Source organism: Mesorhizobium sp. M0276 (assembly GCF_040321755.1).
Taxonomy (GTDB): Bacteria; Pseudomonadota; Alphaproteobacteria; order Rhizobiales; family Rhizobiaceae; genus Mesorhizobium.
This window is the reverse complement of record NZ_JAMYSC010000041.1, coordinates 1-56,312: the sequence shown is the minus strand read 5'-3', so window position 1 is coordinate 56,312 and position 56,312 is coordinate 1. Positions and strand designations below refer to the sequence as shown.

Below are 56,312 nucleotides of genomic sequence, written 5' to 3'. Positions count from 1 at the left end.
CCTTCACCTTTGTGTCCTCGATAGTCTGGATCGACATGTCTGGGAAAAACTCCGTGGTCGGGATTTGCGACAAGCGGCGCGAGCGCCGCTTGCGTGCGGCAGCGGCGCAAGCGGCGCCGTTGCACTTGCGGTCGACAAACGGCGCACTGCGCCGTCTGCGGCGGTCAAGCCGAGGCCTTGATCTTCAGGCTGTCGAGATAGGCGGACGGGTTGGCCGGATCGAAGATCTTGCCGTCGAAGAAGGTCTCGACGCCTCGCGATGGCGACGCCGGGATGTCGGCTGCCGCGACGCCAAGGTCCTTGGCCGCCTCGCGCCACAGATCCTCGCGGTTGACCTGGTCGACCAGCACCTTGAGATCGGTGGTCGGCGCGAACTTGCCCCAGCGGATGTTCTCGGCGAGGAACCACGTATCGTGGCTCTTGAATGGATAGGAGACGCCGCCTTTCCAGAACTTCATGTAGAGATCGGTGCCGTTGGCGACGCGGCCGTTGCCGTAGTTGATGTCCCCCTTGAGGCGGCCGATGATATCGGCGACGGGCACGTTCATCCATTGCCGCTTGCCTATGATGGCGGCCATCTCGTCCTTGTTCTCGCTGACCTCGCACCATTGCTGGGCTTCCATCACGGCCATCAGGATCGCCTTGGTGGCGTTCGGGTACTTCTCGATGAATTCGGCGCGCAGGCCGAGCGCCTTTTCCGGGTGCCCCTTCCACAATTCGCCCGTCGTGGCAGCGGTGAAGCCGACGCCCTGGTGGACGAGTTGCTCGTTCCATGGCTCGCCGACACAGAACACGTCCATGTTGCCGACCTTCATGTTGGCCACCATCTGCGGCGGCGGCACGACGATGGTCGAGACGTCCTTGTCGGGATCGATGCCGCCGGCGGCGAGCCAGTAGCGCAGCCACAAATCATGCGTGCCGCCCGGGAAGGTCATGGCGGCCTTGATTTCTTTGCCGGCCGCCTTTTTGGCGGCGAAGGCGTCCTTCAGCTTCGAGGCATCGAGGCCGACACCGGTGCCGGCATATTCCTGGGCGACCGAAATGCCCTGGCAGTCGTAGTTGAGCCGCGCCACGATCGCCATCGGCATCGGCTGGTTGTTCTGCGTCACCTTGCCGGTGTGCATGAGATAAGGCAGCGGCGTCAGGATGTGAGCACCATCGATGCCATTGGCCGCGCCGCCAAGCATCAGATTGTCACGTGTCGCGCCCCAGGAGGCCTGTTTGAGCACCTCGACATCGGGCATGCCGAACTTGGCGAACAACCCTTTCTCCTTGGCGATCATCAGCGGAGCCGCATCGGTCAGCGCGATGAAGCCGAGTTTGGCGCCGGTGACTTCCGGAGCGGCCGTTGCGGCATAGGCGCCGGAGGGCAGCAGCGCACGCGCGGCCGCCAGGGTTGCCGCGGTGGCAGCACTTGCCATCAGGAAATTGCGGCGAGTCATACCCTCGAGAGGGGCTTCGGTCTTGATGCGTTTCGTCATCATCGTCTCCCGTTGGGCACTGCTTGGGATCAGCGCCGTTGATTGCGTGTTCGATCAAAACAAAAAAGCCGCCGGCCAGGCCGCGCGCGTCCGTCCATCCGGGATCGCGTGTTGACCTGAGCGGCAGCTTTGCCTGTAGCGCCCGCCATTGGACGCCTGTTCCGTGACCCCGAGAAGAGTCTGCCTATTACAAAGCAGGAACCATGCCAGTTTTGGGATGGATAACAAACATCAATGAGATCAATGAGATGCCACAATCGTCGGCGCGCCGGCCCGCCGGGCGAGCAAGCCAAAGATTGTTCATTAGCGCTGGTGCACGCACAACTTTTGTGCAATGCACAAGAGTGGCGCGGAAATGATCAGTCGTTCGTGTGAGCCGACTTCTGTCCGGCAATATAGGCGTCGATCTCAAGGGGATCGAAGATCTGGCCGTCGAAGAAACCGTCCGGGCCGAGCACCAGGCCGGCCCCAGTCGCACCGACCGCGGTTGCTGCTTTGAGCGCGCCCTCGACCTTCGAATTGGCGCCGGGAAGTGCTACGCCAAGCGGCTTCAGCGCCGAACGATAGAGGTCGGGCCGGTAGCAGTCACGGGCGATGGCGAGATTTTCCGGCGTGTGCGCCACATGCCCCCAGCGCACCATCTGCGTGTAGAACCACAGCGCATGACTCTTCCACGGAAAGTTCGCCGCCTTGTCGAAAGGCAGGAAGAAGTCGTCGATATCCAGCTCCGCCCCGCCACCCAATTGCAGATGGCCGGTCAGGATCGGCATCTGGACCGCCGGCGGCAGGCCGAGAAAGCCGGCCTGCGCCATCACCGCGGCCAATTCGCCGTGGTTGGCCTGATCCTGGCACCAGCGCGCCGAGTGATGCAGCGCCCGCAGCAGTGCCGCCAGTGCCGCAGGATTCTCGTCCGCCCAGGCCTTGCGCACGCCGATCACCTTCTCCGGGCTGTTGCGCCATATCTGCGCCTTGACGGTGACGATATGGCCCGTGCCGGCGGCCACCGCAGCGCTGTTCCAGGGTTCGCCGACGCAATAGCCGTCGATCCGCCCAGCGGCCAGCGCGTCGGCCATGAAGGGCGGCGGCACGATGACGATCTCGATCTGCCGCTCTGGATCGATGCCACAGGCGGCGAGCCAGTAGCGCAGTTCGTAATTGTGCCCGGAATGGGGATGCACGACCGCGAAGCGCAACGGGTCATAACCGGCCACGGCACGCTCGCGGATGAGCGCGCCGAGTGCCGCACCGGCGCGCGCCGGGTCGAGATCGGGTTCGGCGCCGTGCGCCGCCATGCCGGCCCAGACGGCGTTGGAGATGGTGACGCAATTGCCGCCGAGCCCAAGCGAAAACGGCACGATGGTCTCCGAAGCGAGCGGCGTCAGCCCGAGATTGCAGGCGAGCGGCATCGGTCCGAGCATATGCGCGAGATGGAAATGGCCGATGGCGATGCGGTCGCGGATGTTGGCCCAGGATGTCTCTCTGTGCAGCGTGAGATCGACGCCTTCCCGTTCGGCAAAGCCAAGCTCGCCGGCCGCGACCAGCACGGCGCTGTCGAAAAGCGGCATGAAGCCGGCGGTGATCTGGTGCTCGGCGCCCATCTTCATTCGTCCTCCGCCGGTCCCAGCAGCCCGGCGGCAGTCACCAGGCTCTGGGCGATGTCGCCGATCTTGCGGTTCTGGTTCATCGCCGTCTTGCGCAGCAGCGTGTAGGCGGCCTCTTCGGAGAGGCCACGCGACTTCATCAGGATGCCCTTGGCGCGATCGATCACCTTGCGGCTCTCGAGTTCGCCGCGAACCTCTTCCAGTTCGCGCGCCATGCGTGAAAAGGCGTTGAAGCGGCTCACCGCCATGTCGAGGATCGGTTTGACGCGCTCTTGCCGCAGCCCGTCGACGACATAGGCCGAAACGCCGGCGTCGACCGCCGCCTCGATCGAGGCCTGATCGGAACGGTCGACGAACATGGCGATCGGCCGCTTCACCGCGCGCGACAGCTGGAACATGTTTTCCAGCATGTCGCGGTTCGGATTTTCGAGATCGATGACGATGACGTCGGGCTCGATCTCGGCGATCCGCCGCGCAATGCCGCTTACGTCGTGGATGACGGTGACCCGCTCATGCCCGGCCTCGCGCAACCCCGCTTCGATGATCGCGGCGCGGATACGGTTTTCGTCGATCACCAGGACGGCGAGAGAAGTTCGGACCATGCCTGCATTGTGACCAAGCGAAGGAATTGTGCAATGCGGTATGGTCGAACAATCCCGACATTCGCTGAAACCGGCGATTAATGCCGCGCGGCTGAAGTCAGCAGGCCCTATGACATCAACGCCGTCGATCACGCGCACGGGCGAAGCGCGAGCAGTTCCTTGGCCGTCGCAAGTCTCCTCGACACGGCCTTGCCGGAATCGGAACTGTTGGACGAAACGGCAGTCAGGAACCCGAGGATCGCCGCAAACGCCACGCGGACCGCCTCCACCTGATGCCTCCAACCCTGTATGCCGAACCAGGGAAATGAAAGGGGCTTCCGATACCTCTCAGTCGACCAGTTGCTCAACCATCGACTGAACGAGAACCCGCTTGGCAGGCCGACCGAGACCTAAATCATAGGTGCTCAAGACCAAAAATCGGAATGCCTGCGGTTTCATGTCGTTCTTCGGTCTCAACAAAAGCTGTGACTAATCGGCCTGCCGCGCCTTCGCTAATATCCGCATCAAATCGGCTTTTGTAGTAATCTCATCTTGAAAACCTCGGCCGAGAATCAGCCGGGTTGGCGGGCGGCTGGTTGTGGCGACACTCAACGCGCAGGTTCTGGATTTTTTCGACTGGTGGCTCGACGAGCTGCGAGGGGTCCGGGCGCGGCTTGCGCCCAAACAAAGGCAAGCCACCACCTGCGACTGGATCGTCAGCGTGGCCGATGACGGCATCCGCGCCCGCGAGGCCAATGCGCCGGAGTTCCAATCAATCCCGTTGGCGCTCACCGCCGCTTCGGACGAGGTTCTGGCGCTTCTCCAGAGCGGGCCTCGGCGCAAGCGGCCGACCTTCGATATCCGCATTGAGCCCGGGCTGTTCCTGACCCGGCAACTGGCGGCGCGGCGGCTGCCGCTTCGCCAGGCTCGGGACATGGCCGAGCTCGACCTCCTGGCCTCGACGCCGATCGATCCGGCGCAGGTGCATGTCGTCTTTGCCAGGCACGCCGAGCAGGACTGCTTCTACCATGTCGTCAAGGCGAAGACGCTTGCTGCGGTGCTCGAAGCGGTCCGCCGGGCTGGTGGATCGGTCCGCTGCCTATCGCTGTTGCAGCCGCACAGCGTGCTGCGGGCCGATCCGCTCAGCCTCGCCGCCGTCTGGCCGCCGAGCGCTGGCGGCCGGAGCCGAAGAACTATAGGGATCGCGGCCTGTTCGATCCTGGCCGGAGCCATGCTGGTCACCTTTGCTCACGCGCATTGGCGCAGCTGGCAGGCGGGTGCCGAACTGGACGCGCAGATCGCCGATGCGCAGGTGCAGGCCAAGGCGGCACGCACCTCGCTGCAGAAGCGCCAGGCCGGCATCGAGCAGATCGAAAGAATCCGCCAGGAAAAGAAGACGACGGCGTCGCTGGTCCGCGTCTGGGCCGAGCTGACGCACCTGCTTCCCGACACGACCTGGCTGACCGATCTTTCGGCCAAGGGCGACGACCTGACCATCACAGGCTTTTCGGCCTCCGCCGCCGAGCTGATCCAGCCGCTCGACGCCTCGCCGTTGTTTTCGGCGCCCGAATTCGCTTCGCCCGTGGTCAAGGTTCCCGGCCAGGAGGGCGAACACTTCACCATTACAGCAAAGATCGGAGCGCTCTAGCGATGCTCTTCGCCATCCTCAACACCAGCCCGCTGGTTCGCCGCCTGATCGCGCTGGCCATCGCGGCGGTATCGGCTGGCGTCCTCGCCTGGGTGGTGTTCGCGGCGCTCGACAGTGTCGCCTCGGCACAGGCCGGGATCGAGGAGAAGCGCGAGCTCCTCGGCCAGTTGCAGAGCGTGGCGGCACTGGCCAAGCGCCTCGATAGCGCCGCCAGTCCGGCAGTGGCAGCAAATCCCGAATTTCTCACCGGCGAGAGCGAAGCGATCATTCGCGGCGGGCTGCAGACCCGCCTGAACGCGATCGCCGCCGCCAACGGCGTGAACGTGCTGTCGGCCGGCAATGCACCGGTGCTCAGCGAAGCCGGCGTCGATTTCATCGGGCTGCGGGCCAACCTTTCGGGGCCGCTCGAGGGCATTCACAACGCCGCTCTCGCCATCGAAACGTCGCTTCCGGTGCTGTTCATTCGCGAGGCCACCGTGCGCACGACCGATGTCGGACCGGCCGCCGGGCGCAGCGGCGACCCCGAGATCTTTGCCGAGATCCTGTTTTACGGCCCGCTGCAAAGGCAAGGCGCATCGGCAGCCAGTGGGGTCAAGCCATGACCCTGAAAGTCACCGGCCCGGCGATTGCGGCCATGATCGCGGGCCTCATCCTGGTCAATGTCGTGCTCTACGGCACGCCGGTGGACATCACGCCGGTCGCCTCCGGGAAAGGGCATGACGGCGCGTTGGCATCAGCGGCGGGATCGCTGCAGTTTCCTGAGGCCGGCGATTTCAGCGAGACGTTCCAGCGTCCGCTGTTCACACCGACGCGCCGGAAAATCGTGCCGCCGCCAGTCCCCCCGCAGCCGGTGGAAATCGCCGTCGCACCGACCCAGCAGCCGGCTCCACGGCCCGAAGCCGCACCGGCCGTTACGCCATCGCTGCTGGGCATCAGCAGAAACGGCGGAGCGGCAAAGGCGCTGCTGCGCGTCGCGGGCAGCGATGCTGCTGTCTGGTATGGCAATGGCGAGACCGTCGATGGCTGGAAGGTGTCGGCGATCGACAAGGATCAGGCCGTGCTCGAGCGGGACGGCAAGGTGGCCCACATCCTGCTTTATCCGCCATGGGAGAACCTCCCGCCACCACCACCGCCCCCTCCGCCACCCCCGGTCCCGGAATTATGAGCGGCCGCACACCTCACGACGGCGCAAGCGCAGGCAACGAAAGCCCAAATAGCGGCTTTTCGCTGATCGCCGTGCTGGTGTTCATGCTGATCGTCTCGGCAATCGTCGTGCCCTTCGCCGTGACGGCCAAAACGCGGCTGATGATCGCCAACAACGAGGTAGAACAGGAGCGCCTGTCGCTGCTTGCCGAGGGCCTGGGCAATCTTGTTGCGAGCGAATTGACCGGCGGATCGGGGACAAAGACGTTTGCGCTGGATTCCACACCGGCGGCGTGCCGGTCGGGTGCGTTCAGCTTCGATGTGCGCGTCCAGGATCACGGCGGGCTGATCGATCTCAATGCCGCCGACGACAATTTGCTGGCGCTTGGTTTCGCGTCGCTTGGCTTCGAGCAGCAGGCGTCGCAAGCGCTGGCCGAGGCCGCGCTGCGGTTTCGTGACAACGCCAAGCTGTTTGCCGGCCAGCCCGGGCCAAGAAGCGCCGTCGGGCCGCCGCAAGACAAGCAGGCGCCGTTCGAATCGGTGTCCGAACTGCAGGAGTTCGCTGCCCTTGCGTCAGTGCCCCTGCAGGCCCTCCATGCCGCCTTCACGGTCAACTCGAAGCGCGGCACGATCAGCGCCGATCGTGCACCGAACCGTCTTCGGGCGGCCCTTGCCTCTGGTTCCAGCGCCGCGCTTGTTCAGGCTGCCGAGGCTTCGGCCTACACGGTCGACGTGGCCGTCACACGCGACGGATCCGGCATCACGGGTCAGGCCGGGTTCATCATCGAGAAATCTCCGGTGAGCGACACGGCGTTCCGGCGCGTCTCGCGAAGCCCGGCGCGTGACGCCGGCACATTGCCGGCAGGCGCCGGCAGTGCCGGCTGCGAGGTGCTTTTCGGCACCGAGGCCGCACAGCTCCTGCAGGGGTGGAGCTCATGAACGCCCCCGCCCAGCCCCAGGGGACCGAAGCGTTTCTGGCCTTTCTCGAAGGCGAGAAGGTGCTGACTGCGCACGCGGCCCAGCGCGCATTGGGAGCATCGCGAACATCAGGACACCCATTCGATACGGTGATGACCGAACTCGGACTGATCGGCGAGCAGGAGCTTGCCAACAGCCTCAGCCGCTACCTCCAGGCACCGACGGTCGAGATTCCCGAACAGATCAGCCCCGAAATGCTGGCAAGCGTGCCGTTGGTCTACCTGCGTGCAAATGCGATCCTGCCGCTGCAAATGGATGCCGAGCGGCTGGTTGTCGCCGTCGCCGATCCCTTCTCGTCGGCAACCATCGACGCGCTTGCCTTTCACTATGAGCGGACACTGGCGCTGCGCATCTTGCCGAGGCGCACGATCACCGAATGCATCGATCGCATCGAGCAATCGGCTCTGGAGGCCGTTTCAAATGGCGGCGGTGGTGGCGAATTCCTGGATTTCGGTCCCGACGACCTCGAACGATTGAAGGATTTTGCCCGTGAGGCGCCGATCGTCCGCTTCGTCGCCGAGACCATCCACAAGGCTGTCGATGCAAGGGCCACCGACATCCATATCGAGCCGCTCGAGGATCACGTCCGCATCCGCTTCCGGCATGACGGCATGCTGTCGACCGTCGATACCGCATCGATTGCGATGCTGTCCGGCATCTCCACCCGCATCAAAATCCTGTCGCGCCTCAACATTGCCGAGCGGCGCCTGCCGCAGGATGGACGCATGCGCATCGCCGTGCGCGGCCGCGACGTCGACCTGCGCGTCTCGGTCATTCCGTCGATTCACGGCGAAGCCATCGTACTTCGAATTCTTGACCGTGCCGGCGTCGAATTGAAATTGGAGAAACTGGGTTTCGACGGTGTCGCGCAAGGCAAGATCCGCTCCATGTCGCAAGCCGCCAACGGCATCGTGCTGATCACCGGGCCGACCGGCAGCGGCAAGACGACGACACTCTATTCGATCCTCGCCGAGCGTTCGCGGCCGGACGTCAAGATCTTCACGGTCGAGGATCCGGTCGAATATCGCATGGCGGGCATCACCCAGTTGCAGGTCAATCCGGCGATCGACCTCGACTTTGCCGCCGCCCTGCGTTCGATCTTGCGGCAGGACCCCGACATCATCCTGCTCGGTGAAATTCGCGATCGCGAGACGGCGCAGGTCGCGGTCCAGGCGGCGCTCACCGGCCATCTGGTGTTCTCGACACTTCACACCAACAGTGCCGCGGGCGCGCTGACGCGGCTTCGCGACATGGGCATCGACGGCTATCTGCTCGGCGCGACGATCCGGGGCGTCATCGCACAGAGGCTGTTGCGCCGTGTCTGCCCGACCTGCCACGGCGCCGACCAAACCGGCCCGGCCTGCCGCACCTGCAACGGCTCCGGCTACAGCGGGCGCACAGTGACCTACGAAATGCTGCAGGTATCGCCGCGCATCGCCGAGCTTATTGACCGGGGCGCCGGCGAAATGGAGATCGGGAAAATTGCCGCCGAGGACGACCTCGTGCCGATGTCGGTCCACGCAACCGCCCTTGCCCGATCGCAGGTCACCACGATGGACGAAGTCCGGCGTGTCATCGATCTCGCGGGAGGGGGCTGATGCCGGCCTTCGCCTATCGCGCCTATCTCGTCGACGGCAGCACCGAGACCGGCATTCTCGATGCGTCGACCAAGCAAGATGCGGCGCGCAAACTGGCGCAGCAGGGCCGCCGTTCCTTTCACCTTGCGCCTGTGAGCGGCGACAAGCAGCAGCTTCGCCTGCCCGGGCGCAGCGCGCTGACGTTGACCCGCAAGGTCGATCTCGGCCGTCTGTTTTCCGAGCTTTCGGTGCTTCTGAATGCCGGGTTCACCGTCGACCGCGCCTTGCATGCGGTCATTTCGGGCGAGGCCAACGGTCAGCGGCGTCAACAGCTGCAATCGGTGCTCGATCTCACAACCGGCGGCCGGCCGATCGCCGAGGCCTTTGCCGGGCTGCCGGGTATCACCTCCGACGTTGCCGCCCTGCTCGCCAGCGGCGAGCGCAGCGGCAAGATGGCCTATATATGCCAGCGGCTGGCGGACACCTATGAGGCAACGGCCAAACGCCGTGCGGCAATTATCGAGGCTCTGGCCTATCCTGCCTTCCTGCTGCTGGTGATGAGCGGGGCGCTGGTCATTCTGGCGACGGTCCTGGTACCGGCGCTGGAACCGATTTTCGAAGGCTCATCTGCTCCCAAGCCGTTCACCATGACCATGCTTTCTGCATTCGGCACGGTGTTCCGCGACTATCCGTTCGTCTTCCCGCTGGCGGCGGTCCTCGGCCTGCTTACCTGGCTTTTTCTGTCCCGATCCACCGGTGCGAGAAAACGCCTCTCGCATTGGCTGTTGAAGATCCCGCTGATCGGCGCGCTGGTCAGGGATGCCGTGATCGCGCGCTATCTGGAAACGCTTGCGCTGCTGCTCGGCAATGGCGTGGCGATGACCGAGGCGCTCGGCCTGGCCGCCAATGTTTCCAGGCAGAGTTCGCTGGCGGCAAGCTTTGCGGCGATCGAAGAAACCGTCGCCAACGGCGCCCGCCTGCATGGCGCGATCGTCAAGGCAGGGATTTTCGACAATGCGACGATGTCGCTGGTCTCGCTCGGCGAAGAGGCGAATGCCCTTCCCGTGGTCCTGGATCGGGCCGCGAAAATGCTCCAGCTGACGCTGACGCGCCGGATCGACACTGTGCTGAAGCTGCTGACCCCGGCTTTGACGATTTCGCTCGGCTTCCTCGTCGGCAGCCTGGTCATTTCGGTGATGACCACGATCCTCAGCATCAACGATCTGGCACTGCAATGACAGCTGCGTCGAGAGCCGGCGCGCCGGCGCACGCAACGGCCGGATTTACTCTGGTCGAGATGCTGGTCGTGCTGGCGATCATGGCCCTCGTCGCGGCCATCGCTGCACCGGGGCTGGTCAGCAACTATCGCACCAGGAACCTGGAGACACTGGCCGGCGAGATCACCATGCGGCTGCGCCTGTCGCGCACATCGGCGATCGCCACCGCCAGGCCCAGGCAGGTTCTCGTCGACCTCGGCACCCGCACCTTCCGGTTCGGCGAACAGAACACGCTCACGCTGCCGGACGATGTCAAAATGACCGTGACCACCGGCCAGGAGACCGTCATCGCCGACCGTCAGACAGTCCTGACCTTCCTTCCCGATGGCAGCGCTTCCGGCATGGACATCTCGCTGCTGCAAAAAGGGCGGACCGCGCGCATCGCGGTCAACTGGCTGACCGGGCTTTCAACCTGGCGCGCGCTGCCATGACGGCGCCATCGTCTCAACCGACCTCCGAAGACGGATTTTCGATCCTGGAGATGATCGTCGCCATGACCATCCTGGCGCTTGTGCTTGGCATCGCCAGCCAGTCGATCGTTCTGGCGAGCCGCAGCATCGCCGCGGCCAAGCGCCAGGTCGAAGCCGCCAGGACCGTGCGTGTGATGCTGGCCGACTACGAGGCCCGGACACAAACCACGGCGCCAAACGGCTGGACCCTGAAGACGCACACGATAGAAATGTCGAAGGCCAAGGTGACGGCTGTGCTCATAGAAAAGACGGGCGGAGCGTTTCCAGGCAAGCCGTTTCTAACCTTCGTGCCGGTGCAGGAGCCCGGTGCTCAATGAGCGGCCTGTTTTCCCGCGCTCACTCGAAAATCCGCGCCGTCTGCCGGCCGGAGCGCCGTTCAGGCATCCCCCTGCCCGACGCCAGATCATCAAGGGGACCATCGGCATCAGTCGAGGGATTTGCGCTGATCGACGTGTTGGTCGGGCTGGCCCTGATCGGCGTGATCACATCGCTGATGATGGTCTTCCTCGGCCAGGCTCGAACCATGCTGCGCATCGAAAAAGCAACGGAATTCCAGATGGAGGTCGACGCCGCATCGCGGTTTCTGGAAACGGCGATCAGCCATGCCGAGCCCTTGCCCTTGTCGAAGTCGTCGCCGGACCAGGTGCTTTATCTCGACGGCGATGGTTCCCGGATCGAGTTCAACGCCGTTCAGGCGATCGGCTTCAAATCCTCCGCGCTGCGCGAAATTGCAGTTTCGCTTGGCGGAAGTGCACTGGCCATTGTCCAGAAAACACGGCGCGGCAGCGGACCCGGCGCGTCGACGCAGAGCCAGCCGGTGCGGCTGCTCGGCGGTGTGAACGCCATAAGATTCGAATATCTCGACGGTTCGACGGCTGGTTCATCATGGTTGTCGAGCTGGAATGCGCCGCGGCGCCTGCCCGCCGCAGTGCGGTTCACCGTGTCGGTTCAGCGCGATGGTGCCGCCTTTTCGGCGAGCGGTTTTGCTCGCCTCGATCTGGCCAATGCCCGGCAGCTGCCGGGCATGAACGAAACACAGCGCCCCGAAACACAGCGCCGACCATAGAGAAGAAATATCAGTTGCTGATGTCCTGGTCTTCGCCGGTTCCATCGGGCTTGCCGTCTTTTCCAAGGCTGCGGATGACCACGCCGCTCGCATCGGCCTTCACTTCGTAGGAATAAGGCCTCCCCCACGGATCCTTGAGACCGGTCGTCCCCTTGAGGTAAGGGCCGTTCCAACGCGCTTCGCCTGTGGGCGCCGCAACCAGGGCCGAGAGCCCCTCCTCCGCGGTCGGATATTTCGCATTGTCGACATAGTAGAGTTCAAGCGCGCTTTCGATGTTGCGGACTTGCGCCTTGGCCGCGTTGGTTCTTGCCGAGCCGAGATAGCGCAGCACCTGAGGTGCTGCGAGCGTGGCGATCAGCGCGATGATGGCGAGCACGACCAGAAGTTCGACCAGGGTGAAGCCGCTTTCGCGATCGTCGCGTTCTCGGCGGGATTTTTCAGAGGTAAAGCGTGGAGTGATCATCAGAGCAGTCCCATGTCCAAACCTGCAAGTTGCTCCAGTGCCCAGCTGCAGCCGAGGCCGATGGCGATGAACGGGCCGAAGGCGACACGGGCTTTGGCCGCCGCCGGCCCTGTCGCGATCACCAGCCCGCCGACGAACAGCAAAGCGCTGGCGCTGGCGACGAACAGCAGCACCGGCAACAGCAGCGGGCTGATCCAGCATGCGGCGGCGGCCAGCATCTTGACGTCGCCGAGGCCGAGGCCAATCCGGCCGGTCATCAGGAAATGGCCGCGCCGGATCAACCAGGCAGCGGCAAAGGTCGCGGCGGCGAACAGCAGCCGCGCCGGCAGGCCGTCCGCCTGCGTCGCCATCTGATAGACAAGGCCGATGCCGGCCAGAGCCAGGTTGAACCCATCCGGGATGATCTGCCGGCGGAAATCGGCGATCGAAATAGCGCAGAGAATAGCCGCCAGGGCGATCGTGGCAGCCAGCACGAGGGATGAGTGCATCGTCAATACGCCAGCCTCTTCAGGTCCTGTTGCAGCTTGGTGCCGCCGCGTCGCTTCTGGATCGGCGTCTGCAAGCTGATCTTGCCGCGGAATTCGTCCGTCACCTCGCGGGCTTCGTTGATGTCGCGCACGACATGCGGCCTGATGAAGATGATCAGTTCGGTGCGTCCGATGCTGTCCGTCTTCTGCTTGAACGCGTTGCCGATGATCGGGATGTCGCCGAGGATAGGCACTTGCGTGCGGTCGACATTATTGCGCGACTGTATCAGGCCGCCCAGCGCCAGGCTCTCGCCGTCATTGACCAGGACGCGGGTCTGAATCTTGCGCTGCTGGATGGTCGGTGAATCGATGCCGGAGCTGGTCGTCCTTGTGACGTTGCTGACCTCCTGCTGGATGTCGAGCATGACCCTGCCGGCATTGTTGATGCGTGGCGTCACGGTCAGGATGACACCGGTGTCCTTCATCTCGACCGAGACGACCGGCGAGCTGCCGAGCGTCTGGTCCACCACTTGCCTTGTCGCGATCGGCACCTGGTCGCCGACCTGCAAGATCGCCTTCTGGTTGTTCAGCGCCATGATGGTCGGCGCCGAGATGACATTGACGTCGGTGATGCTGGAAAGTGCATTCAGCGTCACCTGGATGTTGTCGGTGGCGTAGCTCCAGTTGAAGCCGGGCAGTGCCGCAGCGGCAACGCCCTTTGCCACGTCGGTCACCGAGATGTTCATGCCGCCATTCTCGAAGAACCAGCGCAGTCCGTATTTCAAATCGTCGTTGAGCGTCACTTCGGCGATGACAGCCTCCAGCATGACTTGCGTCGGCAGAACGTCGACCTTGGCCAGTATCTGCTCGATGCGTTCGTAGTCGCGCGCTGTGGTCTGGATCAGCAGCGCATTGTTTTCGACATCGGCGACGACCGTGGCGTGGGCCGGCGCCTGTCCATCCTGCATCGGCATCGAAGGCGACGGCCCGGTCAGTGGCACCGGCGTGACGCCATCCGATTGCATGGCGATCGGCGTCTGGTCGGGCGACACATTCGAGCCGCCTGAATCTCCCTCGGTCTTGACCGTGGTGCCAAGCACGGAGCTCAACACCGCAGCCAGTTCCTTGGCCGGGCGGTTCTGGATCTGGTAGACGAAAAGCTGATCTTCGTTGGTCTCGGCCAGCCGATCGAGCTTGTTGATCCAGGTCGCGGCACGGGCGAGATAGGCCGGGCGCGAGGTGATCACCAGCACCGAATTCAGCCTGTCGTTGGGGATGAACTGGATGAGCTTGGCGCCGGGCCCCTCCTTGGTGCCGAAGATGGAATCGAGTTCGGCGGCAACCGCCTCCGGCTTGGAGGTCTTGAGCGGATGCAGCGCCACCGACATGCCGCGCATCCAGTCAACGTCGAACACCGAGACAGCTTCTCTGATAGCATTGAGGTCGCTGTCGTTGCCGGCGACCGTGATCAGGTTGCGAACGGAATCGACCCGCAGCACCGACCCCTGTCGGGTGATCGGTTCGAGAATGGTCTTCATCTCGTCGGCGGCGATGAATTGCAGCTGCAGCACCTGCACCTTGACGCCGGGGCCGGACGGCGAAACCGAAGGCACACTGACCGGCGGTGTGCTGGACATGATCTCGGAAAGCGGCACGATCTGGTAGGTGCCTGCGCGGTTGGTGATGCCGGCGGAATTCACCGCGAGCGCCGATTGCAGGATGTCGACCAGCGCGTCCTTCGACACCGGCTGCGAGGTCTGCAAGGTCACCGTGCCCTGTACGCGCGGATCGACGATGTAGTTGAGGTGCAGCGCATCGCCCAGAACCGCTTTGGCCGCCTCGGTGATCGGCGCATTGATCAGGTTGAGCTCGAACTGGCCCGAACCGTCTGTCGTCACCTTGGTGACGGGCGCGCCGGAGGAGACGAACTGGCCCGAGCCCTGATACTGCGTGCCGTTGAAGCGCTGCGCCTGGCCGGCCGCCGAGGTGATGGCGCCGGGACCGGTGTAGCCCGCCCGCAACGGCGAGTTCCTGGCATGCAGGCTGTCGATGGTCTCGGTGAAGAAGTCCTTGCCCGGCGCGGAGGTGCAGCCGGCAATCGCCAGCAGCGTGCACAACACGACGCGATGACTCGGCTTGCTCGACATCCACCCGATTCCCCTAGGGGTTCAGTCTAGGGCTTCTTGCAAGCCGATGTCGGGAATGATGGCGGTGTCTGGGGTCTATCCACAGGGTTGGTGGTGGAGGGCGGCAACCTGCCCCGGGTCGGGCTAAGGCCCGAGGTCTGGATATCAACAAAGGAGGCCTGCTACTTGACCAGGGCAGCCAAGACCGCGGTGAGCTACAGAGATGGCCGCCGAGCAGGCCCCTTGCCGCATGGGCGGACGGGTGAAGATGGTAAAAAGTGCACTGTCACCGTAATTCCTGCCAGAAATGCCCGGTTTTCTTCTGTCGCGCGTGGATGGTGCCGGCATAGGCGCGATGCACCTTGGCAAGCGCGCGCCGCAAGCCATCGGGGTCGGGCGGTGTCAGGATCAGGTGCACATGGTTCGGCATCAGGGCCAGATGCCGACATCGGCGGCGCGGCAATGCTCGACCAGCAGGTTCTTGTAGGGCGCGTAGTCACCAGGCGCGAAAAACACTTTGGCGCGCCGGTTGCCACGCCGCGTCACGTGGTGCGGCAGACCGGGAACGACAATACGGGCAAGGCGAGCCATGCTGGCCGTCTACACGCAATGAAGGTCGGACGAACATGAATAAAGTGCACTGTCACCGTAATTCCAAACTCAATGTGTACAGCCGCACGCAAGCGGTGATCGAGGTTTCGAAGCTGGACAATGCGGAGCTGTTTCGCGATCAGGCGGGGTTTTGAAGCTGCTCACAGCGATGGTCAGGCTAATACTGTCGCCGTAATTCCATCAAGTGCAACCTCCAATCTCTGGTAAGTATAACTTCATAAACGCATATATACTCCCTTCACCAAGATCTACTTCGTTTGAATCCAAAAATTTGTTAAATTCTTCACAAATCTTTTCCCGCCCACCAAATGCTTTGTCAAAATTTTTAATGATGCCATCGTCGCCAAGTACAAATGTGAAATCACAGTCCAAATTGGCGTAAACTGCTAGGCGGCCGTCCACGCGCATCATTCCACAAGGTCGCATGCCCAAATTGCTTGCATAGATATATAGCCAGTCTCGGCGCGCCGGACTGTAAGGTGCCCAAAAGATAGGATCCGGTATGTGCCCTACTGGAGGCTCCACCCAAAGGTAACACCCGCCAACGAAATGCTTTCCGAAGAAAACATCGAACATTTCCTCTGTCCAAGTGCCTTTACTCGGCCCTTGAATACCCAAACACCCTTCCAGTAGCCGGGTGTTATTTCTGACCATTGGAGCATAGATTTTCCGGTCTGGGATTATACCGTCGCCCATATGTGCTCGCGCTATTTTCCCTAGCAGCATACCACGCACGGATTCTTTTTCTTTTTCGGACAAATGACGGCCGCCGTCATTTATCTCTTTAAGTTGAAAGCGAGCACTAGAGCCGGACATTATTTGCGACCACCATTTTTAGAATTTCTTGAATTACGGTGACAGTGCACTATTTTCTTTTCGCCGCCTGCCTCGCTTTCCCGATTTCACGGCCCTTCCGGTTTGCCCGGCAATCCGGTCCAGAAATGCTTCGCTGCCCACCGGCCGGCCGATGCTCTCGGCTTTGCGCAGGGCGTCGAAAGCCGCGACATCCGTCTCGATCAGGTCGAACAGTCCGGCCGACGAGGGCAGCCGGTCTTTCATCGGCCCCAGATCCGTAACGCCATCGGCTTCATCCGTCAGATGCGCCCGAGCGCTTGACCAGGGCCAATCCGCCGCCTGGCTCACCAACCCCGCGCGTACCGGGTTCAGCCCGACATAGCGCACTGCCGACAACAGGCGATCCTCGTCCATCGCGACGGCGCCGAAGCGACCTTGCCAGAAATGCCCGGTTTTCTTTTGCCGCGCATGGATGGTGCCGGCATAGGCACTGGTGCACCTTGGCAAGCGCGCGCCGCAGGCCATCCGGGTCTGCCGGTGTCGAGATCAGGTGCACATGGTTCGGCATCAGGGCCAGATGCCGACATCGGCGGCGCGGCAATGCTCGACTAGGAGGGCCTTGTAGAGCGCGTAGTCACCAAGCGTGAAAAACACCTTGGCGCGCCCGTTGCCGCGCTGGGTTACGTGGTGCGGCAGACTGGGCACGACAATGCGGGCGAGGCGAGCCATGGGAGCAATCTACACGCAATGAAGGTCGAACGAATATGAATAAAGTGCACTGTCACCGTAATTCCTTGCCGCATCGGCGGACGGGCGAAGATGGCAAAAAGTGCACTGTAATTCGAAATCAATCCGATATTGCAACGATGCTTCTCTTCTCTGATAAAGCGGAACTCCCGAGCGATGTCATTTTTTCTAAGAAATCCAGTAACCTGGAAGAGTTAGTGTTGTTTTTTAGTATGAAAATTTCTTGCATAAATATCGGTATTGAAGAAAGAGGTATCTCCTCATCCTCATAGTAATCATGGAATCTAACAACCTCGCCCAACCCAAGAGATTTGGCGGCCACCAACAATTCATGATGAAGCTCGACATCTAGTGGGACTGATTTTTTTGGGGCGCCACTTGCATCAAGGATTGAGAAATCTAGCGACATTAGACTCTATGGCCTCCCTGGAAAGGCTGTTACCAATTCACCCTTTGGATTGGTAACAACAGACATTACCGACGTCGGTTGTCCTGTTGACCTGTCAACACCAATATCCCTATTCACGTCAAGGGTGCGAACAAAGTTTCCATTTGGCTGCACGGTCGCCTTTTGCTGCGTCGCCAAATCTATTAATGACTCTACATCCTCACCGTTGCTAAACTTACTTTTATCCGCATACTTCGATATGCTGTTAATTGTATGACGATCTACGGTATGCTTCAAACCTTTTGCAGTAATTTTTATTGATGGATTCAATAATAGAGGGGTTTCTTTTACGACTGCTTTTAGTCCATTTTCAACTAACGCTGCCCCTATTTTCTCCTCGGGTAGCGCCACACTCAGCGCAAGGCCCGCCACGCCTAGCCCAATTTTTCCCTTATCTTTTTCTTTTACTCCCTCGTATATCGATTGCAAGTCTCCGACCGGAGTAGCCGATACAATCGCTTTTCCTGTATTAACGGCGGCATCAACGCCCGCATGTCCAGATATGTCGGCCTGATTGCCGATGTAACCTCTGGCGGCAACAGCTCCAGGGCCTCCGCTGAAAATACCCCCTCCGCCAAATAGGCTTTCCCATCCGTGGCCATTCCGATCGCTTTTGTTGACCGGGTCATTCTGAGAATAGGCATACCGGTTGGTGCCAACACCTTCCTTGGTCGGATCCCAATCATCCGGCGAAATAAACCGCCCCAGCACCGGATCCATGTAGCGTGCATTGAGATACAGCAGTCCGGTCTCGGCATCGAAACGTTCGCCGACGTAGTTCTTCTGCGTCTGGAAGCCGGTGTTGAGGCTTTCGCCATAGGTGGCGTAGCTGGTGCCGTCGACGACGGTGCCCGACATGTCGGTGACCTGGCGCACGGAGGCCAGATGCTCGCGGTGCAGGAAGTATTTGGTCGTGCCGACGACCTTGATGTCGGGATGCGGATAGCGGGTATAAACCTCTGCTCCGGGTATCGCCGGATTGATCTCGACATTGGCGTCGGGATAGAGCGTCGTGGCGAAGCTCGATGACTTCCTGGCACGCGCCCCGTCCGGGCCGTAGGCGAGATTGACGGTGTTGGAGGCGCGCGTGACAGTCTTCAGCCGGTTGGCCTCGTCCCAGACCAGCGTGCGGCTGCCGTCCGATGTCAGATTGCCATTGGCATCATAGGCCATCGCGTTGGCGCCGACCGAGACCGGCGCATGCGGACGAGCTGCGCTCGCCGAAGGATAGACATAGGTACCAGCGACACGCGTGCGCGAAATCATGTTGTCGTTGGCGGCATAGGCGAAGGTTTCGTCGAGCGTGTTGTCGCCGAGATTGTCTGATGAGACCAGCCGGTCGGCATTGTCGTAGACATAATTCCAACTGCCTGGGGGAGCGGCCCCGACAATGTTGGTGATGCGGCCGAGAGCATCACGCGTGAATTGCCGGTCCATCAGCATGCTGGCGCCGAATGCGTTGGTGATGCGCGTCAGCCAGCGCCGTGTCGGCGAGTAGGTGAAGGACGTTTTTACGCCGTTGGCGTAGGTGATCTCCTTGGTCTGGCCGTCAGCCTCGTAGATGGTCGAGGTGATGAAGCCGGGAGCGGAATAGAGCCTGTTGCCGGCGGTGTACTGCAAGTGGTTGGTGTTCGAACCGAAGTCGAGCTGAACGGGGAAGTATTGGACATATACGTTCTGGCCGGAGCCGTCGTGGACGTTGAACGTGGTGTTGGTGATGCCCGCGATGGTGGCATCCTGACGGGCAACCTTGCCGAGACCGTCATAATTGTAGAGCTGGACGGCGGCGGCGTTTTCCGAGCGGGTCAGCTGGCCGATGTTGTAGTAGCCTGATGCCGCCTGGTCGTGGGTGTTCTGCGTCAGCGTCACCGGGCCGCCGCCCGGCGCGGTGGCCGTCTTCAGCGTCAGCCGGTCCATCTGGTCATAGCTGAGCGTGGTGACCGTGCCCCTGGCATCGGCCTGGCTGACCAGCCGGTTGGCGGCGTCGTACACATAGGTCCAGGTGCCGAGATCGGGATCGGACGCCGACAGCCTGTTGCCCAGCATGTCGTAGGTGTAGGTCCAGGTAGAGCCGCCGGGATCGGTGACGCCGATCAAGCGGCCGAGCAGATCGAAGGTGCGGATATCGGCAAGCTGAAGCCCCGCAAAGTCGCGAACGACACCCGCGATATCGCCGTGCGCAGACCACGCCGTTCTGGTCTGATGGCCAAGCTCGTCAGTCGTTGTCACGGCATTCAGCCGTGGAGTGGTGGCGGCAGCAGTGGCCAATTCGTTCAGATAGCTGCGCTGACTGGCATCCGGATTGACTGTCTTTGTCAGCCGGTCGGCCCAGTCATAGAAGTTGGTGGTCCACTGCGCGGCCTCGCCGACAAAGCGCGGGAAGGCAGTGCGCAGCACATTGCTTCGCCCATCGTAGTCAGTCTCGACGACGCGTCGTGCACCGGCCGCCGTCTCGCCGGGAGCCTCCACCCGATAAACCCGGCCAAGGCCGTCATAATAGGAGACGATAAAGTCCTCACCCGCGCCATTGGGCAGGGGAGTGTATTTGACCAGCGCTTGCGCCGCAGGATTGCCTTCGTTGAAGAACTGCGTCCTGACATAGGCACCCAGCACGTTCTGTGAGACCTGGTAGGGTCGGCAGAACGCATCGTAGGCGAAGGTCCTGACGATGCCGTTGGGGTCGGTCTTCGTCATTGGCAGGCCACACACCGCATTGTAGGCGGCGGTTGAGACGAAGCGCGTGTCGGCCGGTTGTCCGCCCGTTGCGAAATAGCGCGGCGCCCGCTCGGTTATCGGAAAGATGTGATAGGTCGTCCCGTAATCCCACTCGGTCCTGTTGCCGACACCGTCAATGGCCGCGGTCCTGTTGCCATAGGCGTCGTAGGCAAAATACTGATTCACCGTCTTGCCCGCGGTGACATCGCTGAAGGTCTGCACCCAGGTCAGGTTGCCCTTGGTCGGCACCGCCCAGACGTCGGTCGTGTTGCCGTCGTAATAATTGTGCCTGTAGCTGACATAGGGATCCGTGCCGGCAAGCCCGGCATGCGTGCGCTCGGCGATCAGCGCCGAGACGATGTAGGCCGAGGTGTTGGGCGAGAAGAAGCGCTCGGTCCAGGTCTCGTCGCCACCGACATCGGTGCGGCCATAGTCCTTGAGGCTGGTGACGTTGTTGTAGGCATCGAAGCCCCGCTCGACGCGCAAGTTGCGCGCGATGTTCTCGGTCAGCGTCGTGTCGGTCGCCATGTTCTGCACTGTGTAGGGTTTTGTCGCCGCATTGACCGCATAGGTCTCGGCCACCTGCTTGTGCACGGTCCCAGTGCCATCCTTCCACACTGTCAGCGCTGGCAGGCCGTAGCTTGCCAGATCCTGCCGATAGGTGGTCTCGATCTTTGAGGCTGCCGTCTCGCCATTGGCCAGCGGTTTTGTCTCGACGATCGAGGCAAAGCCCAGGAACTTGCGCGCCGCCGGGTCGTACTTGCCACCGGCATAGGTGTAGGTGGTCACCGCCGTCTGGCCGCGGCCATCAGCGACAGAGAGCTTTGACACCGCATGCACCAGTTGCGGCAGGTAGTTGTTCGTCCAGGTCGACGACGGCGTGTACTCGACCGCTACCGTCCCTCCCAGCTCCGTCGTGATCTGCTTCACCAGGTTCGGATTGCCGGTGCCGGCATTCGAGATGATCATGCTGGTATAGTTGGTGAAATCCGGCAGCCCATCGCCGTTGAAGTCGCCGATTACGTCCCCGACTGTTGGAATCGATGCTGGCCGCGGGAGATTGACCGCAGCGTAAGTCGTGGATGAGGAGGGTTGAAGAGAGTAAACTTTGATCAAACGTGTTTCACCCGGGCCCACAACAACGTTGTCGCTCAGCGTAAAAACATCCGTTTTTCCATCATTGTCAAAATCACCCAGAATTGCCTTGCCGCCAAGAATATTGGCCGTAGCTGTGAAGCTTTTAAAACCAACGCCGGTCGACAGATATACGGTGATCTCGTCGGCGCTTGATCTATACCTGGCAACGTCAGTGGCACCGTCGCCGTTGAGGTCCGCAAAGACGCAGGAGCCAGGATTCGAGACTGTGTCAAACTGGCAATTTATGTTGAAGGCAGTTCCGCCTGCTTGCCATTTGCCGCTGGAAAGGACGCCCTTTTTGAGGGTGGTACTCACAATGAACAAGGGTTGTTGCTTGCCATTGCCGAGAAAATCACCAACGCCCATGCTGGTGTCGGTGAATGTGGTGCGTTTCTCGAGAGTATCGATTCCGTCGCCATTCGTGTCAGCCGCGAATGACGGATTTGCGGGAAGAGTGGAAACATTGCTGTAGCTTGGCAAACTGCTGCACAGGGCCTCATAGCCCACAGGCGCTGGGCTGCATGCAACAGTTGTCATCGCGAGATTGGCGTCCGTCAGCACCAGCGAAGGGGTCGCTGAGTAAGTGTAAGTGCAAACCTCCCCATTATCACGCGTGCTATGACAGGAAGCTGTTTTCGTATTCTGATACTGGGCAAAATCCATCGCGTTCTTGGTCGCCAGGAAGCGTCCAGGACCCACGACGGTCAACACAGAGCTACCTTTCGGTGTAAGATCGGTGCCGAGTGATGACGTCGTTGTTGAAGTTGTACTGCCAAACAAACTTGCTACGTCAAAAGGCACACCATTGCTGCCGAATTTTATTATTCTTTTGTAGTGTTGTGTCTTCTTCGACGTCAATACTTCATGATCTCCGGTCGATCCTCCTCCTCCGTTGGTGGTTGTCGTCGTCGTCTCAGCATATTCGCAACAAAGTTCATCTCGGCCGTCGAAGTCGACATCGAGGTTTTCTTTTGGATTCGCGTAAGCTGGATTGTCACCAGATGTCGGGATGTGCTCGTAGATCGGCGTGTTGACGGTGGTGTAGTTCCAGCCGGCATCCTGATAGGCCATTTGTCCAAGCGATTTCGACGTCCCGCCGCCGATGGTGCCATCGGCGGCGATTGTTGCGTCGGTGCCGTAGCGGGTGACCTGGGTCAGCCGCGAGGCGTTGGAGAACGGTGCCTGGTCGTAGGTCAGCTTGTAGGCGCCGCGCACCGCGCCGCTAACGGTGATGCCAATCGTCTTGATGCGTTGGCTGGTCAGAGAGATGTCGCGGCCATTGCCCATCAGGATCAGGTCGGGACGGGTCTCGTAGTAGAATTTTACGATGGTGCCGTTGTAGCTGACGCTGTCGGGATAGCAGACCGGGCTGGCCGGACAGGTGTAGCTGTATGAAACGCTGTTGCCGTTGGTGTCGGCGACCGAGGTCAGCAGCCAGCGGTAGCTCATGGCAAGGTCATAGGCCGGCGTGCCGGCGGTTGGCGTCAAATTGGCAACGGCCGCCACCGAGCGGAACGTCGAGACGGTGCCGTCGCGATCGGTCACCTTCCACTCATTGGTGGTGCCGTTCAGGGCAATGCGGCGATAGCTCTCGTTCTCGGTCGCATGCGTGCCGCCGGTCGCACACGACGGCGAGACCATCCCGGCAACGCAGGCGATCATCGCCTGGCCGTCGAGCAGGTAGATGTCGTTGGCATCGTAGGCCGGCATGCCATAGCCCGGCGTGGCCCGTTCGATGACATCGAGACCGTCGAGCCCCCATGCATAGCCGAGCCAGCCCTGATAAAGGCCACCAAGCTTGCTCTTGCGGGATGAGTTATAGTTCAGCGCGATCTGCGGCTCGATGCCATGGAAGGCAGGCACATCGATGCCGATGGAATAACCGAGATTGCCGTTGCCCGAACTCTTCGGCAGATCCACCTTCGGCGTGCCAATGGCTTCTGGATCGCCGCTGGTCGTGGTCGTGGTCGCTAGCGTAGTTGCAGCGGCCGGCGCCTCGGCGGCGGCTTCCGTATCGGTCGTCTTGGCCGCCTTGCCGCTGCTCTTGGCATCCGCAGCCTTGGTATCTGTCGCCTTGGCATCCGCCGGCTTGGCGTCAACCTTGGCCGCCGCATCCGGGCTGTCGGTTGCCGCACTTGATGCTGCATCTCCCGCCGCCGGCGCCGCAGTGCCCGACGCTGGCGTGCCACCTGCCGGCTGTGCGCCTGATCCCAGCGCCGCGCCGCCATTGCCGAAGCCGGCAGCAGATGTTCCTGTAGCCGCGGAAGAGCCCCGGCTCTCCTGCGCGAACACTACTATCCCTGCACTTCCGCTAATATAAGAGACAGCAGAAATATCCGCACCCACAACACTCAAGGCAAGCACTGCGGCGCCAACAAGAAACCATTTCATGAGTCCCCCAAGCCAAGTTGCCTATCGGTACTCATCTTTCATTTTGGGAATACGACGCAAACTGTAATAGGATACTTATCAACAGAGTTATTTGTGGAACGACGCTGAGGACCCAACTCAACCAGTAGATCCCAATATGATGCGCGCCAGTTCCGATGGATTCTCCACCGCTGAAAAGTGCCCAGTGTTCTTAAGTGTGAACATGCGGGCGTTGGGAAGCAGTGCCCGGGTCCGCTCGCGCTCGTTGGGGCGCGACCAATCGCTGTCGCCATAGATGAGCGTCACGGGTGCAGAGACGAGCCGATACCAGTCCCGCGCCGCGGACCAGGATCGCCAGCCTGCGAGCACCTTGCGAGCGATGCGCTTGTATCCAGGGCGCTTCGCGACGCGGCCGAACTCGGCGAGAAGGTCGGAAGGAAGCTTGCGCGGATCGTGATATCCACCGCCCATGATCTTGCCGAGTACCATCTGGTTTTCCATCCAGGCATTGAATGGGCCTAGAACTGGGACTTGCAAACTTCCGATGATGAAATTCGCGAGCCAGTTGCCACGTCGGAGTCCATCTCCGTAACGGGTTTCGTAGTCATAGGGATTGCTGGCGAAGACGCGCTTGACCCGTTGCGGAATTGCCGCCGCGACCGTGAGAGCCAATGCACCGCCGATCGATTCGCCCACAAGCGTGACGTCGGTGAGGTTGAGCTTCTCGATGAAGCCGATGACGCCTTGCCTAAAATACGGCTCATCGAAGGGCGCTAGTGGGTCGATCGGCGAATGACCGTGTCCAGGGAGATCGATGGCATACACCGTATACGACTCGGCGAGCAGGGGTGCCAAACCGCGAAAGTACTCGAGCTGCGTGCGGATCGTATGCATAAGGACCAATGGTGGCCCATTGCCGGTCTTTTCATAACGCAGAGTAAGCGTGTCCGATATCTGCAGAAGGTTGGGTCTGGGCGAGGTCAGCATTTCAGCTCTCTTCTTTGTGTATGTCGGGAATGAGGACAAGGTGGTCTCAGTCAGGCCGCGCGCCGGCCAGTTTCGTCGTCCCAGCGCCGGAACAAGGCGCTGGCATTGACGCCTCCGAAGCCGAAGCCGTTGCAAATCGCGTAATCCATCGCCAATGGCCGGGCCTGGCTTGCGACGAAATCGATACCGTCACCGGCCGGATCGGGAGCGCTCAAATTGAGAGTGGGCGGGGCTACCTGGTCTCTGAGCGCCAGGATGGTGAAGATCGCGCCAAGCCCACCCGCGGCTCCGAGCAGATGCCCGGTCGCCGACTTCGTGCCGCTGACGGCGATATTGAAATCCCCGCCGAAGACGCTTTTGATTGCCGCCATCTCTCCGAGATCGCCCACCGGCGTGGAGGTCGCATGCGCATTGAGATGACGAACCTCATGCGGCGAGATGCCAGCCTGGGCGATTGCGATCTCCATGGCACGGCGCGCGCCATCGCCATCCTCGGGACCGGAAGTCACGTGGTGTGCATCCGCCGTCGTGCCATAGCCGACGAGCTCGGCGAGCGGCTTGGCGCCGCGCGCGAGCGCATGGTTCAAATCCTCGATCACCAGCACGCCGGCTCCTTCACCCATGACGAAACCGTCGCGTGACATGTCGAATGGACGAGAGGCTTGATCGGGACGGTGATTGAAGGAGGTCGAAAGAGAGCGTGCCGCCGCAAAACCACCAAGGCTGACGACATTCATGCATGCCTCGGTTCCGCCGCATACGGCGACGTCGGCTTCATTGGCGCGGATAAGGCGAGCCGCATCGCCGATCGCCTGGATGCCGGCCGCGCACGCCGTGACCGGCGCGCCGAGCGGGCCTTTGAAGCCATGGCGGATCGAGATGTGGCCCGCCGCTAGGTTCACCAGGAAGGATGGCACCGTGAAGGGGGAAAGACGGCGTACACCGCGCTGATCAACCGTTCGCACGGCTTCGGTTATCGCCGGGAAGCCGCCGACCCCCGAAGCGATGATCGTCGCCGTGCGCAAGCGGTCTGTCTGCGAGACGGGTGCCCATCTGGCCTGGGCCAGCGCCTCGTCCGCAGCCGCCAGTGCGAAAAGGATGAAGCGGTCCACCCGGCGCTGGTCCTTCGGAGCCAAGATCATCTCGGGATCGAACCCGGACTCGGGGTCCTCTTCCACGCAGGGGACCACGCCGCCGACCTTCGCCGGCAGGTCCCCCACCATGTCGTCCGGAAGCTTCCGGACCCCGGAGCGACCGGCCAGGAGACGCGACCACGACGCCTCGACATTGGCGGCCAGCGGCGTGACCGCTCCTACGCCCGTAACCACAATCCGTCGCATCCATTCTCCTATGGCTTGGGCGTCTCGGTCGTGCTGTGCATGCCGTTCAAGCCGCGACTGCTTTGCGCACTTGATCGGTTGCGGCATCGAGAAAGGCCTTGGCGAGGTCCGGATCGTTGACCGCGCGCGAGAGGACGACCGCACCGACCATCATCGAGAGAATGGCCTTGGCCTTGCCGCTGGGCTGCGCGCCGCCGGCCTCGCCGACCCATGGTCCCAACATCTTGAGGTATTCCCTGATTCCGGATTCGAACGATGCTTTGACGTCGCTGCCCTGCCTGGCAGCATCCGAGCCGAGGGCAACAACCGGACAGCCGTCCATCTTTTCTTCGCGATGCCCCGTGCTGAGATAAAGGTCGATCACCGCGCCAAGCGGATCCTCCGGTTTCGCAGCGATAGCACCCGACCATCTGCTGGTCGCATGTTCCATCGCCCGGCTAGATGCCTGTGCCGCCAAGTCCTCCTTCGATTCAAACTGCTTGTAAAAAGCGCCTTGGGTCAGCCCGGCGCCCTTCATCAGATCCTTGAGGCCGATGCCGTCGAAGCCGTGCTCCCGAAAAAGCCGGCTGGCCACATCGATCACGGTTTGCCGGTTCTGCTCAGCCTGAACGCGACTTACGCGCATCATCATCTCCATATTTAGATTGCGTACAAAATCTATATCTCAGTTAGAGACCGAACGCAATCTATCAAGAGGAGATGCGGGACGGATGCTCGCCACGTGACCGGTGTGGCGGTTTGCCGCAGACCGAATATGTCGTCTTTTTAGATTGCGCACGAAATCTAAATGGTATAGAGTTCGACCACAATCTAACAAGGGGATACGAAGATGGTCCGCAGAATCTCGGGCGACGCAGGACACAGCATAGAGAATGAACGCAATCTATTTCGACGTGAGGCGATGGGCATGAAAAAGAGACCGGTTATTATGCTGGGTGCGATCCTGATCGCGGGGTCAGGGTTGATCGCGGTGTCAGCGGCGACGGCATTCGCCACATTTGCCAGTTCCGCGCAGGAAGCTTCCGCCGCGACCGACCCGAGGCAGGAGCCGCCCGTCGTCAGACTGGCGACGGCAGCGCAGGTGAGCGGTTCCGAGCGCAGCTTCACGGGCATCATAGGGGCAAGGGTGGAGAGCAATCTCGGCTTCCGCGTTCCCGGCAAGATTATCGAACGGCTCGTGAATGTCGGTCAGCAGGTAAAAGCCGGTCAGCCGTTGATGCGGATCGACGACACCGACCTTCGTCTCGCGCTCACTGCAAAGCATAATGCCGTTGTCGCCGCGCGTGCGATCGTCGCCCAGACCGAGCCGGATGAACGGCGATACGCCAATCTGCTGAAAGACGGATGGGTCCCCCGGCAGCGGTACGAGCAGGCGAAGGCCGCAATGGATACCGCCACGGCCCAGCTCGCCGCCGCCGAAGCGGAAGCGAAGGTCGCGGAGAATGAGGCGACCTATGCGGTCCTGGTCGCGGATGCCGATGGAACAGTGGTCGATACGCTTGGCGAGCCTGGTCAGGTCGCCTCTGCCGGCCAGGCGGTGGTTCGTGTCGCCCAGGCCGGCCCCCGCGAAGCTGTGGTCGCGCTTCCCGAAACGATCCGGCCGGCGATCGGCTCCGCGGCCGAGGCCAGCGTCTACGGGGGTGATGAGCAACGCCACGCGGCACATCTGCGACAATTGTCCAACTCCGCCGATGCCCAGACCCGCACCTATGAGGCCCGCTATGTGCTTGACGGTGAGGCAGCGGCAGCGCCGCTTGGCGCGACGGTGACCATTCGCCTTGCAACCCAGGCAAGTCAGCCGGAAGTCCAGGTGCCGCTTGGGGCAGTGCTCGACGACGGCAAGAAGACCGGCGTTTGGGTCTTGGACAACGGCACGTCGACCGTACACTTTCAACCGGTCAAGCTTGTTCGTGTGACCGGCGAATCCGCCGTGATCTCCGGATTGGGTTCCAGCGATCAGATTGTCTCGCTCGGCGCTCATCTTCTGCAGGAGGGCGCTCGCGTCAGGACTGCTTCCGAAAGCGGGAGCAACTGACAATGAACCTCAATCTTTCAGCGATCGCCGTTCGCGAACGCGCCGTCACCCTGTTCTTCATCCTCCTGCTCGTGGCGGCTGGCGCCTACGCGTTCCTTATGCTCGGGCGGGCGGAGGATCCTAACTTCACCATCAAGACCCTGACGGTCACGACGGCATGGCCGGGCGCGACGGCCCGCGAGATGCAGGACCTTGTCGCCGAGCCGTTGGAGAAGCGGCTTCAGGAGCTCACCTGGTACGATCGGGTCGAGACGACCACGCGGCCGGGATACGCCTATATGACGGTCACGCTGAAGGACAGCACGCCGCCATCCGCCGTGCAGGAAGAATTTTACCAGGCCCGCAAGAAGCTCGGGGACGAAGCCCGCAACCTGCCGCCCGGCGTCTACGGCCCCTTCGTCAACGACGAATATTCGGATGTGAGCTTCGCCCTTTATGCGCTGAAGGCAAAAGGCATGCCGATGCGTGAGCTGGCCAGGCAGGCCGAGACCATTCGCCAGGATCTTCTGCACGTGCCTGGCGTCAAGAAGATCAACATACTCGGTGAACGTCCGGAGCAGATATTCGTCGAGTTTTCCTATGCCAAGCTGGCAACCCTCGGCGTGTCCGCACAAGATATCGTTGCGGCCCTGCAAAGGCAGAACACCGTCACGCCGGCGGGCTCGATCGATACTCAGGGGCCGCAGGTCTTCATCAGGCTCAACGGCGCTTATGACGGTGTCCAGGCTATCGCCGACACGCCGATCGTTGCCGGGGGGCGGACGCTGAAGCTTTCCGACGTTGCCGAGGTCCGCCGCGGCTACGAGGACCCTCCCACCTATCTCATCCGACGTCAGGGCGAGCCCACCATCATGCTCGCGGCCGTTATGCAGGAGGGTTGGGACGGTCGCGCGCTCGGCAAGGCGCTGGAGGACAGGACGGCGGCCATCGCACGGACATTGCCGCTTGGGATAACGCTCGACAAGGTGTCCGACCAGGCCGTCAACATCACCTCGGCGGTCGACGAGTTCATGTTGAAGTTCGCGATGGCGCTCGGCGTCGTGCTGCTGATCAGCCTGCTCAGCATGGGCTGGCGCGTCGGCATCGTCGTGGCGGCCGCCGTCCCGCTGACGCTTGCCGCCGTGTTCCTCATCATGCTGGAGACCGGCCGGTTCTTCGATCGCATCACGCTCGGCGCCCTCATCCTGGCGCTCGGTCTTCTCGTGGACGACGCCATCATCGCCATCGAGGTGATGGTGGTGAAGATGGAAGAGGGCATGGATCGCATCAAGGCGGCGGCCTATGCCTGGAGCCATACCGCGGCGCCGATGCTGTCGGGAACGCTCGTGACGATCGCTGGGTTCCTGCCCGTGGGCTTCGCACGCTCGACGGCCGGCGAGTACGCCGGCAACATCTTCTGGGTCGTGGGGTTCGCCCTCATCGTCTCCTGGATCGTCGCCGTGGTCTTCACGCCCTACCTTGGCGTCAAGATGCTGCCCGCGATCAAACCGGTCGAAGGCGGCGTTCACGCCATATACGACACACCGAACTATCGGCGCCTACGGCGGCTCATCATCTTTGCCGTGCGCCACAAGTTCGTAACCTGCGGTGTCGTCGCCATCGTCTTCGCGCTTTCGGTTGTCGGCATGGGCAGCCTGAAACAGCAATTTTTCCCGACATCCGACCGCCCCGAAGTGCTGGTCGAGGTTCGCCTGCCGGAAGGCACCAGCATGGAGACCACGACCGCCACAGTGGAGAAGCTCGAGCACTGGCTGGACGGCCAGCCCGAAGCCAAGATCGTGACAAGCTACGTCGGTCAGGGCGCTCCGCGCTTTTTCTTCGCGATGGCGCCGGAACTGCCTGATCCCGCCTTTGCCAAGATCGTCGTGCTGACCCCGGACGCCGAGGCGCGCGAGGCGCTGAAGCACCGGCTCCGGGAGGCGGTATCGCAGGGGCTCGCGCCCGAGGCCAATGTGCGCGTCACGCAGCTCGTTTTCGGACCCTACACACCGTTTCCTGTCGAGTTCCGGGTCATCGGGCCTGATCCCGCGCAACTCTATAGCATCTCCGAGAAGGCCCTCGCTATCATGCGGGGCGTCCCGGACGTGCGACAGGCCAACCGCGACTGGGGCAACCGCACGCCCGTACTGCGCTTCATTCCTGACCAGGATCGGCTGAACCTCATCGGGCTGTCGCCGGCGGAGGTGGCCCAGCAGCTGCAGTTCCTGCTCACCGGCATTCCCGTCACGCAGGTCCGCGAGGACATTCGCAATGTCCCGATCGTGGCGCGCAGCGCTGGGGCTGAGCGGCTGGATCCGTCGCGGCTGGCGGATTTCTCACTGATGAGCCGGGATGGCCGCCAGATTCCACTCGACCAGATCGGTCATTCGGAGGTCCGCTTGGAAGAGCCGATCCTGAAGCGCCGCGATCGTCTGCCGGTCATCACGGTCCGCTCGGATATCAATGAGGCAACGCAGCCTCCAGAGGTTTCCAAGCAGATCATGACGGCCCTGCAGCCGCTGATCGCTTCCCTTCCGGCCGGCTATCGCATCGAAATGGGTGGATCAATCGAGGAGGCGACCAAGGCCAACACTGCTTTGGGCAAGATCTTCCCGGCCATGATCGCCGCCATGCTGATCGTCATCATGCTGCAGGTACGATCCTTCTCGACGATGTTCATGGTCGTGCTGACGGCACCGCTTGGGCTCGTCGGCGTCGTGCCGATGTTGCTCACCTTCAACCAGCCTTTCGGGTTCAACGCCATTCTGGGCCTCATAGGACTGGCCGGCATCCTGATGCGCAATACGCTGATCCTGACGGAACAGATCAAGGAGAACCGTGCTGCCGGTCTTGACGACTATCACGCCGTCATCGAGGCCACCGTGCAGCGCACGAGGCCCGTCATCCTGACCGCTCTCGCCGCCGTGCTGGCTTTCATCCCCCTTACGCACTCCGTGTTCTGGGGATCGATGGCCTACACACTGATCGGCGGCACGGCGGCCGGCACGGTGCTGATCCTGCTCTTCCTTCCCGCTCTTTATGCCGCCTGGTTCCGGATCAAGCCGACTGCGGATGAGGCCCATCAGGCTTCGACCGAAGAACCGGAATTGCAAACAGCGATGGCTGCCGAATAGGGCACTGTTGTCGGAAAAGACGGTTCAAGTTCTTGCCCGCTGGCTTTGCCTGAAACTTGCAAGCCCCCTGCACGATCTTACCGTCTGCCGATGACTGTCCACGCGAGCCGCGAAGAGCATCAGCACTGGAGACATCGATGGATCGCCCGGTTCGAAAGCCACCTGATCGAAACGAGGTGCGCCGGCGCATTCTGGAGGTGGCGGAGCAGCACTTTCGCCGCATCGGCTACCAAAAGACGTCGGTTGCCGATATCGCAGGGCGGAATCATGAATCGTTAACGCTCTGGTAACCAAGCGGGATTCTGTTGGCCGGGAAGGAGACCGGCCATGGACGCCAGCCGCTGAGCCGAGGGCCGTGTTGTTGGCACCATTCACGACTCCGCCAGCGCTAGTGCCCACAGAGACGTTGAACTCATTCCCGGGGGCGGCGCTATCTCCGGCATCCACACCAATAGAAGTAGAGTTGCCGACAGCTGTGGCGCCGGGACCGCAGGCAAAGGAGCCTGTGGAGCCGTCCACGGTCGCACCGCCACTGCCCTGTGGCTCGGCGCCTGTTGCGCTTACGCCGCAGACCGCCTGCGCCGCCGCCGCGCCCGTCAGCACCAGCAGGGCCATGACGGCAAGGCCTGCGAGCCCTATCCACCGACCGAACATGTGGCCTCCGCAGATTCGATCCGCTCCGAACGAAGATAAGCGGAGTGAGGATGATGCGACCAGTCGTCAAATGACGACTATTAGGCCAGCCGGCCGGGCGGATTGGGGTGCAATCTTCGATCTGTTGCCGGAACGCAACAAAATCTCTCTTCCCTTGAGAGGGGCGTGGAACTCGCGGATCAGTCGATCTCGTGCACTCGCGGCAAGGCCTTGATCCGGAGATCGGCCAGGCGCACTTTCATTGGCTGCGGTCGGCGTCGGATCCGCTAGGTACGTCAACCTGGTCGGGCTGACAATCGCCTTTTGCGCACGCTCCGGTTGGCTGCCCAATAGGATAGATCCTGGATTTCTCCTTGAGGCGGACGCGGCAATGAGGCTTCAGGCGGTCTACAAGCCAACGACTACCGCGAAGGAGTTAATCGACGCGGTTATCCATCCCAGCCAGTTCGTCCTCTTCGATCTCAGCCCTAAACCAGCTGGTATCGCTGGGATCGAAGGCGCCGGCAGGGGCGGTCCGGGCACCCCGCAAGCACAAGCTAACGTACGTTCGTCATCGCCCTATGGCGTTGTCGCGCAGGAAGGTTGCGCGAACTACTCGCGCACGGTTACCCCGCGGTGTCGCTGAAACCTTAGCGATGGAATCCATATCAACAGTGACAAGACCGCCTCCATCGATACGAACGGTGACTTTGCCATCCTCTTGAACAACGCGCGTCGCGAAACCACTAATTTCGACTTTCTGACCTACCTTGGCTTTCTGCGGCGTGTCGATGGCAAGCGGGAATTTATAGGTCGGCACGCTAACGCTTGAAACGCCGTCCTCCATCACGTTCAGGATGGCCGATAGCGTGATCTCATCTCCGATTTTCGGTTTTCGCTCCATTCAAATCGCTCATGATCGTGATCGTGACATGCACCTAAAACCCTGCTCACCTCGGCGAGTTCAGGGAGAACAGCGATTAATTAAGCGATTGCTAACTTTTATTCAAAGCCATTTGGCCAGATGGTCGTTCGCAAAGCCGCGGCCCGATTCGAAAGACGGCACCTAAGATGCCAGTGAGGGCGCCGCCCATCACGTCGGTGACATGGAACCAACAGGGAGCAATAGGGGAAAGGTCAGGGGGTTTCGGATGTTTCGGACGGTTCGTCTTGTCCTTTCTGATCAAGCACAGCAAGGAGTGCCCCAATGGCGCCAGGTAGGTGCGCCTCGACCTTCAAATCTAACACCTTGTGGAGGAAATGACGGGTCTCATCGGACGCAATCATGCGCCGAACAGCGTGCGCAGCCGACGTCTGCCCTGATTGATAATGCTCGGCCATGCTTGGAACTCTCCCACTCCAGAGCGCCAAACTCGTTCAGGACAGAATGGTTCCAATCAAGGGTCACCTCGGGCGCCCCTTCGCCTCAGATCAATGGCGTTCAACTCACCCCTGCTCAGTGTAGCTTCTCGAATGGTCATAGCACTTCCCTTCCACGGGATCCGGTGATTGCGCCATGGCCGCTTTCGCCTCAGCGGTTGGTTCAGCCAGCCTTACTTTGGTCAAAACGCTCGCAGCCATTAGGCGATCGAGGTTCGCTCTGGTGCGCTGAGCTATCGGCTGAATGTGTGCGGATATGAAAGGCGCGGCCAAGAAGTGATTGGCTTCACGGCGTGTCGCTTTGCGGCAGCCATCCGGGAGACGGCCGGGACTGCATCACGGCGATCAATTCGCTTCCGGCTAAGCGGAGGAAGGCGCATTCCTGAAACGCCGGCCAGCGGAGGACTGCGCTCTGTTGCGCCCGCCGGCCGCGTCGGGTGCAGTCTCGATGATCTCGCCCGCCACTACAGCGCGCACCCGCTCCAGCATCTTGGGAATATCCCGGGCAGGCAGCGGGCGGCTGAGCAGGAAGCCCTGCGCCTCCGTGCAGCCTTCTCGTCGGACGCGGTCGAGCTGCTCCACCGTCTCAACCCCTTCGGCGGTGGTCCGCATTCCGAGGCTGTTGCCTAGACCCGTGATGGCTCGGATGATGGCAACAGAACTGTCGATGCCCCCCACGTCCGTGATTAAGGATTGGTCGATCTTGATCTTGTCGAACGGGAACGAGCGCAGGTAGCTCAAGCTCGAATATCCGGTACCGAAATCGTCCATCGCGATGTGCACGCCCAGCATATGAATCTGCTGCAGCATCGCCAGCGTCGCCTGGGTGTTGGCCAGCAGCACCGTTTCGGTAATTTCAAGCTCGAGCTGGTTCGGGGGCAGTCCCGAGACATCGAGCGCCTCGACAATTGCCGAGAGCAGGCGCGAGTTGCGAAACTGCATGGGCGACAGATTGACGGCGACCTTGATGCCATCGGGCCAGCGTGCCGCATCCAGACAGGCTTGCTTGACCACCCATTCCCCGACCGGGACGATCAGGCCAATCTCCTCGGCCAGGGGAATGAACTCGGCTGGGGAGACAATGCCGCGTCTCGGGTGATGCCAGCGAAGCAGCGCCTCGAAGCAGCTAACCTCGCCACGGCCGATATTGAGGAGCGGTTGGTAGTAGATCTCGAATTGCCCGCGATCCAGCGCTTCGCGCAGATCGAGTTCGAGAAATCGCCGCGCCTGCATGCGGGCATCCATTTGCGACTCGAAGAACCTATACGTCCTGCGTCCCTCGGCCTTTGCCCGATAGAGCGCCATGTCGCCGTTCTTGAGCAACTGGTCGGTGTTCCTGCTGTCGTTGGGCGCAATCGATATGCCGACGCTGACGCTGATCACGACCCCATGACCGTCGACTACATAAGGCGCGCTGAGCGCATCGATGACCCGTTGCGCGAGGGCGGTTGCCTCGACCGGTTGACCTGCCTCCCTTTGAATGATCACGAACTCGTCGCCCCCAAGCCTGGCCACTGTGTCATCATCGCGGACCAGCCGCCTCAGCCTGGAGGCAACCTCCTTCAGAAGGGCGTCGCCGGCCGAATGCCCCAGCGTGTCGTTGACCATCTTGAAATGATCGAGATCAAGGCAAAGGAAGGCGACTTTGCCATCTCTGCGTCCCATCTCGGCGAGGGCTTCCTCGGCGCGTTCGCGGAACAATATGCGGTTTGGAAGGTCGGTAAGCCCGTCATGGCGTGCCATGTGAGAGATGCGGGCCTCGTTGCGGCGCAAGTCGGTCACGTCGTGATGGGTGGCGAGCCACCCGCCGCCCGGCAGTGGTTGGTGGATGAGGTCGATGGTCCGTCCATCATTGAACTCCACCAAGCTCTCCACGCGCTCAGCGCGGTCGATGGTCTCAGAGAGTTGTTGCAGATACTTTCCCGGGTCTTGGCCAACGTACAGCCCCGCCGAAATTCGGTACTGCATCAGATCGGCCCATTGCGTGCCTGGACGAGTCAGGGCCTCCGGTAGGTTGTAGAGATCAGCGTAACTCTGGTTGCAAAGAACCAGCTGTCGCCCGGCATCGAACATGCATAGGCCCACGGGCATGTTGGCGGCGGCGGCTGCTAGGTGCTGCCGTTCCTGTTCGGCCTCGCGGGCCAAGGCGTCACTGCGCTCCAGGCTGGCACGGTAGCCGGCAAACGCCGAGAACAATAGCCCAACCTCGTCGCGCCGATCGCTTTTCAGCGCAACGAGGGTTGAGCGGCGGTCGCCTTGCGTCAACCGGTGCATCGCCTCGCTCGCGGCGAGGATCGGCTTGCTGACATTGTGGTGAATCCAGGCGACAAGCCCGCCAAGACACGCGGCCGCAAAAACAATCGCTATCCAGGTCAGCCGCTGTGCGACGCTGTAGCTGCGATCGGCCATCGCTGCGACAGCAGTGCTGCGCTGGTTGGTGAGGGCCAGCAGGCCGTCCAGTCGCTGAGCCGCCTCGGCAACAATTGGAAGCGACACTGTCTCGAACTCTTTAAAGGCCCTCGATCGCTCTCCTGTTTCCAGGAGCGGGAAAATCGACGTCAGGGAATCTTCATAGGCCGTCCACAGATAGACAAACTGGTCGAACAGGTCCTGCTCGGCCAGCGATCCGGCACTCCTGCGGTAGGCTCGCCGACCTCGGAGTATCTCATCGCTCTCCTTCGCCATCTTGTCATTGATGCCGAGCAATTGTTGAGTATCGTCAGTGCGCATGCGCAGGGTCGCATAGAGCTGGTGTTCCGCCAGGTTGCGCTTCATCTCCTCCACGACCTGGACCTGCGGCAACCAAACCGCGGTGATCTCGCTTGTGACTTCGTTGAGAGATCGCAGCTGCGCGACTCCAAATAGCCCTACTGCCACAATGCACAGCAACGCCAAACCAAAGCCCAGCGAAAGCTTGGTCCTAACGCTAACGCCCTTCAGGTGGTTCATGTAAAACACTGGCACAATACGGCCAATCCCGCCCCACGTACGCCAATTCAACGAGAATTTAGGAGTGAATTCCTTTAATGTCGCACATGACGTATTAATTCGGGCTTAAGACGGTACTTTGTGCAATTTGCAGCCTCCTCTTAGGTGGCGGCGGGAAGACATGCCGGCGGCCGCAACTTCTCACGCTCGGCGTGGCACTGCGGCAGGCGAGTTTCGACGCGGGCATCACGCCGCCAACGTATCATCGCGCTTCGCTTTTTCTTTGGCACGGCCGGCGGCCGCGAGGACATGAAGCGGCATATGCAATTCCGTCAGCAACCGCGGAACTTGCCGGTGGTCTTGAGCATCGAGGAGGTTCCAACCTGCTGATGGCGGCCCCGGGCCCGGGGCAGAAGTATCGCGCGGCACTCAGCATCTCTTATTGGGTCGGGCTAAGGGCTTCAGAGAATGGATTCTTTGTCATCGGCTCTCCTCGCCCCTTGACTCCAATTCTCACGCCTATAAGACATATCTTATGAATAGTATGAAGAATAAGAAATCTTTCAGCACCGCGCGCACGTCAAGAGTCACGGTGGCGGTTTCCAGCGGCTCGACGGCGCTGCATGCGACTGTCGTCGAGCAGATCGGATTGCGCATCGTGCAGGGCGATTTCCTGCCCGGCGAGGCGCTGCCCAATGCCGACGATTCCAGCGAGATGCTAGGCGTCAGCCGCACGGTGCTGCGCGAGGCGATCAAGGTGCTGGCCGGCAAGGGGCTTGTCGAATCGCGGCCGAAGACCGGCACAAGGGTGCGTCCCCGTCCCGACTGGAATTTCCTCGATCCGGACGTTCTGTCATGGCGCTATGCCAGCGGCGTCAGTGCCGAGGACGTCCGGGCGCTGTTTGAGCTTCGGCGAGCCATCGAGCCGATGTCGGCCGCGCTTGCCGCGCAGCGGGCCACTCCCGCGCAGGTTGCCGAGATCAATGCCGCGCTGGCCGAAATGGAAGCCGTGGTCGAAGACGGCGACCGCTTCGCCAAACCTGATCTTTTGTTCCATCAGACCATTCTGCGCATGACCGGCAACGAGTTGATCGGCTCGCTGGCGGCCCTGGTCGAAACCGCATTGGTGATGAGCTTTCGCCTCTCCAACGACAATCCGGAAGGGCAGCGCCATTCTTTGCCGCTGCACCGGGAAGTGGCCGAAAAGATCGCATCCGGAGATGCAGCCGGCGCGCAAAATGCCCTGCTGGTGCTCATCGACAATGCCGAGGAAGACGTGCGCCGCAGCGTCGAGAACCGCAACAGGCGCCGCCAGGATCGGGAACAGACATCGTGACCGAGACCAAGCGCAAGCTGCGATCTGAGGCCTGGTTCGGCGGTGAGGGCAAGAACGCCTTCATGCACCGCAGCTGGATGAAGAACCAGGGCATCCCCGCCGACGCTTTTGACGGCCGCCCAGTGATCGGCATCTGCAACACCTGGTCGGAGCTGACCCCCTGCAATGCCCATCTCCGCGGCCTGGCAGATCACGTCAAGCGTGGGGTCTATGAAGCCGGCGGCCTGCCGCTGGAGTTCCCGGTGATGTCGCTTGGCGAGAGCAACATGCGCCCCACCGCCATGCTGTTTCGCAATCTGGTCAGTATGGATGTCGAGGAATCCATACGCGGCAATCCGATCGACGGCGTCATCCTGCTGGTCGGTTGCGACAAGACCACGCCCGCACTGCTGATGGGCGCTGCGTCGTGCAATCTTCCGACCATCGCTGTTTCTGGCGGACCGATGCTCAACGGCAAGTTCCGCGGACAGGATATCGGCTCGGGCACGCATGTCTGGAAATTCGCCGAGGAAGTGAAGGCCGGCCGAATGCCGGTTGCCGACTTCCTTGCCGCGGAGCAGGGCCAGAGCCGGTCGGCCGGCAGCTGCATGACGATGGGCACGGCTTCGACCATGGCCAGTATGGTGGAAGCGCTCGGCATCGGCATGGCGGACAACGCCGCGATCCCGGCGGTGGATTCGCGCCGTGGCGTGCTCGCCCAGATGGCCGGACGCCAGATCGTTGATCTGGTTCGCAGGGACGTGACTATCGCGCAGATCCTCACCAGGCAGGCGTTCGAGAACGCCATCCGCGTCAACGGCGCGATTGGCGGTTCGACCAACGCCGTGCTGCATCTGATCGCCATCGCCAACCGGATTGGTGTCGATCTCAGTCTCGATGACTGGGACCGCCTTGGTCGCGGCGTTCCGACCATTGTCGACCTGATGCCGTCGGGCCGGTTCCTAATGGAAGATTTCTACTACGCCGGGGGGCTAGCTGCGGTCATGGCGTCGCTTGATCAGGTGGGGCTTCTTAATCGCGACGCCATGACCGTCAGCACCAAGACCATCGGTGAATTGATCGACGGCGCGCCCAACTACAACAGCGAGGTGATCCGGCCGCTGAGCCAGCCGCTGACCAAGGAGGGCGGCATCTCCATTCTGCGCGGCAATCTGGCGCCCAATGGGGCGGTCATCAAGCCGTCTGCGGCAACGCCCGAGCTGATGCAGCATCGCGGCAAGGCGCTGGTGTTCGAAAACATCGAGCACTACTACGCGCGCATCGACGATCCGCAGCTGGACATCGACGCCTCCTCGGTGATGGTTCTCAAGAACTGCGGGCCGCGCGGCTATCCTGGAATGGCCGAGGTCGGCAATATGCCGCTGCCGGCGAAGCTGCTCAAGCTGGGCATCTCCGACATGGTGCGCATTTCGGACGCGCGCATGAGCGGCACCGCCTACGGCACCGTGGTTCTGCATGTGGCGCCGGAAGCCGCGGCCGGTGGCGCGCTTGCGCTGGTGCGCGACGGTGACCTCATCGAGCTCGATGTCGCCGGCCGCCGGCTGGAGCTCTTGGTATCGGATGACGAGCTGGCAATCCGCCGGCGTGACTGGAAGCCGCCGGCGCCGCCGGAAGGGGGCTACCAGAGCCTCTATGTCGAGCGCGTCCTACAAGCAGACAAGGGCTGCGATTTCGACTTTCTCGTCGGCCGGCGCGATGCCGGCATTCCTCGGCATTCGCACTAGAGAGGCGCGCGATGACGGATGAAATCGGCTACGCGGTCTATCCAAGCCTCAAGGGCCGCAGTGTCTTCATAACCGGCGGCGGCAGCGGCATCGGCGAAAGCCTGGTACGCCATTTCTGCGCGCAAGGCAGCCGTGTCGCGTTTGTCGACATGGCCGAGGAGCCTTCACGGCGCCTGGTCGACGCGATCGCAGCCGAGGGACATCGTGCGCCGCTGTTCATTCCCTGCGACTTGCGCAACGTCGAAGAGTTGCAGGCAGCCACGGTGCAGGCGATGCGGCACAACGGCCCCATCCAGGCCCTGTGCAACAATGCCGGCAATGACGATCGCCACCAGAGCAAGGACGTGACGGTTGCCTATTGGGACGACCGCATGGCGGTCAATCTGCGCCACCAGTTCTTCGCCGCGCAGGCTGTGCGTGCACAGATGAGCACGCTGGGCGGCGGCTCGATCATCAATTTCGGCTCCATCACCTGGATGGTCGGCGATCCGGATTGCCCCGCCTATGTCACCGCCAAAGCCGCCGTTTATGGCATGACGCGGGCGCTGGCCCGCGAACTCGGCCCCGAGCGCATCCGCGTCAACTGCATGGTGCCGGGCTGGGTGATGACCGAGCGCCAGATGCGCCTGTGGCTGAACCCGGCCGGCGAACGCCAGATCGAGGAAAGGCAGTGCCTGCCCGATCGGCTGCAACCCTCCGATATCGCGCGCATGGCCCTGTTCCTCGCAGCCGACGACAGCCGCATGTGCACGAGCCAGCAGTTCATCGTCGATGCGGGCTGGGTGTGACCCGCACGGCCCTAGGGAAAGAAGGTTAGTTCATGCGTCTTGTTCAGTTCAAAATGGCCGATGGCAGCAGACGGGTTGGCCGTGTCTCCGACGACGGCAATCATCTGCATCCGCTCGACAAGACCAGCACCGTGCTGGAACTGGCCGAAGCGGCGATCGCCGAGGGCGCGTCCATCGCAGCGCTGGTCGAGAGGCGGACGGGCACCGCGACGGTCGACTATGAGGAGCTGTCGCGCGATGGCCGCGTGCTGGCCCCGGTCGACCATCCGGAGCCGGCGCGCTTCCTGGTCACCGGCACGGGACTGACCCATACCGGAAGTGCGGCCGCACGCGACAAGATGCATGTGCTGACCCATGGCGAGGATGCCGAGGAATCGGATTCGCTGAAGATCTTCCGCATGGGCCTGGACGGCGGCAAGCCCGCCGCCGGGCAGATCGGCATTCAGCCGGAATGGTTCTTCAAGGGCGTCGGCACCTGTGTCGTGCCGCCAGGTGCGCCGCTGCCGATGCCGGCCTTCGCACGCGCCGGGGCCGAAGAAGCCGAGATCGTCGGCCTCTATCTCAATGGGCCGGACGGCCGCCCCTACCGCATCGGCTATGCGCTCGGAAACGAATACTCCGACCATGTCACGGAAGCCGAGAACTATCTCTATCTCGCCCATTCCAAGCTGCGCTCCTGCTCGATCGGCCCGGAGCTGCTGATCGGCGACCTGCCCGACGAAGTGCGCGGCCATTCGCGCATCCTGCGCGACGGCACAATTATCTGGGAGCAGGAGTTTTTGTCGGGCGAGGCGCACATGTCGCACTCGATCGCCAATCTTGAACACTTCCATTTCCGCTACCCGATGCACCGCAGGGCGGGCGACCTGCATGCCTATTTCTTCGGCGCGGCGGTGATGAGCTACGCCTCTGGCGTCAAGACGGCTTCCGGCGACGAATATGAAATCCAGGCACAGACATTCGGCAAGTCACTGCGCAACCGGATGGTGTCGGTGCCGGACGAGGGACTGGTCGCGGTCACCCAGCTGTGACGGCGAAAGTCCGGAAACTGCGGTCCACCAGAACGACAATGGGAGATTGAAAATGGGACTGAAAAAACTGTTTCTAAGAATGGCAACAATCGGGCTCGGCATCGGCCTGATGACATCGGCGGCGCTCGCCGCGAACCTGCGGGTTCTGGCCTGGGACGGCTACGCCGATGCCGATTGGGTCAAGGACTTCACCGCCGCGACCGGCATCGGCGTCGATGTCGTCTTCATCGGCAGCGATGACGAGATCTGGGCCAAGATCAAGGGCAGCGAAGGCCAGGATTTTGACGTCTTCGCCGTCAACACCGCCCAGCTGCAGCGTTACATCAAGGCCGACCTCGTGTCGCCAATCGACGTGACGAAGCTGCCGAACCAGAAGGAAGTGTTGTCGCGCTTCCGTGATCTGTCTCAAGTCAGCGGCGACACCAAGGACGGCAAGGTCTACGGCATTCCGTTCTGTTTCGATTCGATCGGGCTGATCTACGACACCGACAAGGTCAAGCCGGCGCCGACCTCGATGTCGGTTCTGTGGGACCCGGCCTACAAGGGCAAGGTGCTGGCCTACGACAATGGCGAGCACAATTTCTCGTTCACCGCGCTGACGCTCGGCTACAAGGATCCGTTCAATCTCAATGAGGAGCAGATGGCGGCGGTCAAGGCCAAGCTGGTCGAACTCAAGCGCAACGTGCTGAGCTTCTACACCACCGCCGACGAGGCGCAGCAGATCTACCAGAACAATGACGTGGCCCTGATCTGGGCCAATTACGGCCAGCAGCAGGTCAAGGCGCTGCAGAAGATCGGCGCCCATGTCGCCTACGTCAATCCAAGCGAGGGCGCGCTCGCCTGGCTCGACAACTGGGTCATTTCCAAGGGCGTCCGCGACAATGCAGCGGCCGAGAAATGGATCGATTTCATGCTGAGCAAGAAGGTCAGCGGCGCGCTTTCCGAGCGCACCGGCTTCGGCAACACCGTGGTCGAGTCGAGCAGCGCCGGCGGCAACGACAAGCTGGTCTGGCTCAACAATGTCGAGGATCCGCTCAAGCGGTCGGACATGTGGAACGAGGTCAAGGCGACGCCCTGATCTTGTCCGCCCAATGCCTTTGAAGGACCCGGCGGTCCGGAGGTTCCGGACCGCCGAAGTGTATGCGAGAGTATTTCATGAACCAGAATGCCGACCTGCTGACGCTGCGGTCCGTCTCGAAATCCTACGGCACGGTCCCCGTGCTGCACGACATCGACCTATCGATCCGCGACGGTGAGTTCCTCACCGTGCTCGGGCCTTCGGGCTCCGGCAAGACCACGGTGTTGCGGCTGATCGGCGGGCTGGAGCCGCTAACATCTGGCGAGATCCGTCTGGACGGCCAAGACATCAGCCGCATGCCGATCAACCAGCGACCGTTCAACACCGTATTTCAGGACTATGCGCTATTTCCGCACCTGACGGTTTCCGGCAATGTCGGCTATGGGCTTTCGGTTCGCCATATCCAGCGCAAGGAGATTGCGCGTCGGGTCGCGGAGGCGCTGGACCTGGTCCAACTCGGGCGTTTCACCGACCGCTTTCCCGCACAGCTCTCCGGCGGCCAGCGCCAGCGCGTCGCGCTCGCCCGTGCACTGATCTGCCAGCCGCGCCTGATCCTGCTCGACGAGCCACTGGCCGCACTCGACCTCGAACTGCGTCGGCAGATGCAGGTGTTCCTGAAATCCATCCAGCGCGAAATCAAGACCACCTTCCTGTTCGTCACCCACGACCAGGAAGAAGCCATCGGCATGGCCGATCGGATCTGCGTCATGGAAGCCGGCCATATCCGCCAGCTCGGCACACCGCATGAGCTTTACTACAAGCCGAATTGCGAGTTCGTCGCGCGCTTCTTCGGCGAGAACAATCTGGTGGCCGGAAAACTTGGGGCCGTCCAGGGCGAGCTGCGGTCGATCGAGACGGCGCTTGGCCGACTGGTTTGTTCGATCAGGAACCAGCCTTATTTGAAAGCAGCAGCGGATGGTGCCAGCGCCTACGCGGCATTCCGTCCCGAGGCCTTGCATCTTGCGGACGCGAAGGACACCGACAACCGCTTTTCCGGCACGACCTCCGACATGGCCTTCGCCGGCTCATCCACGGTCGTCACCATCGCGGCCGGCGCCGACGATGCTGCGCAACACCTGCGGCTGCGCGTGCCGAGTCGGGTCGACGGCAGCACCCTGAAACCCGGCGAGGTTGTATCGCTTTCGTTTGCGCCGCATGAAGGCCATCTGGTGCTGGCATGAGCGAAGCTGGTTCGACGCAGCCTGCGCAAAAACGGCTGTCGCTGCTGGTGACAGTGCTGGCGTTAGCCTTGCCGGTGGTCTTCGTCCTGGTGCCGCTGGCGATCTTCCTCGGCTACAGTTTCTTCAGCGTCGACCAGGGCACGATTGTCTACGGCCTGTCACTGGGCAACTATGTCAGGTTCTTCACCGATCCGATCTTTCTCCCGGTATTCTGGAATACCATCGTTCTGTGCGTCTCGGTGGCCATCATCTGCATGCTGCTTGCCTATCCCGCCGCCTATTTCCTGACGACGCTGAAAGGCCGCTGGCGCTACGCCCTGCTGATGTTGCTGCTGGTGCCGCTGCTAATGAGCTACGTCATCAAGATCTATGCGATCCGCAGCATCCTCGGCCTCAACGGTTTTCTCAATAAGGCGCTGGTGGCGCTCGGCATCCTGCAGGAACCGTCGACGCTTTTCGTGTTCAACATGAATGCCATCCTGCTGACGCTGACACTTCTTCTGATTCCCTTCGCCATCCTGCCGATCTTCCTGTCGCTGGAACGGATTCCGCAGGTCCTGTTGCGCGCGTCCGACGATCTCGGCGCGAGCGGCCTGCAGACATTCCTGCGCATCACCTTGCCGCTGAGCCTGCCCGGCGTCGCTTCGGCGGCGAGCTTCGTCTTCGTGCTGGCGATCGGCGATTTCCTGACGCCGCAGATGGTCGGCGGGATCAGCGGCTTCACCTTCGGCCGCATCCTCTACAGCCAGTTCGGCACGGCTTATAACTGGCCGTTCGGCGCCGCACTGTCGGTGGCGCTGGCAGTCGTGGTGATCGCGGCAATCCTCGTCGGCGAACGCTTCGGGCGCCACCGGGGGATTTCGATATGAGCGCCCTGCCCCGGTTGTCCACCATCTTTCTGGCTGCGATCACGACACTGGTTGCGGTATTGCTCTACAGCCCCCTGTTCGTGCCAATCGTGTCTTCATTCTTCACCATTGCGCACGGCAATGTCGACTGGTCGTCGCCAACCCTCTCGACCTATGTCGCGCTGGCCGAAAATCACGACATATTGGCCGCCTTGCGCACCACGCTGATTGTCGGTGTCTGCACTGTCATCCTGTCGGTGGTCAGCGGAACGCTGCTGGCGCTCTACTATCACGGCCGGCGTTCCGGGCGTTCGATCCTGCAGTTCATAATCTTCCTGCCATTCCTGATGCCGCCGATCATCAGCGGTCTGGCGCTGCTGATTTTCTTCCGCGAAATCGGCCTCGAACGGTCCCTTTTTACGGTCGTCATCGGGCACACGGTCTTCGTGCTGGCGATCGTCTACCGCACGGTGCTGATGCGGCTGCAGTCGATGAGCCGCACGCTGGTCGAAGCGTCCTACGATCTCGGCGCCACGGGCTGGCAGACGTTCTGGCGCATCATCCTGCCGAACCTATCGAGCGCCATGGTCGGCGGCGCCATCCTGGCCTTCGCGCTGTCGTTCGACGAGACGATGATCACGATCCTGGTCACCGGCACGCAGAGCACGCTGCCGGTGAGGCTTTGGGCGATGATGCGGCTTGGCTTCTCACCCGACATCAATGCGCTGGTGGCGCTGATCCTGATGTTCACCGTGCTGCTCTGCGTGCTTGCCGCCCGCTTTCTTATTCCGAGGCAGGTCGCGACGGAACGGACTTGAGTTACAGGGCAATTGTCATCGTTAGAAGGCAGTGGGGTTGAGGTCGAAGGCCCGTCCCGGATTGAGGATGTTTCTGGGGTCAAGTGCCGTCTTCAGCCGCCGCATCGTCGCGATCTCGGCGTCGCTGCGGACCAGATGCAGCCACTTCTTCTTGTCGAGGCCGATACCATGTTCGGCCGAAACGCCGCCGCCGGCCGCCGCGACGCCGCGATAGACGATGTCATACGCCGCCGCAGGATCGACCGTGCGTACCTGATAGTGCAGATTGCCGTCGCCGAGATGGCCGAAGACATAGATGTCGGCGCCGGGGTCGACGGCATGGATGGCAGCGTGCGCCTCTTGCAGAAAATTTCCCATCCGCGCCAACGGGATGCTGATGTCGACGCCGATCAGATCCTTGATCGAAAACAGGACGCGATTGGCGTCTTCGCGCACGTCCCAAAGGGCTCGGAATTCGCGCGACGACTGCGAGACGACGACATCGTCGATGACGCCGTCCTCGACCGCTTGCATCAGCACTTCGGCGAAGCGCTCGCCGTCGCGCTCTGGCTCGCTGCCCTGTATCTCGGCCAGCACATAAACAGGCGAGCCCGCGGGCAGCGGCGCCCGCATGGCCATGCTGGCGACCATGACGTCATAGAGCGGCGCGAAATTGACCTCATAGGCGGACAGCAGTGGGCCGAGCTTTTGCCGCAGCAGCCCAAGCAGCGCGATCGCCGCATCGAGCGAGGAGAGCGCGCAGAAGGCGTTCACCTCGGACGCGGGCTTCGGATGCAGCCTGAGCGCGGCGCGGGCGACAACACCGAGAGTTCCTTCCGTGCCGATGAAGAGCTGGCTGAGGTCGTAGCCGGAATTGTCCTTGGGCAGACCTTTCAGCGAAGTCAGCACGCTACCATCGGCAAGGACGGCTTCCAGCCCCAGAACCTGCGCCCGGTACATGCCATAGCGCAGCACGCGGATGCCGCCGGCATTGGTGGCGACATTGCCGCCGATCGTTGCGGAGCCCCGCGCACCGATATCGACGCCGAACATCAGCCCGGCGCTATCGGCTGCCTCCTGCAGCGCCTGCAGCGTCGCGCCCGCTTCGGCGACGATGCTGGCAGCCTGGCGATCCGGCACTGCGAGCCCGGTCATGCGCTCCAGGGAGAGCACCACCTCACCCGGCTGCACACGCGCGGCGCCTGCCAGGCTGGTGCGTCCGCCCTGCACCACAACCGGCTGGCCGAGATCGTTGCATGCGGCGAGCGCCGCCGCGACGCCCTCCGTGTCGCGCGGGCGCAGCACCGCTTCGGGAAGCGCGCCGAGCTTACCGTCGGGATCGTCGCGATAGCGCTGGTTCACATCTGCGCCGGCGAGCACGCCGCCCGCACCCAGCCGATTGTCGATAGCGGATAGAAGCTGTTGGGTTTCGGGCGACATCGGCCAATCCTAACCCATGATCGCTGGCCTGGTCGAACCCTTGTCCGTGCATGCGCCGCTTGACCATCCGTGGACAATGTGGACAGGGCCGACCGTCCGGCATCGATCGCGATGAGGTCGGATCGACGCCGGACGAAAAGTCATTCTACTGAAGCTTGGCCTGCAGCGCGTTGACATCGTCGGTGGTCATTTCGCCATCGGTGGTCACCTTGCCGTCGACGATCTTCCACAGCCGGAACGGGCCGGTGATGTCGCCAAATTTGTCAAAGGCGACCGGGCCGATGACACCCTCATAGCGGATCGGCTTGCCGTCCTTGATCAGGCCGAGCGCCTTGGCGAACCCTTCCTTGCCGGCAAAGATCGGCGTGCCTGCCGGATCGACAGCCTTGTACATCGCGTCCTTGATCTTGGCCGGATCCTCCGAACCGGCAATGGCGATTGCGAGGCCAACGATGGCGCCGGCATCGTAGGAGCGGTCGGCCGCCGGGTTGGACGGTTCGATGCCGGAAAATTCCTTGTAGTTCTTGGTGAAATACTCCGTCGAGGCGGTCGGGCTGGTGCCGGAGGATGTGCCGTAAGCTTCCTTCAGGTAATCGGCGCCGACGGACTCGATGAAGTCCGGGCTGTTCATGCCGTCATTGAGCAGGAATTTCTGCACCCCGCCTTGCGAAATCCAGGTCCGGGCAACCGTTGCGCCGTCGACCGGCGTGCTGACGAGATAAAGGCCGTCTGGTTCACCAGCCATTGCCGCCGTGACTTCCGAGGCATAACTCGACTGCTTTTCATTGTAGGGCGTGTCGGAAACGATGGTGCCGCCGAGCGCTTTATAGGCGCGCGAGAACTCGGCCACCATGTTGACGCCGAAGTCGTTGTTGACGTGGATGACCGACAGCTTCTTGAAGCCCTTGTCTATGGCGTATTTGGCGGCGGCGACGCCCTGCAGCGCATCCGAGGTGATGGTGCGGAAGAAGATGCCGTTGGTCTTGCCGTCGCGGCCGAGCGCAGTCAGCGTCGGCGAGGATGACGCCGGCGACACCTGGACGATCTTGGCCGGTGCGGTGACCGAGGTCAGGATCGGGATCGACACCGAGGAAATGATGCCGCCGATGATGACCGGCACCTTCTTGACCTGAACCAGCTGGGTGGCGGCGTCGACCGCGATGTTGCCCTGGCTCTGGCTGTCGCGCGTGTCGGTTGCCAGATCGCAGCCGCGCACGCCGCCGGCGTCGTTGATGTCGCGGAAGGCCATCTCCACCGACTTGGCGCCGGCTTGGCCGTATTCGCCGGCCGGGCCGGTCAGTTCCATGACAAGGCCAACGGTGATCTTGCAGTCGGCGGCCTGTGCCGCACCCGCCATCGTCACAAGAGCAAGTGCTGTGGTGAGTTGGAGTATCGTCTTTGTCATTGTTGTTCCCCTTTCGTTACTCAACTGTATTTGATCTCTGGAGCCTGTTCAGCGTTCCGGCACCTGCAGCCAGGTTTCATGCAGATGCCGCCATTCGACGCCGTTGGGCGCCGATGAACTGGTGGTGAAGACGGCGCTCGACTGGCGGCGGCTGCGCTTGCCGCCGCGCAGCTGGGCCTCGACGTAAAGGACGACGATGGTATCGGCGTCCTGCCAGCCGGGCCGGATGTCGTCGATCGAAATGGCAAAACCGTCGTCGCAAGAGGCGCGGCTTGTACGGACATGATCGACGACCGCGTCCCGATCCAGGACCTGGCCGTCCGGCGCCACCATGCTGAAGTCTTCGCCCATGGCGCGTTCGAAGCGGCCGAAGTCTGCCGTGTTGGCTCGCGCGGCAACGAACCAGTCGACGAAGAAGCGATGCAGGTCGATAACCTCGGCGCTGGCGCGTGAAAACAGGGAGCGCTCGCCGCTCATTTCTTCCCCGCATTGAGGTTGTAGTGCATGATCGAGCCGTGACGGCCGTGACGGTCGCGCTCCAGCGTGTAGACATCACCCTCAAGGCCAGTGCCTTGCGCGATGACGGCTGCAATCCGCGCCCGATCCTCGGCATCGAGCGCGATATCCATGATTTTGGCGTTGGCGAGCGCATGCGCCTGGTTACGAGCGCCGACGATGACAGCGGCGACTTGCGGCTGTTCGAGCACCCAGGCGCTGGCGATGGTGGCGATGTCGACGCCGCGGCGATCGCCAACGGCCTTCAGCGCCTGAAGCAGCTCCTGTAACAGGTCCCAGCCGCCGAAATCATCGATGATGAGTTTGTATTTGACCAGGGAACGGTTTTCGAGCGGCGTGGCGGGCTCGGCCACGCCAAGCCATTTGTCGCTGAGGAAACCACCAGCGACTGAGCCATAGCAGAGGAAGCTGACGCCGTTCTTCGAAGCGACTGCCGCCAGGCTCTTGCTCGGCCGCTGGTCGAGCACCGAGTATTGCAGTTGCTGGCTGACCAGCGGGATGCCGGCGGCGAGGATTTCGGCCAGCCGCGGCGTGTCGAAATTGGTGGTGCCGAGATTGCGCACCTTGCCTTCCAACCGGAGTTCATCGAGCCAGCCCATCGCATCGACATAGCGAGGTTGCGCATAGTCCCACCAGTGGAACTGCACGAGGTCGAGCCGCTCGGTCTTCAGCCGCCGCAGCGACTGGTCGACGATGCCCCTGATATAGTCGCGGCTTATGCTGGCCAGTCGTTCAAGGTCGGGCACCAGCTTGGTGTGCACCTTCATCCTGGCGGCAACATCGAGACCGCGCTCGCTGGCCAGCCGCAGGCGCGCGGCACCGATCAGCTCTTCGACGCCGGTGTAGATGTCAGCGCAATCATAGGTCCAGATGCCGGCGTCGAAGGTTGCGATCAGGTCGGCCACCGCTTGGCTGCGGTCGACAGCGCCGTGGCCGCCGGCCAGCTGCCAGCCGCCACGAATGACGCGCGATATCATGTAGCCGGGGCCGAGTTCGAAGGTTTTGGTGGTCATGTCAGGTCATTCTCTTTCGGCAGCGGCACGGCCGTGGTTTCGGCATGGTTGAACCGCCGCTTGCCCATCCTGACGATCCGCAATCGGCTGGCGCAATTGGGATCGGGACAAGCGATCTCGGCGTCCGAGGTCATCCAGTCGTTCCTGTCCGTCGGGCGCTGCTTCGCCGCCAGCAGCGGCAGCACGGCGGCGAGCGAATAAATCGAGAAACCTTGCCCTGCCGGCATCGACAGCATCTCGCCCTTGAGCTCGAAATAGTCGCCAGCCTTGGCACCGCAGTAGATCGGTTTTCCCTCGGGGATGACCGCCTCGACGCGAAGATCGAACAGCTCGAAACTGTCGTCAGCCATTTCAGGCCTCCACCAGGCTGAAAGTGATGTCACAGGCGCCATTGCGGCGGATAACACCGCATGCGGCGGCGAACTGTTCGCGCTCCTTAGGCGGCACCTGCGCCACCACGCTGCCGGCCAGCCAGCCGATCGGAAACAGCAGCCGCGCCCCCTGCCCGTAATACAGGCCGATATCGAAGATCGCGTTGGGGTTGCCGCCCCACATGCGTGGCGGCACATAGGACAGCACGATATCGCCCGGCTGCGGGTTCAGCGTCGCGTTCTCGGCCGGCAACGGCCTGGCATAGGCCTGGCCCTCGAGATCGGCTGCGGGAACCGGACAGGAGATTTCCGGCCCCGTCCACATCGCATGGATGCCCGGGACGACGCGTGGCATGCCGAGATATTCCGATAGGAAGGCGGCGTTTTCCGGTGCCTTCTCGGGCAGCAACAGCGCCGTGACGGAAAGCTGCGAGCGCGGCTCGGTGATTCTGATGGCGGTCATGTCTGGTCTTTCGCGGCGGCAGCTTGCAGCTTGCTGCGCAGGAAGGTGAAGGGTCGACTGATGTCGGCGACCAGCGACTCGCGCGCCGCCTGCGCGTCCTGCGTGGACAGCGCCGTGACGATGCGGCGGTGATACTGGGCGGTGTCGACCTCGCCGGCCTCCGAGAAGGCGTAGATTGCGACACGGATGCAGGGGCCGGATTGCAGCCACAGGCTCTCGATCATCGGGATCAGCACGGCCGAGCCGCAGGAGCGGTAGATCTCGAAATGAAAGCTCTGGTTGAGCGTCACTTCGCGATCGACGTCCTTCTTGTGTTTCAATGCCCGCATCTCGTCCCATTCACCGAGAATGGTCTCGATGGTGGCGATCTGGCGCGGGCCCATGCGGGGCGCGGCCAGCGCGATCGCCTCGCCCTCGATCAGGATGCGGGCCCGCAGGAGATCATCGAGGCGTTCCAGTGTGATCGGCGGCACGCGCACCGAACGGTTGGGCAGCGCCTCCAGCGCCTTTTCCGTGATCAGCCGGCCGAGCGCCTCGCGCACCGGCATAGTCGAGGTGACCAAGGCGTCAGCCAAGCCACGGATGGTCAGCACCTGGCTCGGCTCGAACAGGCCGCCGATCAAGGCACGGCGCAGTTCGGAATAGACACGGTCCTGCACGGTTTCGCGGCCGACCGGCGCAAGCTGGGCCGCGATCGCCTCGTTGTTCTTTTCGATGGCAGCCTTCTGCATGGAATTCCGTTCTTGGCCGGTTTTCGGCTTGCGGATGAAATTAAACCCGAATAGCGTGATCAAAGCAAGTGTGATCACAAATCATAATCAGGAGACGGCAACGATCGTCTTCGGCCAGAGGGTTTGATGAGCGAGGCAGCCAAACGGCAAGGGGAAACCCGCGCGCCGGTTCTGACGGCAAGGAATGTCGTCAGGCGGTTCGGCGGCCTTGTCGCCGTCAACGATGTCTCGTTCGACGTCCGGGCTGGAGAAATCCTCGGCCTGATCGGCCCCAACGGCGCCGGCAAGACGACGATGTTCGATCTGCTCGCCGGCAGCATATTGCCGACCAGCGGCGAGATCCTTCTCAATGGCACGCCTGTCTCGGGCGAAGCCGCACATCTGCGCATCGGTCGTGGCCTTGGCCGCACCTTCCAGATCCCGCGCCCGCTGCCCAATCTGACACTGATCGAAAACATCATGCTGGCGGCACAGGGTCAGGCCGGCGAAAGGCTGCTCGCCAATTTCGTGACGCCATGGCGCGTCGCCGCGCAGGAAAGAGCCGCCAGGACAAAGGCGCTCGAACTGCTGGAACTGGTCACCCTCACCCATCTCGCGCATGAGCCGGCGCGCGTGCTTTCCGGCGGCCAGCGCAAGCTGCTCGAACTCGCCCGCGTCATGATGGCAGACCCGGCGATCATCCTGCTCGACGAGCCGGCAGCCGGCGTCAATGCAACGCTGCTCGAAGTCATCATCGACCGCATTCGCGACATCAACGCGCGCGGCATCACCTTCCTGCTGATCGAGCACAACATCGACATGGTGACGCGGCTCTGCCATCGCGTTCTCGTCATGGCGAGCGGCCAGTTGCTCAGCGAAGGCACGGCCGACCAGGTCGCACGCGACCCGCGCGTCATCGAGGCCTATCTCGGAGGCGCGGCATGAGCGAGACCGTCCTTGATGTCCGTGATCTCGAAGCCGGCTATGAACCCGGCGTGCCGATCGTGCGTGGCGCCTCGATCACCGTCGGCAAGGGCGAGATTGTCGTCGTGCTCGGTCCCAACGGCGCCGGCAAGTCGAGCTTCATCAAGGCCATTGCCGGTCTCGTCCCGATCTCCGGCGGCACGGTGTTTCTGGACGGCAAGGACATCACTGCCGCCCCCGCCCACACCATGGTGCGGCTTGGCCTGGCCTTCGTACCGCAGACCGAAAACATTTTTCCTCTCATGTCGGTCGAGGACAATCTGAAAGTCGCCTGCGGCATCCTCGAACGGCGCGAAATCCCCGCTCGCATCGAGGAGATGTATGTGGCGTTTCCCGACCTCGTCCGCCAGCGGCGAACCGCCGCCGGCAACCTGTCGGGCGGGCAGCGGCAGATGCTGGCCGTCGCACGGGCGCTGATCGTCCACCCCAAGGTGCTGGTGCTCGACGAACCGTCGGCCGGCCTGTCGCCGAAATTCGTCTCGATGGTATTCGAGATGCTGGCTGGCATCCGCAAATCCGGCCTCACCATCCTGCTGGTCGAACAGAATGCAAAGGCAGCGCTTGCCATCGGCGACCGCGCCTATGTGCTGGTCGAAGGCAAGGATCGGCACGAGGGCGTCGCCGCCGAACTGTGGAACGATCCGGTCGTCGCCGAACTCTATCTCGGCCAGCGCCCCCGTAAGCCCGATACAGGAGGTGGGGCATGAGCCTGCAATTCATCGTCGATGGGCTGCTGACAGGTTCGATGATCGGCCTCGGCGCCATCGGCGTGACGCTCACCTATTCGATCCTGCGCTTCTCGAACTTTGCCCATGGCGACTTCATGGCCTGGGGCACCTATGCGACATTGGCCGTCGTCAGCGCCATCGGCGCGATGGTCGGCAAGGTGGCACCCATTGCTCCCCTCTCCTTCGGCTGGCCGCTGATTGTCGCACTGGTCGTCGGCATGGCCTTCACCGCCCTGTTGGCGCTGCTGCTCGACAAGGTGCTGTTCGCGCGGCTGCGCTCGCAAGGCCAGGCGATCATCGTGGTGATGGCGAGCTTCGGCGCCTCGATGGCGCTGAGAAGCCTGCTCGAATTCACCTTCACCTCGCGGCCGACCTATTTCAGCCGCGCCATTCAGATCGCCATGCCGATCGGCTTCGGCATCCGCATCACGCCCGACCAGATCGCCTTGCTGCTGCTGACCGCCGTGCTGGTGCTCGGCGTGCATCTGTTGATGACGCGCACGCAGACCGGCCGCTCGATGCAGGCCCTGAGCCAGAACGCAGCGCTGGCCCGCATCGTCGGCATCGACGTCGCCAGCGTGGTGCGCGTCACCTGGGTCATCGGCGGGGCGCTCGCCTGCGTGGCCGGCGTGATGGTCGGCATTCTGGTGCAGATCCGCCCGTTCATGGGCTTCGACATGCTGCTGCCGATGTTCGCCGCCGCCATTCTCGGCGGCATCGGCAGCATCCCCGGCGCCGTGCTCGGCGGCCTGATCATCGGGCTGGCCGAAGCCGGCGCGGTGCAACTGATCGGCGCCGAATGGCGCGCTGCGGTCTCCTTCATCATCCTGATGGCGGTGCTGTTCGTGCGGCCGATCGGCCTGTTTGGTGTGAGGGAACGCTGATGGACCTGCTCGGCTACGGCGCCTTCTTCCTGACCACCGCGCTGATTTTTTCGCTGGTCACGCTGGGGCTCAATCTGCAATGGGGGCTGACCGGCCTGTTCAATGTCGGCCTCGCCGGCTTCGTCGCCATCGGCGCCTATACATCGGCGCTGCTGACGACACCGGACGATGCCGCCCGGCTTGGCGGCTTCGGCCTGCCGATCCTTGTCGGCTGGGCAGGCGCCATGGTCATCGGCGGCATCGCCGCGGCCCTTACCGGCATGGCGACGCTGCGGCTGCGATCCGACTATCTGGCGATCACCACCTTCGGCGTCGCCGTCGTCGTGCAACTGGTCGCGCTCAACGCGCAGAAGCTGACCGGCGGACCGTTCGGCATCGGCTTCATCCCGCGCCCCTTCGGCAGCCTGGCCGAGACGCCGCTGCTGTTCAACCTGTCGAACCTTGCCGTCGTTTCGGTGGTGACGCTGATCGCCTACCTCGCTCTGGAGCATCTGTCGCGCAGCCCTTGGGGGCGCGTGCTGAAGGCGCTGCGCGAGGACGAACGGGCAGCGATTTCGTTGGGCAAGAGCGCGCGTTTCTACCGCGTCCAGGCCTTTGCCGTCGGCGGCGCCATCATGGCGCTGGCCGGCGCGCTGCAGGCGCACTTCACCGGCTTCATCGCGCCGGACAATTACCTGCCGATCCTGACCTTCCAGGTCTGGGTGATGCTGATCGTCGGCGGCTCGGGCAGCAATCTCGGCGCCGTCATCGGCAGCATCCTGGTGTGGGCGATATGGGCGGGGTCAGGCACGCTGACCAGCATCCTATTCCCGCCGGAACAGCAGGCGCGCGCCGCCGCGCTGCAGATCGCCGCCATCGGCGTCATGCTCTGCGTCATCCTGCTGATCCGGCCGAACGGCCTGTTCGGCGACAGGCCACGGCGGCCATGGTTCGGCAGGCGGACGAAGATCGCTCAGGCCAAGAGCAGTTCCGGGTCATGAATGCCGTGCCCCGGCAGGAAACGCATAACGCTTCGCTCTGGCATGCGGTCAGCCGCAATCGCCGCGAGCGGCCCGCGCTGCAAGGCGGGCTCGATGTCCACCTCGCCATTGTCGGCGGCGGTTTTTCCGGTCTATCGACCGCGCTGCACGCGACCGGGAAAGGGCTTTCCGTCGCCGTTCTCGAAGCCGAATTCATCGCCTGGGGCGCGACCGGCAGGAATGCAGGCTTCGTCGTGCCGAATTTCGCCAAGATGGACCCGACCGACATACTGGCCCATCTCGGGCCTTCACGTGGCGAAAGGCTGATCGATTTCGCTGCCGGCAGCGCCGACCTCGTCTTCGATCTGATTCGGCGGCACGGCATAAACTGCGACGCCTTGCAGAACGGATGGATTCAGCCGGCGCATTCGCTCGCCGCGTTCGAGAAGGTCAAATCACGCGCCGGGCAATGGGCTCAACGTGGCCGGCCGGCAGTCACATTGGATCGGCAGGAGGTCGAGGCGCTGACGGGCGTGCCAGGCTATGTCGGCGGCTGGATGGATCGTTCTGGCGGCGTACTCAATCCGGTCGAATACGCGCACGGGCTCGCCGATGCGGCGGAGAAAGCCGGCGCGAAGATCTTCGAGCGGACGCGCGTCACCTCGGTTGATGGCATAGCCGATGATTGGATGCTGAAAACGCCTTCGGGATCGGTACGCGCTGCCAAGGTGTTGATCGCCACCAACGCCTATGGCTGGTCCCTCAATCCGTCATTGCAGCGAACCTATTTCCCGCTGAAAGTCTTCCAGGTCGCTACGGCGCCGCTGTCGCGCGAAGTCCGCAGCCGGTTGCTTCCCGGCGGGCAAGGTGTCGGCGACACCAGGCGCAATCTGTTCACCTTCCGCTTCGACGCCGAAAACCGGCTGATCAGCGGCGGTATGCATATTCTTGGCGCCGGCGCCGAGAGCCGCGTGCCGCAGACGATCTGGCGGCGGCTTGGCCGGCATCTCGACTTGCCTGACCTGCCGCCACTTGCCTACAGCTGGTCCGGAATGGCTGCCGTCGAACCGGATTTCCTGCCGCATCTGATCGACCTCGGGTCGGGCCTGATCGCCGGTCGTGCCTGCAACGGCCGCGGCATCGCCATGACGACGGCAATGGGCAAGGTGCTGGCCGATTGGGCCGCTGGAACCGACGCCCGCGACCTGCCGCTGCCTTTCGGGCCGCCGGCGCCAATCCCGTTCCATGCCTTGCTGCGCCACGCGCCCAACATGTTGCTCGGCTGGAGCATGCTGCGCGACCGGTTGGACAATACGAATCTGGTTCTTCGAGCGTGAGCGCTTCGCGGAGGAATATGCCCGCCGCGCAACGAGTGGTTATCGGTACGTCGGAGGATCGTCAGCTTAATTTGTTTGCTGCGGTCATCAGCGTCCGGAGGACTGGGGACGGCGAGCGACTCTGCCCACACTAGATTCTGAACAGGCGCCTCATCGCCGCAATATCGGACGGCGATCTCGCACTTCCAATGTAGGAGCGGCGTCATTTTGGCACGTGACCAGTTGATGGCCTCGCACTAGCTCGTAACCGCACCGGGCTCAATCGAATTGCTCGTTGTGCTGCGGACAACGGCGTCATCACCCAATGAGTCAATCGCCTTCGTGTTCTCGCATCTTGCGTTCCACACCGCCTTTTTTGCGACTTTCGAAGCACAAGTCATGAATACGGGATGACGGGGTATTCGGTTCAGATTCGCCGCTAACGTCAGCTTTGCGCCTCATGTCGGTCATTCCGGCCGACTTGACCGCGTATCAAAAGCGGACATTGCTGGCGCCATCCTGACGTCGTCGTTACGCCAGAAGCGGTCGTCGAAGCTCAGAAATCGGGTCCCTCGGAATATCTGGCCTTCAGCCATGTATTCGACAGTCCGCTCCGGTAGCG

General features: G+C 62.3%; 52 protein-coding genes and 2 pseudogenes (1 of these 54 running past the window's edge). 26 read left to right on the top strand and 28 right to left on the bottom strand.

Translation table 11 applies throughout. The features are described 5' to 3' along the window. The 5 genes from ntrB to NKJ01_RS26630 form a co-directional block, all read right to left on the bottom strand. Positions 1 to 37 carry the start of a nitrate ABC transporter permease gene (gene ntrB, locus NKJ01_RS26650; protein WP_352606453.1) on the bottom strand. 854 nt of this gene lie to the left of the window's left edge, so only the first 37 of its 891 coding nucleotides appear in the window; the start codon lies at positions 35 to 37; its stop codon lies beyond the left edge, outside the window. A gap of 127 nt (positions 38 to 164) precedes the next feature. Beyond that, positions 165 to 1,481: a CmpA/NrtA family ABC transporter substrate-binding protein gene (locus NKJ01_RS26645; protein WP_352732534.1), complete on the bottom strand. Its 1,317-nt coding sequence runs from the start codon at positions 1,479 to 1,481 to the stop codon at positions 165 to 167. A gap of 359 nt (positions 1,482 to 1,840) precedes the next feature. Further along, complete coding sequence (locus NKJ01_RS26640) at positions 1,841 to 3,079, bottom strand: CmpA/NrtA family ABC transporter substrate-binding protein (protein WP_352732554.1); 1,239 nt, start codon at positions 3,077 to 3,079, stop codon at positions 1,841 to 1,843. Between the two features lie 2 nt (positions 3,080 to 3,081). Continuing rightward, positions 3,082 to 3,684 carry an ANTAR domain-containing response regulator gene (locus NKJ01_RS26635; protein WP_352732531.1) on the bottom strand — a complete coding sequence of 201 codons (603 nt, stop codon included), beginning with the start codon at positions 3,682 to 3,684 and terminating at the stop codon, positions 3,082 to 3,084. Between the two features lie 128 nt (positions 3,685 to 3,812). Further along, complete coding sequence (locus NKJ01_RS26630) at positions 3,813 to 3,953, bottom strand: hypothetical protein (RefSeq protein ID WP_023759601.1); 141 nt, start codon at positions 3,951 to 3,953, stop codon at positions 3,813 to 3,815. Positions 3,954 to 4,261: 308 nt separating this feature from the next. On the opposite strand from NKJ01_RS26630, the gene NKJ01_RS26625 reads away from it, so the two are divergent. Genes NKJ01_RS26625 through NKJ01_RS26585 form a run of 9 tightly spaced genes read left to right on the top strand, consistent with a single transcriptional unit; the run spans position 4,262 to position 11,822 of the window. After that, positions 4,262 to 5,311, top strand: coding sequence for a PilN domain-containing protein (locus NKJ01_RS26625; protein WP_352732528.1), 1,050 nt, complete (start codon positions 4,262 to 4,264; stop codon positions 5,309 to 5,311). Positions 5,312 to 5,313: 2 nt separating this feature from the next. Beyond that, complete coding sequence (gene gspM, locus NKJ01_RS26620; protein ID WP_352732525.1) at positions 5,314 to 5,913, top strand: type II secretion system protein GspM; 600 nt, start codon at positions 5,314 to 5,316, stop codon at positions 5,911 to 5,913. Further along, positions 5,910 to 6,476, top strand: a complete 567-nt coding sequence (locus tag NKJ01_RS26615) for a hypothetical protein (protein WP_352732522.1) — start codon at positions 5,910 to 5,912, stop codon at positions 6,474 to 6,476. The genes gspM and NKJ01_RS26615 overlap by 4 nt, the downstream gene beginning before the upstream one ends. Continuing rightward, positions 6,473 to 7,393: a hypothetical protein gene (locus tag NKJ01_RS26610; protein WP_352732519.1), complete on the top strand. Its 921-nt coding sequence runs from the start codon at positions 6,473 to 6,475 to the stop codon at positions 7,391 to 7,393. Before NKJ01_RS26615 ends, NKJ01_RS26610 begins: the two co-directional genes overlap by 4 nt. Continuing rightward, entirely contained in the window at positions 7,390 to 9,030 is a 1,641-nt protein-coding gene (locus NKJ01_RS26605; protein ID WP_352732516.1) for a GspE/PulE family protein, read from the top strand. Before NKJ01_RS26610 ends, NKJ01_RS26605 begins: the two co-directional genes overlap by 4 nt. Beyond that, positions 9,030 to 10,247 carry a type II secretion system F family protein gene (locus NKJ01_RS26600; protein WP_023759607.1) on the top strand — a complete coding sequence of 406 codons (1,218 nt, stop codon included), beginning with the start codon at positions 9,030 to 9,032 and terminating at the stop codon, positions 10,245 to 10,247. The genes NKJ01_RS26605 and NKJ01_RS26600 overlap by 1 nt, the downstream gene beginning before the upstream one ends. Then, the gene (locus NKJ01_RS26595; protein ID WP_352732513.1) at positions 10,244 to 10,717 is read left to right on the top strand and encodes a prepilin-type N-terminal cleavage/methylation domain-containing protein; all 474 of its coding nucleotides are present in this window, start codon (positions 10,244 to 10,246) and stop codon (positions 10,715 to 10,717) included. Before NKJ01_RS26600 ends, NKJ01_RS26595 begins: the two co-directional genes overlap by 4 nt. Continuing rightward, positions 10,714 to 11,073, top strand: a complete 360-nt coding sequence (locus NKJ01_RS26590; RefSeq protein ID WP_352732510.1) for a PulJ/GspJ family protein — start codon at positions 10,714 to 10,716, stop codon at positions 11,071 to 11,073. The genes NKJ01_RS26595 and NKJ01_RS26590 overlap by 4 nt, the downstream gene beginning before the upstream one ends. After that, positions 11,070 to 11,822, top strand: coding sequence for a type II secretion system protein GspJ (locus NKJ01_RS26585; protein ID WP_352732507.1), 753 nt, complete (start codon positions 11,070 to 11,072; stop codon positions 11,820 to 11,822). The genes NKJ01_RS26590 and NKJ01_RS26585 overlap by 4 nt, the downstream gene beginning before the upstream one ends. Positions 11,823 to 11,832: 10 nt before the next feature. On the opposite strand, the gene gspG is transcribed toward NKJ01_RS26585, so the two are convergent. The 5 genes from gspG to NKJ01_RS26560 form a co-directional block, all read right to left on the bottom strand. Then, positions 11,833 to 12,285, bottom strand: coding sequence for a type II secretion system major pseudopilin GspG (gene gspG / locus NKJ01_RS26580; RefSeq protein ID WP_023759611.1), 453 nt, complete (start codon positions 12,283 to 12,285; stop codon positions 11,833 to 11,835). Next, a complete protein-coding gene (locus NKJ01_RS26575; protein WP_352732504.1) occupies positions 12,285 to 12,773 on the bottom strand; it encodes a prepilin peptidase in 489 nt (162 codons plus the stop codon). Before NKJ01_RS26575 ends, gspG begins: the two co-directional genes overlap by 1 nt. A gap of 2 nt (positions 12,774 to 12,775) precedes the next feature. Further along, positions 12,776 to 14,899: a type II secretion system secretin GspD gene (gspD, locus tag NKJ01_RS26570; RefSeq protein WP_352732501.1), complete on the bottom strand. Its 2,124-nt coding sequence runs from the start codon at positions 14,897 to 14,899 to the stop codon at positions 12,776 to 12,778. Positions 14,900 to 15,164: 265 nt separating this feature from the next. Further along, a complete protein-coding gene (locus tag NKJ01_RS26565) occupies positions 15,165 to 15,308 on the bottom strand; it encodes a transposase (RefSeq protein WP_023759614.1) in 144 nt (47 codons plus the stop codon). Further along, positions 15,308 to 15,469 carry a hypothetical protein gene (locus NKJ01_RS26560; protein ID WP_023759615.1) on the bottom strand — a complete coding sequence of 54 codons (162 nt, stop codon included), beginning with the start codon at positions 15,467 to 15,469 and terminating at the stop codon, positions 15,308 to 15,310. The genes NKJ01_RS26565 and NKJ01_RS26560 overlap by 1 nt, the downstream gene beginning before the upstream one ends. A gap of 65 nt (positions 15,470 to 15,534) precedes the next feature. On the opposite strand from NKJ01_RS26560, the pseudogene NKJ01_RS36515 reads away from it, so the two are divergent. Then, positions 15,535 to 15,624 (top strand): annotated as a pseudogene (locus NKJ01_RS36515) (DNA-binding response regulator); the annotation flags it as partial. 46 nt (positions 15,625 to 15,670) lie between these two features. Here the strand turns inward: NKJ01_RS36515 and NKJ01_RS26550 are convergent. The 8 genes from NKJ01_RS26550 to NKJ01_RS26515 form a co-directional block, all read right to left on the bottom strand. Further along, positions 15,671 to 16,306, bottom strand: a complete 636-nt coding sequence (locus tag NKJ01_RS26550; RefSeq protein ID WP_352732498.1) for a hypothetical protein — start codon at positions 16,304 to 16,306, stop codon at positions 15,671 to 15,673. Positions 16,307 to 16,339: 33 nt separating this feature from the next. Further along, positions 16,340 to 16,699 carry a hypothetical protein gene (locus NKJ01_RS26545; RefSeq protein ID WP_245266631.1) on the bottom strand — a complete coding sequence of 120 codons (360 nt, stop codon included), beginning with the start codon at positions 16,697 to 16,699 and terminating at the stop codon, positions 16,340 to 16,342. 153 nt (positions 16,700 to 16,852) lie between these two features. Continuing rightward, entirely contained in the window at positions 16,853 to 17,014 is a 162-nt protein-coding gene (locus NKJ01_RS26540; protein WP_245266632.1) for a hypothetical protein, read from the bottom strand. Between the two features lie 118 nt (positions 17,015 to 17,132). Then, positions 17,133 to 17,441, bottom strand: a complete 309-nt coding sequence (locus NKJ01_RS26535) for a hypothetical protein (protein ID WP_156938552.1) — start codon at positions 17,439 to 17,441, stop codon at positions 17,133 to 17,135. Positions 17,442 to 17,447: 6 nt separating this feature from the next. Beyond that, positions 17,448 to 23,723, bottom strand: coding sequence for an RHS repeat-associated core domain-containing protein (locus tag NKJ01_RS26530; protein WP_352732493.1), 6,276 nt, complete (start codon positions 23,721 to 23,723; stop codon positions 17,448 to 17,450). Positions 23,724 to 23,840: 117 nt separating this feature from the next. Beyond that, complete coding sequence (locus tag NKJ01_RS26525; protein WP_352732490.1) at positions 23,841 to 24,689, bottom strand: alpha/beta fold hydrolase; 849 nt, start codon at positions 24,687 to 24,689, stop codon at positions 23,841 to 23,843. A 50-nt stretch (positions 24,690 to 24,739) separates the two neighbouring features. Further along, a complete protein-coding gene (gene fabF, locus NKJ01_RS26520) occupies positions 24,740 to 26,029 on the bottom strand; it encodes a beta-ketoacyl-ACP synthase II (RefSeq protein WP_352732487.1) in 1,290 nt (429 codons plus the stop codon). 46 nt (positions 26,030 to 26,075) lie between these two features. Then, positions 26,076 to 26,654, bottom strand: coding sequence for a TetR/AcrR family transcriptional regulator (locus NKJ01_RS26515; protein ID WP_352732484.1), 579 nt, complete (start codon positions 26,652 to 26,654; stop codon positions 26,076 to 26,078). A 282-nt stretch (positions 26,655 to 26,936) separates the two neighbouring features. On the opposite strand from NKJ01_RS26515, the gene NKJ01_RS26510 reads away from it, so the two are divergent. The 3 genes and pseudogenes from NKJ01_RS26510 to NKJ01_RS26500 all read left to right on the top strand — a co-directional run. Beyond that, the gene (locus NKJ01_RS26510) at positions 26,937 to 28,064 is read left to right on the top strand and encodes an efflux RND transporter periplasmic adaptor subunit (RefSeq protein WP_352732481.1); all 1,128 of its coding nucleotides are present in this window, start codon (positions 26,937 to 26,939) and stop codon (positions 28,062 to 28,064) included. A gap of 2 nt (positions 28,065 to 28,066) precedes the next feature. Then, complete coding sequence (locus NKJ01_RS26505) at positions 28,067 to 31,177, top strand: efflux RND transporter permease subunit (protein ID WP_352732478.1); 3,111 nt, start codon at positions 28,067 to 28,069, stop codon at positions 31,175 to 31,177. 137 nt (positions 31,178 to 31,314) lie between these two features. Continuing rightward, positions 31,315 to 31,434: pseudogene (locus tag NKJ01_RS26500) on the top strand (TetR/AcrR family transcriptional regulator); the annotation flags it as partial. A 947-nt stretch (positions 31,435 to 32,381) separates the two neighbouring features. Here NKJ01_RS26500 and NKJ01_RS26495 read toward each other — a convergent pair. The 3 genes from NKJ01_RS26495 to NKJ01_RS26485 form a co-directional block, all read right to left on the bottom strand. Then, positions 32,382 to 32,714, bottom strand: a complete 333-nt coding sequence (locus NKJ01_RS26495) for a hypothetical protein (RefSeq protein WP_352732475.1) — start codon at positions 32,712 to 32,714, stop codon at positions 32,382 to 32,384. 233 nt (positions 32,715 to 32,947) lie between these two features. Beyond that, on the bottom strand, positions 32,948 to 33,151 hold the full coding sequence (locus NKJ01_RS26490; RefSeq protein ID WP_352732472.1) for a hypothetical protein: 204 nt from the start codon (positions 33,149 to 33,151) through the stop codon (positions 32,948 to 32,950). 399 nt (positions 33,152 to 33,550) lie between these two features. Beyond that, entirely contained in the window at positions 33,551 to 36,139 is a 2,589-nt protein-coding gene (locus NKJ01_RS26485; RefSeq protein WP_352732469.1) for an EAL domain-containing protein, read from the bottom strand. A gap of 571 nt (positions 36,140 to 36,710) precedes the next feature. Between NKJ01_RS26485 and NKJ01_RS26480 the strand changes: the two genes are divergently transcribed. From NKJ01_RS26480 to NKJ01_RS26445, 8 genes are all read left to right on the top strand, one after another. Next, positions 36,711 to 37,454, top strand: coding sequence for a FadR/GntR family transcriptional regulator (locus tag NKJ01_RS26480; protein WP_352732466.1), 744 nt, complete (start codon positions 36,711 to 36,713; stop codon positions 37,452 to 37,454). After that, on the top strand, positions 37,451 to 39,178 hold the full coding sequence (locus NKJ01_RS26475) for an IlvD/Edd family dehydratase (RefSeq protein ID WP_352732463.1): 1,728 nt from the start codon (positions 37,451 to 37,453) through the stop codon (positions 39,176 to 39,178). The genes NKJ01_RS26480 and NKJ01_RS26475 overlap by 4 nt, the downstream gene beginning before the upstream one ends. A gap of 11 nt (positions 39,179 to 39,189) precedes the next feature. After that, positions 39,190 to 39,966: an SDR family NAD(P)-dependent oxidoreductase gene (locus NKJ01_RS26470; protein WP_352732460.1), complete on the top strand. Its 777-nt coding sequence runs from the start codon at positions 39,190 to 39,192 to the stop codon at positions 39,964 to 39,966. Between the two features lie 32 nt (positions 39,967 to 39,998). Continuing rightward, the gene (gene araD1, locus NKJ01_RS26465) at positions 39,999 to 40,997 is read left to right on the top strand and encodes an AraD1 family protein (protein WP_352732457.1); all 999 of its coding nucleotides are present in this window, start codon (positions 39,999 to 40,001) and stop codon (positions 40,995 to 40,997) included. 52 nt (positions 40,998 to 41,049) lie between these two features. Then, positions 41,050 to 42,075, top strand: a complete 1,026-nt coding sequence (locus NKJ01_RS26460) for an ABC transporter substrate-binding protein (RefSeq protein WP_352732454.1) — start codon at positions 41,050 to 41,052, stop codon at positions 42,073 to 42,075. 77 nt (positions 42,076 to 42,152) lie between these two features. Beyond that, the gene (locus tag NKJ01_RS26455) at positions 42,153 to 43,256 is read left to right on the top strand and encodes an ABC transporter ATP-binding protein (protein WP_352732451.1); all 1,104 of its coding nucleotides are present in this window, start codon (positions 42,153 to 42,155) and stop codon (positions 43,254 to 43,256) included. Beyond that, positions 43,253 to 44,125 (top strand): ABC transporter permease, encoded by an 873-nt coding sequence (locus NKJ01_RS26450; protein ID WP_352732449.1) that lies wholly within the window; start codon positions 43,253 to 43,255, stop codon positions 44,123 to 44,125. The genes NKJ01_RS26455 and NKJ01_RS26450 overlap by 4 nt, the downstream gene beginning before the upstream one ends. Then, positions 44,122 to 44,922 (top strand): ABC transporter permease, encoded by an 801-nt coding sequence (locus NKJ01_RS26445; RefSeq protein WP_352732446.1) that lies wholly within the window; start codon positions 44,122 to 44,124, stop codon positions 44,920 to 44,922. The genes NKJ01_RS26450 and NKJ01_RS26445 overlap by 4 nt, the downstream gene beginning before the upstream one ends. Before the next feature lie 21 nt (positions 44,923 to 44,943). On the opposite strand, the gene NKJ01_RS26440 is transcribed toward NKJ01_RS26445, so the two are convergent. The 7 genes from NKJ01_RS26440 to NKJ01_RS26410 form a co-directional block, all read right to left on the bottom strand. Then, positions 44,944 to 46,341, bottom strand: a complete 1,398-nt coding sequence (locus NKJ01_RS26440) for an FAD-binding oxidoreductase (protein ID WP_352732443.1) — start codon at positions 46,339 to 46,341, stop codon at positions 44,944 to 44,946. Positions 46,342 to 46,486: 145 nt separating this feature from the next. After that, positions 46,487 to 47,746 carry an ABC transporter substrate-binding protein gene (locus NKJ01_RS26435; protein WP_352732440.1) on the bottom strand — a complete coding sequence of 420 codons (1,260 nt, stop codon included), beginning with the start codon at positions 47,744 to 47,746 and terminating at the stop codon, positions 46,487 to 46,489. 48 nt (positions 47,747 to 47,794) lie between these two features. Next, a complete protein-coding gene (locus NKJ01_RS26430) occupies positions 47,795 to 48,223 on the bottom strand; it encodes a DUF4440 domain-containing protein (protein ID WP_023762415.1) in 429 nt (142 codons plus the stop codon). Beyond that, on the bottom strand, positions 48,220 to 49,275 hold the full coding sequence (locus NKJ01_RS26425; RefSeq protein WP_023762416.1) for an aldo/keto reductase: 1,056 nt from the start codon (positions 49,273 to 49,275) through the stop codon (positions 48,220 to 48,222). Before NKJ01_RS26425 ends, NKJ01_RS26430 begins: the two co-directional genes overlap by 4 nt. Continuing rightward, positions 49,272 to 49,625 carry a TIGR04076 family protein gene (locus NKJ01_RS26420; protein ID WP_023762417.1) on the bottom strand — a complete coding sequence of 118 codons (354 nt, stop codon included), beginning with the start codon at positions 49,623 to 49,625 and terminating at the stop codon, positions 49,272 to 49,274. Before NKJ01_RS26420 ends, NKJ01_RS26425 begins: the two co-directional genes overlap by 4 nt. A gap of 1 nt (position 49,626) precedes the next feature. After that, positions 49,627 to 50,109: a DUF3830 family protein gene (locus NKJ01_RS26415; protein WP_023762418.1), complete on the bottom strand. Its 483-nt coding sequence runs from the start codon at positions 50,107 to 50,109 to the stop codon at positions 49,627 to 49,629. Continuing rightward, complete coding sequence (locus NKJ01_RS26410; protein WP_084025714.1) at positions 50,106 to 50,840, bottom strand: GntR family transcriptional regulator; 735 nt, start codon at positions 50,838 to 50,840, stop codon at positions 50,106 to 50,108. The genes NKJ01_RS26415 and NKJ01_RS26410 overlap by 4 nt, the downstream gene beginning before the upstream one ends. A 126-nt stretch (positions 50,841 to 50,966) precedes the next feature. On the opposite strand from NKJ01_RS26410, the gene NKJ01_RS26405 reads away from it, so the two are divergent. Genes NKJ01_RS26405 through NKJ01_RS26385 form a run of 5 tightly spaced genes read left to right on the top strand, consistent with a single transcriptional unit; the run spans position 50,967 to position 55,711 of the window. Continuing rightward, positions 50,967 to 51,764 carry an ABC transporter ATP-binding protein gene (locus NKJ01_RS26405; protein ID WP_352732435.1) on the top strand — a complete coding sequence of 266 codons (798 nt, stop codon included), beginning with the start codon at positions 50,967 to 50,969 and terminating at the stop codon, positions 51,762 to 51,764. Continuing rightward, complete coding sequence (locus NKJ01_RS26400; RefSeq protein ID WP_352732432.1) at positions 51,761 to 52,510, top strand: branched-chain amino acid ABC transporter ATP-binding protein; 750 nt, start codon at positions 51,761 to 51,763, stop codon at positions 52,508 to 52,510. Before NKJ01_RS26405 ends, NKJ01_RS26400 begins: the two co-directional genes overlap by 4 nt. After that, complete coding sequence (locus NKJ01_RS26395; RefSeq protein ID WP_352732429.1) at positions 52,507 to 53,415, top strand: branched-chain amino acid ABC transporter permease; 909 nt, start codon at positions 52,507 to 52,509, stop codon at positions 53,413 to 53,415. The genes NKJ01_RS26400 and NKJ01_RS26395 overlap by 4 nt, the downstream gene beginning before the upstream one ends. After that, positions 53,412 to 54,395 (top strand): branched-chain amino acid ABC transporter permease, encoded by a 984-nt coding sequence (locus tag NKJ01_RS26390; RefSeq protein ID WP_352732551.1) that lies wholly within the window; start codon positions 53,412 to 53,414, stop codon positions 54,393 to 54,395. The genes NKJ01_RS26395 and NKJ01_RS26390 overlap by 4 nt, the downstream gene beginning before the upstream one ends. Further along, positions 54,392 to 55,711 carry an NAD(P)/FAD-dependent oxidoreductase gene (locus NKJ01_RS26385; protein WP_352732426.1) on the top strand — a complete coding sequence of 440 codons (1,320 nt, stop codon included), beginning with the start codon at positions 54,392 to 54,394 and terminating at the stop codon, positions 55,709 to 55,711. The genes NKJ01_RS26390 and NKJ01_RS26385 overlap by 4 nt, the downstream gene beginning before the upstream one ends. Positions 55,712 to 56,312: the final 601 nt, after the last annotated feature.

Excerpts from the sequence above, each read along its gene's own strand:
- araD1 (WP_352732457.1), top strand. The coding sequence starts at position 39,999 with ATGCGTCTTGTTCAGTTCAAAATGGCCGATGGCAGCAGACGGGTTGGC.
- NKJ01_RS26510 (WP_352732481.1), top strand. The coding sequence starts at position 26,937 with ATGAAAAAGAGACCGGTTATTATGCTGGGTGCGATCCTGATCGCGGGG.
- NKJ01_RS26410 (WP_084025714.1), bottom strand. The coding sequence starts at position 50,840 with ATGCAGAAGGCTGCCATCGAAAAGAACAACGAGGCGATCGCGGCCCAG.
- NKJ01_RS26490 (WP_352732472.1), bottom strand. The coding sequence starts at position 33,151 with ATGGCCGAGCATTATCAATCAGGGCAGACGTCGGCTGCGCACGCTGTT.
- NKJ01_RS26485 (WP_352732469.1), bottom strand. The coding sequence starts at position 36,139 with ATGAACCACCTGAAGGGCGTTAGCGTTAGGACCAAGCTTTCGCTGGGC.
- NKJ01_RS26545 (WP_245266631.1), bottom strand. The coding sequence starts at position 16,699 with ATGGACGAGGATCGCCTGTTGTCGGCAGTGCGCTATGTCGGGCTGAAC.
- NKJ01_RS26610 (WP_352732519.1), top strand. The coding sequence starts at position 6,473 with ATGAGCGGCCGCACACCTCACGACGGCGCAAGCGCAGGCAACGAAAGC.
- NKJ01_RS26455 (WP_352732451.1), top strand. The coding sequence starts at position 42,153 with ATGAACCAGAATGCCGACCTGCTGACGCTGCGGTCCGTCTCGAAATCC.
- NKJ01_RS26560 (WP_023759615.1), bottom strand. The coding sequence starts at position 15,469 with ATGGCTCGCCTTGCCCGTATTGTCGTTCCCGGTCTGCCGCACCACGTG.
- NKJ01_RS26515 (WP_352732484.1), bottom strand. The coding sequence starts at position 26,654 with ATGCGCGTAAGTCGCGTTCAGGCTGAGCAGAACCGGCAAACCGTGATC.
- NKJ01_RS26605 (WP_352732516.1), top strand. The coding sequence starts at position 7,390 with ATGAACGCCCCCGCCCAGCCCCAGGGGACCGAAGCGTTTCTGGCCTTT.
- NKJ01_RS26405 (WP_352732435.1), top strand. The coding sequence starts at position 50,967 with ATGAGCGAGGCAGCCAAACGGCAAGGGGAAACCCGCGCGCCGGTTCTG.
- NKJ01_RS26640 (WP_352732554.1), bottom strand. The coding sequence starts at position 3,079 with ATGGGCGCCGAGCACCAGATCACCGCCGGCTTCATGCCGCTTTTCGAC.
- NKJ01_RS26430 (WP_023762415.1), bottom strand. The coding sequence starts at position 48,223 with ATGAGCGGCGAGCGCTCCCTGTTTTCACGCGCCAGCGCCGAGGTTATC.
- gspG (WP_023759611.1), bottom strand. The coding sequence starts at position 12,285 with ATGATCACTCCACGCTTTACCTCTGAAAAATCCCGCCGAGAACGCGAC.
- NKJ01_RS26565 (WP_023759614.1), bottom strand. The coding sequence starts at position 15,308 with ATGCCGAACCATGTGCACCTGATCCTGACACCGCCCGACCCCGATGGC.
- NKJ01_RS26635 (WP_352732531.1), bottom strand. The coding sequence starts at position 3,684 with ATGGTCCGAACTTCTCTCGCCGTCCTGGTGATCGACGAAAACCGTATC.
- NKJ01_RS26400 (WP_352732432.1), top strand. The coding sequence starts at position 51,761 with ATGAGCGAGACCGTCCTTGATGTCCGTGATCTCGAAGCCGGCTATGAA.
- NKJ01_RS26450 (WP_352732449.1), top strand. The coding sequence starts at position 43,253 with ATGAGCGAAGCTGGTTCGACGCAGCCTGCGCAAAAACGGCTGTCGCTG.
- NKJ01_RS26550 (WP_352732498.1), bottom strand. The coding sequence starts at position 16,306 with ATGTCCGGCTCTAGTGCTCGCTTTCAACTTAAAGAGATAAATGACGGC.
- NKJ01_RS26415 (WP_023762418.1), bottom strand. The coding sequence starts at position 50,109 with ATGACCGCCATCAGAATCACCGAGCCGCGCTCGCAGCTTTCCGTCACG.
- NKJ01_RS26590 (WP_352732510.1), top strand. The coding sequence starts at position 10,714 with ATGACGGCGCCATCGTCTCAACCGACCTCCGAAGACGGATTTTCGATC.
- NKJ01_RS26425 (WP_023762416.1), bottom strand. The coding sequence starts at position 49,275 with ATGACCACCAAAACCTTCGAACTCGGCCCCGGCTACATGATATCGCGC.
- NKJ01_RS26470 (WP_352732460.1), top strand. The coding sequence starts at position 39,190 with ATGACGGATGAAATCGGCTACGCGGTCTATCCAAGCCTCAAGGGCCGC.
- NKJ01_RS26535 (WP_156938552.1), bottom strand. The coding sequence starts at position 17,441 with ATGTCGCTAGATTTCTCAATCCTTGATGCAAGTGGCGCCCCAAAAAAA.
- NKJ01_RS26615 (WP_352732522.1), top strand. The coding sequence starts at position 5,910 with ATGACCCTGAAAGTCACCGGCCCGGCGATTGCGGCCATGATCGCGGGC.
- NKJ01_RS26420 (WP_023762417.1), bottom strand. The coding sequence starts at position 49,625 with ATGGCTGACGACAGTTTCGAGCTGTTCGATCTTCGCGTCGAGGCGGTC.
- NKJ01_RS26600 (WP_023759607.1), top strand. The coding sequence starts at position 9,030 with ATGCCGGCCTTCGCCTATCGCGCCTATCTCGTCGACGGCAGCACCGAG.
- NKJ01_RS26395 (WP_352732429.1), top strand. The coding sequence starts at position 52,507 with ATGAGCCTGCAATTCATCGTCGATGGGCTGCTGACAGGTTCGATGATC.
- NKJ01_RS26440 (WP_352732443.1), bottom strand. The coding sequence starts at position 46,341 with ATGTCGCCCGAAACCCAACAGCTTCTATCCGCTATCGACAATCGGCTG.
- NKJ01_RS26445 (WP_352732446.1), top strand. The coding sequence starts at position 44,122 with ATGAGCGCCCTGCCCCGGTTGTCCACCATCTTTCTGGCTGCGATCACG.
- gspM (WP_352732525.1), top strand. The coding sequence starts at position 5,314 with ATGCTCTTCGCCATCCTCAACACCAGCCCGCTGGTTCGCCGCCTGATC.
- NKJ01_RS26460 (WP_352732454.1), top strand. The coding sequence starts at position 41,050 with ATGGGACTGAAAAAACTGTTTCTAAGAATGGCAACAATCGGGCTCGGC.
- NKJ01_RS26530 (WP_352732493.1), bottom strand. The coding sequence starts at position 23,723 with ATGAAATGGTTTCTTGTTGGCGCCGCAGTGCTTGCCTTGAGTGTTGTG.
- gspD (WP_352732501.1), bottom strand. The coding sequence starts at position 14,899 with ATGTCGAGCAAGCCGAGTCATCGCGTCGTGTTGTGCACGCTGCTGGCG.
- fabF (WP_352732487.1), bottom strand. The coding sequence starts at position 26,029 with ATGCGACGGATTGTGGTTACGGGCGTAGGAGCGGTCACGCCGCTGGCC.
- NKJ01_RS26540 (WP_245266632.1), bottom strand. The coding sequence starts at position 17,014 with ATGGCTCGCCTCGCCCGCATTGTCGTGCCCAGTCTGCCGCACCACGTA.
- NKJ01_RS26505 (WP_352732478.1), top strand. The coding sequence starts at position 28,067 with ATGAACCTCAATCTTTCAGCGATCGCCGTTCGCGAACGCGCCGTCACC.
- NKJ01_RS26585 (WP_352732507.1), top strand. The coding sequence starts at position 11,070 with ATGAGCGGCCTGTTTTCCCGCGCTCACTCGAAAATCCGCGCCGTCTGC.
- NKJ01_RS26595 (WP_352732513.1), top strand. The coding sequence starts at position 10,244 with ATGACAGCTGCGTCGAGAGCCGGCGCGCCGGCGCACGCAACGGCCGGA.
- NKJ01_RS26385 (WP_352732426.1), top strand. The coding sequence starts at position 54,392 with ATGAATGCCGTGCCCCGGCAGGAAACGCATAACGCTTCGCTCTGGCAT.
- NKJ01_RS26435 (WP_352732440.1), bottom strand. The coding sequence starts at position 47,746 with ATGACAAAGACGATACTCCAACTCACCACAGCACTTGCTCTTGTGACG.
- NKJ01_RS26575 (WP_352732504.1), bottom strand. The coding sequence starts at position 12,773 with ATGCACTCATCCCTCGTGCTGGCTGCCACGATCGCCCTGGCGGCTATT.
- NKJ01_RS26645 (WP_352732534.1), bottom strand. The coding sequence starts at position 1,481 with ATGACGAAACGCATCAAGACCGAAGCCCCTCTCGAGGGTATGACTCGC.
- NKJ01_RS26525 (WP_352732490.1), bottom strand. The coding sequence starts at position 24,689 with ATGCTGACCTCGCCCAGACCCAACCTTCTGCAGATATCGGACACGCTT.
- NKJ01_RS26495 (WP_352732475.1), bottom strand. The coding sequence starts at position 32,714 with ATGGAGCGAAAACCGAAAATCGGAGATGAGATCACGCTATCGGCCATC.